Origin of the sequence: Marivirga lumbricoides (assembly GCF_014636295.1) — a bacterium.
GTDB classification, from domain to species: Bacteria; Bacteroidota; Bacteroidia; order Cytophagales; family Cyclobacteriaceae; genus Marivirga; species Marivirga lumbricoides.
In genome coordinates, this window is the sequence record NZ_BMEC01000012.1 from 173,015 (window position 1) to 230,685 (window position 57,671).

Genomic DNA, 57,671 nt, shown 5'->3' on the forward strand with positions numbered 1-57,671 from the left:
TCAAGAAGAAATCCAAATACCAAAGCAGACAATTGGGCAGAAGAAGCAATACAATTCTTATTAAAAGGAAGGTCTGCATTTGCAAGGTCAGTAAGTGGGGCCACTTTTAAGCAAAAAGTAGCTGAAGCTATATCTTACTTTCTGGGTGGAGCTAAACCAGAAGAAACCTGGAAGGATAGAGATTATTACCAATCAGTTGTAAGAAAACAGGTCAACAATTTATCTGTACTTGAAATTAACCTTATTTTAGAAAGGTTAAAACAACTAGCAATACCTGAAAGTGAGAAAAGTGACTTGAAGAAGTTCATGTTTAGTCAGCATTCTATAGCTGAAGTTATTCTTTCCGACCGGATAATTGATGCCATATTATGGTTGAAAGCAGACAGTAACTTTACTTTCGCCATTCAGTACCTATCGAAATTTGACAAACTTCCACTTCAGATTAATCTTGATCCTGAGATATTCATCAGGTTAGCTACGCTCCTCTTTCCTGAAAAAATTAAAAGTGCTGTAAAAATACTGGATATTGTCGCTATCAATCAGCTAACTTCTCTGTTGCAAAAGGCTTCAGCATCTTCTATTTCAAAACAAGAACTAAGGTCCCTGGAAATGACAATTAAAACTATTTCTTCGAGCATGGACATTCCTGCTGAAGCCAAATCAATTACAGAAAGCAGTCTCCTGAGAGCGGCTCAGGAAATTTATACTGCCATAGAACAGCAATTAGTCAAAGAGCTAAAAGAGAGTGAAGAGATCCGAAAAAAAGACGAAACTCAGAAAACAAAGAAGAGAAGTGATATTTTAAAGTTAGATGAAGAATTAGAAAAACTAGCCCAAAAAGAGTTAGAGAATTCTCTGTATGTACAAAATGCCGGTATAGTGTTATTGGCTCCCTACTTGCCCAGAATATTTGAAAGATTGGCTTTGCTCAATGAAGAAGGCATTTTTAAAAATGATGAAAGTAAAATAAAAGCGGTTGAAGTAATTCATTTTCTCACATTTGGTACAGAAGAGATGATGGAATATACAACTATTCTCAACAAGCTAATGGTTGCAATGCCTGTAAGCACGCCACTTGAAACAAAAATCAGCCTTAACACTGAGGACAAAGCACTATGCGAAAGCTTGCTAAAAGGAGTACTTCAAAACTGGCCTTCTTTAAAAAGCAGCTCTATTGATAACCTGAGAGGAACTTTTTTAATAAGAGAGGGCAAACTGACCAGTCATGAAGACAAATACTTGTTAAAAGTAGAAGAAAAAGGTTTTGACATGCTGATTGATAAAGTACCATGGTCATTCAAACTGGTAAAATATAAGTGGATGAAAAAGCCAATTTTTGTGGAATGGCGGTAAAAAATTGAATATGATAAAAGAGAAGGAAATAAAGCAGACAATAAAATCTCCTTTCATCAGGCTACTTGAAAAGGAAATTGATTGGATTGAAAAATGCATTACAGTCAGAATGGCTTCCGCTGACCCTGCACTTCCCCTGGAAGATGCAGGCCTACCGCCTGCCCCGAAACTACCTGATGAGGATCACCTTTATATTGATTTCATCAAACATCATCAATTAAGTGATGAGGAGAGGCTGATTCTGTTATTATCCTTACTTCCGCATATAAAACCCGCATCATTTTCTTATTTTCTGGATGAAGGTGACACTAAAAAATCAGGTTTAATTACCTCCTCTACCAAAGCTCAACTATTGCCAACGGCAGAAACAGCGCTCTTTCTGGTTAGTGGCTCTGATCTTAGTAAAAGGTTAGCAATAGCTGAATTATTCGACTCTAACCATGTGTTCTTCAAAAAAGGAGTACTTGATATATTATCCAAAAACGACAGTGGCTCTCAGTATGATGGAGAATTAAAAATGAATCAGGATTATGTTGAAAGCTTCCTATACAATAAAGTAAGAAGGCCACGCTACAGCAGTGATTTTCCAGCTCATCTGTTAGAAACAAAGCTTAGCTGGGATGACCTTGTGCTAAACCCTTCTACTGATGAAAAGTTGGCCGAATTAAAGGATGCACTATTATACAAAGACCAACTTTCCGAAGAATGGGGATTAGGAGCTCATTTAAAGCCTGGCTACAGAGCAATATTTTACGGGCCATCTGGTACTGGAAAGTCTTTAACTGCTACACTTTTAGGTAAAATGCTGGATAGAGATGTTTACCGTGTTGATTTATCGGCCATCATCTCTAAATATATCGGAGAGACAGAGGAAAACCTGAGAAAGCTTCTCTCAAAATCAGAAGACAAGGGTTATATTCTTTTCTTTGATGAAGGAGATGCGCTTTTTGGTTCCAGATCTGACGATGTGCAGAATAGTAACGATCAGCATCAAAATCAGTTAATTGCTTATCTTTTACAGGCTATAGAAAATTTTAATGGCATCATTATTTTGGCCACCAACATGAAGCATAACATGGACAGTGCCTTCTCCAGACGCTTTCAATCCTCTATTTTCTTTGGCCCACCTAAACCGGAGCAGGGACTTGAACTATGGACTCGCTTATGGCCTGAGCAATTAAAGAAAGAGCCTAGTCTTGATTTTAAACTTTTAGCTAGTTCTAAACCTTTTACTGCAGCTACCATTGTACAAATTGTGCATAACCTGGCACTTCAGGCCATCCGCAAAAATAAATACTCTGTGGGAATGGCTGATATTAAACGAATTGTAGAAGAGCTTCAACGGAAATAATGTATGGCCACACCTTATCAAACCACACGAAAAGCCAACGCTGAAAATTCGACAGATACTGCTCAAAGCACAGGGTACCAGGATGCTTATCAGGAAAATGAGAGCTATGGATATAGTGAAACAACTCAAAGCAAAAACCAAGGATCCACCACATCTGCAAATTATTATGCAGTAGCTAATCATGACAACGAACTATACAATTGGCTTTATCAGGTTCCTAACCCTACCTCCTTTCAGGATGGAATAGTTAACCTACAGCAATATAATGATCAAGGTGAACTGAAAATGTTCCCATTTGTGGTAGTTGATAATAGTGCACACCCCTGGGTAAAGGTGTATATTACTATCAACGACACCAAGAGGTTTGGCTATATCCATGCGGACATAGCCTTACAAATGTTAGATGAGGTGGTTGTAAATAATCACAATATCAGTAATCAACCTTCCGTGGTAAAAGCTGAAGATGGTGCAAATATTTATAGGACACCAGGTGGAGAAAAACTTCAAAAAGAACCGCTTACTTTTAATGAAGAGGTTTTTGTTATATCAGTTGATGAATATGACTGGGCGCATGTAAAATATAAAGGACAGGAAGGTTATATAAACATCACACGCTTAAATACAGGGATTCCTATGCCTGGCACAGGTTCCAAATTATATAAAATTAAGAAAGGAGATACGCTTGAAAGCATAATTAATAGCAAGTTCAAATTACAGGAAGGTGAGGACAGAAGGTTTTATGCCAATGTGCTCATGCACATTAATAACCCCGGAAATAGAGACAACAGAGGCATATTTATTAATGAGGACTTTGATTTCTTTGGGGGCATCACTCCTTCTTATGATCGATTCCATGTAAAGGAAAATTTCCTGATCTGGATTCCGCAGAAAGCTTATGCAGATGCTTTAAAAGGAAGTATTAACTCAGGATCCTACAGAGAAGAAATTAAAAGAAAGATCAGCAGCTTTGGAGAAATTATCAGCACTGTGGTGGATGAATATTGGCCTGTAAACTGGGGGGCATTTTACGGGTCTGAGATAGGAGCCACTTTTGCTTACCCTGTAGGAGTGGATTCACAGGTTGAAACCTACTTCTTTAGAAAAGATGAGAATACTATTGCATTAAAAAAATACGACAGGTTGGCCTTAGGCTTAGACACAGGGGTAAGTGCAGGATTTTATATCGGAGGGAAGAACTCTAAAAAAGGATCAGCCGGGTTAGGTGCTCAGGCGGGTGCCAATGCTGAAGTAAAAGGAGCTGTTTACGGGATGGCAGAATATGAATTTCCTATTAAAGATGATGATGCTATTTTGAGTGCCTTAATGGCAATTTTAAAAGGAGATAGCACTGCAGTTAACCTTGCCACATTATTTCTGGATGCTTTAGGAGGAATGCAATTGAATCCTTCCCATTATATGACTAAAGGTAAACTGGCTTTAGGTGTTGAAGCACAGGTAAATGCAAGTGCTTCCATAGGAGCAAAAAAAGCAGGCACAGACAACCGGACGGAATCATACACCCACAAAGGAAGTAATGCCTCAGATAAACAAGCTGATAATTACGGAGGTACTGCTTTGGAAATGATAGACCCTCTGAATAAAAAGGTTAAATTAAAAGACTTTGCTCTTAAATACTTAAATATTGGTGCTGAAGCATTGTTAAAAATTAACCCTAAAATAGGAGTAGAATTTTCCCGAAAACTAAAGCATGAGGGTGAAGTGGTCTCTGTAAGTGAGCAGACCATGGACATATTTATTGAGATGGGAACTCAGGCTAAGTTGCAGGCTAATTTATCTGTTTTAGGAAAATTAGGGCCCGTTTTTGACAGAGGTATGGGTTTAAAAATGAGCTTTACAGCCAAATCAGGAGAAGAATGGTCAGCCCCAACATTTAGCTTATACACTATGAGTGGAGAGCTTGACTATTATGATGGCGGAGGTGCTTCGCAAGCCGAGTTAGATTTGGGTAGTGATATAAAATCAGTTGGTGATACCTTAAAAAATATAAAAGATGCTGACTTTATTAGTTTGGTAAAGGACATCAAATTTACTAAACGCGCAGTAATAGCCGGCTTTATGAGCAGATCGGCCAGGATAGCAAAGACTAAATCTGATGAGCAAAAACACTCTCAAAAAGCAGACTACAATAACTTCCTGCTCACTTCAGAGGCATATTTGGATGTGGTGGTAGATTTGGGGAAAGTAGAAGAACAAGTTTTAAGCGACATAAAAGATTTAGTTAAGGAGTCATTTGCTGGAGATTCCATTTCAGAACGTTTTTTAAATGGTTTAAAAACTATCATCGATTGGAGTAAAGGAACATTAGAGTCTATAAGAGGAAATGGTAGTCTCCCAACAAATCAACTATTTATGAAATTTACTTCTTTATTAAATAAAGCTATTCAGTCAGACATTTTTCCTTCGGTTATATTCCATGCGCGTATTGGAGCTGGTTTTGCAGCCGGGGCTAATTTAGCCTTAGGAGCTAAAGTTAAACTTTCTGGCAGTATTGCAGGCGGATTTGTATTTGAAATGGACGTAAAAGATTTGTTAAAAGATTTTATCAGAGGAGAAAAGACCCAAGACTTTATTGCTCAATTTAATCAGGACAACCCTACCATTAATAATGAAGTTGCTACTGAACTGGAAAATCAGTTTAGATCTTTAATTGATAGTTAGTAATTATTAAAACCTGCTATTTCTGAATATACTCATTTCCATGAATATCTACATAATAATAAATACCATCTTTTTTAACTTGAATCAAACCATCTTCTCCAAAAGCATCATCTGAAAACTCCTGGTAAACTATTGGTAAAATTTCATTTCCCATATAATCAATAACTCCTTTTGTACTGGGGTCGGTACTAAAATCCAAAAGCTTAAGAAACTCATTTTGCTTTAAATCAAAAAAAGAATCCAATTGATATTCCGATGAAAATAATATTTTCCCCTCTGCATTTATTAATTCAGTCGCTTGTTTTTCGTTAGGTCTTCTTGCTTTAAACTGATTCTGATAATAATAGGTAATATATTCGTATTGAGGCTCAACTGTCCACTCTCCTTTGTCATTTATAATTCCCACCAATGTTTGACCTGTGCTGTCTTTTATACTGGCAACAGCATGCCCTTCATGAAATTGATCAATATTATGGAATGAAGAAGTCTCAAGCTCTTCCCCTGAGTTAATATTAATAAGCCCATATTTAAACTGCGGATATTCTCCTCTTGCTATAATTCCTACCTCTGGATGGCTATTAATTAGAAAGGCATACTGACTTAAATCCAAAACTTCCTCCCCTGTCGTGTTTATCAAGTAATTTCTATCACCATTTTGCACCCATGCTCTTCCGTATATAAACGTATTACTTTCATCAAAAGTCTCCTGAATAAATCGATGGAGATTTGTGTCTAAATAAAGATATCTCCCATTTTTTTTGCACCAGATGTGAGGAAAACCTCCATCTCTATTAATGTATTCTAACCTTTCATATTCAAATGGGAGGATGATTTTTCCGGTGGCATCTACATAGCCCAATTTACCTTCCAGTCTGGCTAAATACCATCCTAATTCTTTTATATAGCCCATACGCTCAAAGCCAATAGGAATCACTTCATTACCCACGGTATCAATGATGCCCCATTGGCCACCCAATAATTGTACCTGCCAGTGGCCCGGATGGCCTGAAGGTGCCATACGCGTATACTTAAAATCAGTAATATAATTTCCTTCCCTGTCAATCATGGCAATGGCTTCTTCTGCATTATTCAATACAGGCGCTCTGGTCCCGGAAAAAGGATAAGCCATAGGCCATTGTGGCTCAATCACCATTTCACCAGCTTTGTTCACGTAGCCAAATAAGCTATCCTTGGTGCGAAAAGGAATTAATATATCATCTGCCAATTTAAAGGTATCTGCTAATGGTGAATCATGCTTTTTAGATGAATTCATGGTTAATGATGCTTTATTGGTTGAGTTTTGCTTTTGACATGCACTGGCGGCACAAAGGATTGAAATAAAAAAAAATAATAAGCTTCGCATGGTTTGGCTCCAAATGTTCAGGGTCAAAAATAAAGGTTTATTTTAAGATTGAAAATAAGAAGCAGGCTTATTAAGTCTTATTGAATACCGCAAGAAGACAGCCCTAAAACTTCTCAACAGAATCCTGCTGGATTCGTATTCCTTATTAATAATTGATCAATAAAAATGGGGAACAAAAAATCCGCTTATGTATTGGCACGCCTTCCTATAGGCTTTAGCTTTTTAGGACATGGAATTGTACGCTTACCAAAATTAGCCGCATTTGCTCAGGGAATGGCTGAATCATTTAATAACACTTTTTTACCTCCTGACCTAGTGCTTCTTTTTGCTTATGTACTTCCGGTGGTGGAACTTTTAATAGGTTTGTTACTCATTTCAGGCATAGCCATTCGGCAAACTACCATAGCAGGCGTACTATTGATCTGCCTTTTAATATTCGGATCAAGTTTGCAGGAAAATTGGTCAGCTGTAGCTACACAAATGTTCTACGGACTATATCTCTCCCTACTCCATTTGTTTAACAAAGAAAATAATTATTCACTTTTCAATAGTAAAAATAAAATTCAATGAATTTACAATTAGAAAATAAAACAGCATTAGTAACAGGTTCTACCGCAGGCATAGGATATGCCATTGCCAAACAATTAGCTTCGGAAGGAGCAATTGTTACCATAAATGGTAGAAAGGAAGAATCACTGATTGAGGCAATAGATCGCTTAAAGAAGGAGACCGGCAATGAAAACATCAATGGAATAGCAGCTGACTTTGCTAAAAAAGAAGAGGTTACTCATTTAATAAAATCTATTCCTGATGTAGATATACTTATTAACAATGTAGGAATTTTCAATGAAGTCGATTTTGCTGACATTACTGATGAAGAATGGTCTGAGGTCTTTGAAATTAATGTAATGAGTGGAGTGAGACTTTCCAGGCATTACTTTCCTAAAATGATGCAGAAAAATGAGGGAAGAATTATTTTTATAAGTAGTGAGTCCGCATTAAATATCCCAACTGAAATGATTCATTATGGAATGACTAAAACTGCGCAACTCTCTATTTCAAGAGGCTTAGCCCGTTTAACCAAAGGAAGTAATGTAACTGTAAATGCTATATTACCAGGGCCAACCTGGAGCAGAGCTAATGAAAATGGTTTGAAAGCTCAGGCAGAAAAGGAAGGCAAAACGTTGGAGGAGGTTTTAAGAGATTTCTTTGAGAAAAGAAGGCCAACTTCCCTCACACAAAAATTCGCCTCTACGGAAGAAGTAGCTTACCTGGTGGCTTATGTGGCAAGCCCACTTTCAGCTGCAACCAATGGTGCCTCTCTAAGAGTAGATGGAGGTGTAGTTAATTCTATTGTCTGATGAGACTTAATTTATTCATCAAAAACATTAAATCAATGTCATTTTGTCTTTATTTTATCTAATTTCAACAAAATATAGGACAATTAGTCAGGTTATTCAGATTGGTTTTTAGTTTGTTAACTAAAGATAAAACCTAAAAAACGAAACAATGAACTTAAATGAATATACCATAAAGTCTCAGGAAGCCATACAAAAGGCAGCTGAGATGGCGCAGTCCAATGGGCAGCAAGCCATTGAAACGGGACATTTATTGAAAGCCATTCAGCAGACAGATGAGAATGTGCTTTCATTTATCTATAAAAAACTTAATATCAATAAAGGCCTGATGGAAAACAGGTTGGAAGAATTATTTGGAGGCTATCCAAAAGTAAGTGGCTCTCAACCTTATCTTTCTAATGACGCACATAAAGCACTCACCGAATCCAAGAAGTTTCTAAAGGAATTTAAAGATGAATATGTGGCTATTGAGCATCTCCTTTTAGGTCTTCTAAAATCAGGAGATAAGGTAAGTGCCCTGCTAAAAGATGCAGGTTTCGGTGAAAAGGACCTGATTAAAGCCATAAAAGAGTTACGTGGAGGGGATTCTGTGAAAGATCAAAATGCGGAATCTAAATATCGTTCTTTAGAGCGCTATTCCATTAACCTGAATGAACTGGCTAAAAGTGGTAAAATTGACCCGGTAATTGGCCGGGATGAAGAGATCAGGCGAGTATTGCAGATACTTTCCCGAAGAACAAAAAACAACCCTATACTTTTAGGAGAACCGGGAGTAGGTAAAACTGCTATTGTTGAGGGTATGGCTCAAAGAATGGTCGATGGCGATGTGCCTGAAAACCTTCGCGACAAAATCCTTATCTCTTTGGATATGGGATTACTGGTAGCCGGAGCCAAGTACAAAGGCGAATTTGAAGAAAGACTAAAGTCAGTAATCAAAGAAGTTACTGACTCCAATGGACAGATTATTCTTTTCATTGATGAAATCCATACGTTGATTGGAGCCGGAGGAGGTGAAGGCGCAATGGATGCAGCAAACTTGCTAAAGCCAGCTTTGGCAAGAGGAGAGTTACATGCAATTGGTGCTACTACTTTAAAAGAGTATCAGAAATATGTAGAAAAGGATAAAGCACTGGAAAGAAGATTTCAGGCGGTGATGGTAGACGAGCCTTCTCAGGAAGATGCTATCTCAATTCTGCGCGGAATAAAAGACAAGTATGAGGTGCATCACGGTGTACGCATAAAAGATGATGCGGTAATTGCGGCTGTTGAACTTTCTACACGCTATATTTCAGACAGATTTTTGCCTGATAAAGCCATTGATTTGATGGATGAAGCTGCTGCTAAAATGCGAATTGAAATAGATTCTTTACCTGAAGAACTGGATGAATTAAACAGAAAAATCATGCAGTTGGAAATTGAGCGGGAGGCAATGAGGCGTGAGAAAAATAAGGATAAAGAATCTGTTATTAACAGAGAATTAGCGGATCTTGATGAGAGAAGAAAAGACTTACGTGCCAAATGGGGAAGTGAGAAAGAAGTAATTCAGGGCATTCAACACCAGAAGGAGCATATTGATAAGCTGAAATTAGAAGCCGAACAGGCTGAACGTGCAGGTGATTTTGGTAGAGTAGCTGAAATACGCTACGGAAAATTAACGGAAGCTGAAGCTAAGCTGAACGAATTTCAGACTAAGATGAAAGAAATGCAATCTTCCAGCAGTCCTCTTTTGAAAGAAGAAGTGGGAGCAGAAGAGATTGCTGATGTGGTAGCTCGCTGGACAGGAATCCCTGTGACAAAGATGTTGCAAAGTGATAGAGAAAAACTGTTACATCTGGAAGAGGAATTAGGTAAAAGAGTGGCAGGACAGAAAGAAGCAATTGCGGCTTTATCCGATGCTGTAAGAAGAAGCCGAGCAGGTTTGCAGGACCCCCGAAAACCAATAGGCTCCTTTATTTTTATGGGAACCACCGGTGTGGGTAAAACTGAGCTGGCGAAAGCGCTGGCAGAATACCTGTTCAACGATGAAAATGCAATGGTTAGGATTGACATGTCTGAGTATCAGGAAAGGCATTCTGTGAGCAGACTGGTGGGTGCGCCTCCGGGCTATGTTGGTTATGATGAAGGTGGGCAGCTCACTGAAGCAGTGAGAAGAAAACCTTATTCAGTGATTTTGCTGGATGAGATTGAAAAGGCACATCCTGATACGTTTAACATTTTGTTGCAAGTGCTGGATGATGGAAGACTTACCGACAATAAAGGCAGGTTAGCCAATTTTAAAAACACCATCATCATCATGACTACCAACATTGGCTCTGCTTTAATCCAGGAAAGGTTAAGTCTGGAAAATTTTGAAGGAGATGAATGGAAAAAGGAACAAATTCTGACTGAAACCAGGAACGAAGTATATGAGCTATTGAAGCGATCAGTAAAGCCGGAATTCCTCAACAGGATTGACGAAACCATTATGTTTGAACCACTTAATACCGATATTTTAAGGCAGATCGTAAGCATTCAGTGGAAAGACATCCAAAAGCGATTGAAGGAAAATGGAATCCAGGTTGATGCTACACCGGAGGTATTGGATTATCTTGGAAGAATAGGTTATGATCCTCAGTTTGGAGCCAGACCACTGAAAAGGTTAATTCAAAAAACCATTTTGAACACTCTTTCAAAACAGATACTGGCAGGTGAAATTAGTAATGATAGCACTGTTTTGGTAGAGATGGAAAACGGTGAGATTGCCTTTAAAAACGTAGAGGATATTGAGATAGAGTAAATCTTTAAATATCAATCCGTAAAAAGCCGTGGCAAAAGATTTTGTCACGGTTTTTTTAATCAGCAGAGAGCAAGTAAGCAAATCCTGTTGCTCAGGTTCTTGTATGATATTACATTTTACTATTTAAAAGCAGTTTTATCGTTTGAGAGTAGTCTAAAGCACAGAAATTAAGTGTTAGTTTGTTTGCTTTTGTGTGATTATGCTCTTAAAGCACTTCATACTTTTTCCATTGATGAAAAAGTATGCAAAAAATCTAGGTAAAATGATGCTTCTACCCACAATGCCCACGCTATCCCGCCATTTTACCCTCCCTCCCGCTTTTTCGCTTATGGCGAAACTGGGGGAGTTAGTCCTTAATAATTTCTGAAATAACTTCCGCCAATAAACGTCAGGGAACCTGTTTTCCTACAACTTACATTAGTAGGTTAAAATGAATGAATTGGGAATAACTGGGAGGAGAAAATGAACAAATATACAACTACAAGAAAACTTAAGCAGATTAAACAAATTTGCTTTAATTTATTTAGTGCAGCATGTGCAACCGGGAATTCTGCTAAAGCGTTTTGCAATTACCAAAAACACACGCTCAACTTCACTATAAGATATGCAACTAGGCTACCACGCTTCCCACGAACAATTTACACCACAACACTTATTAAAACTGGTGCAAAAAGCTGAAAAAGCAGGTTTTCAAGCAATACTTTCTTCGGATCATTTCCATCCCTGGAGCAATAACCAGGGTGAAAGTGGCTTTGCGTGGAGCTGGTTAGGTGCTGCTATGCAGGTTACTAATTTGGAATTTGGTATTGTTAATGCACCCGGACAGCGTTACCATCCAGCAATAATTGCTCAGGCAATGGCTACTTTAGATGCTATGTTTCCAAAAAGGATATGGCTGGCAGCAGGGAGCGGCCAGGCTGTAAACGAAAGTATTACAGGAGATAAATGGCCTTCTAAAGAAGAGAGAAATACTCGTTTAAAGGAATCTGTTGAAGTAATGCGTAAACTCTGGAAAGGAGATTATGTAACTCATAAAGGAATGATAAGAGTAGAAAATGCTAAGTTATTTACAAAGCCCACTCACACTCCCACTGTTTTTGGCGCTGCGTTAACTGAAAAAACTGCTAATTGGGTAGCTGAATGGGCCGATGGTATGATCACGGTCTCTAAGCCACTTGATGAACTTAAAAAGATGGTCTCAGCCTTTCAGGAAAATGGTGGCACAAAGCCTATGACACTGAAAGTACAAGTATCATATGCCGAATCAGAAGAAGAAGAAGCCTTAGATGGAGCATGGCATCAATGGAGAAATAACATTTTCCCCAGCAAACTTCTGGCTAATTTGGAAACACCCGAACAATTTGAAGCGCTTGGTGAAAAAGTAAGAAGAGAAGATTTAAGAGACCATGTAATAATAGCCAATAAGCCTGAACCACTTATTGAGAAAATAAAGGCATTTTCGGAGATGGGGTTTGATAGAATCTTCATTCACAATGTAAATGAAGATCAGGAAAAATTTATTGAGTTTTTTGGTAAGAAAGTAATTCCAGCGTTCCAATAAGATCTATTACAATGAAAGTTATTATGAGGTAATAATTGACTAAAGTGAATAACCAACAAACCTAATCTACTGTAATATTAATAAATACTCCAATGTTCGAAAACCAAATAAACTTTGCTCGTGAAAGCGGGCGGGAAGCGCGTGGAATTGTAGCGTGGTTCGCCAGCTGACGAATCTTGATTTTTTCTATCTTTTGCATCAAGTCTTCGCAGTTTGATAACTGAATCTCAAGGGAAATAACAAACCTTTTGATGCAACAGAAAATAGTAGTAAAGCTAAAGTTTTCCTGCTGATTTAAATCTGTGCGGCTATCCCCTCGAGGGGATTATAGGGGTGTCATTCGGTAACCAGCCTCAAGAAAGAAGTTTAGCTATCAGAGCTACTTATATAGTAGACAAAAAGATTAAGAATAAAATTTGGTTTTAAATATTCTTGGAATTTAAATTCAATGCTCAATAAAATTTCCGTTTGTTAATGTTTTGGTTTTGTACATAAATTTAAATTTTACGAATATCAATATAGAGTTTATAGTGAAATTTATTTTTAGTGAGAAGCCTAATCTATCTCAATAAGCTCTTCAATTCTTTTTCTGAAACATTCAACAATCCTACTTTAGGTAACCTTCTTGTCAGTTCTCTCCAATTAGCATCCTGTTTATAAATACTTTGCAACATCGATGAGGCCTTATCTATCTTTTTATCATTCGCCAAAGTGATAGCAGTCCAGTATTGCATTTCAAGGTTGGCAGGAAACATTTCCATGGCTTTATTGTATTCCTCCATTGCAGCAGCCATTTCATTTTTTTCCACATGCAAATCTCCTCTATTCATGTGCTCATAGGCACGATAAACAGATAACAATCGATCTAATTCCTGAATCGGATTTGCATGATCATCTACTCTTAAATCCAGCAAACGGTCATTCCATGGTTCATCAGTAGCTTCGGGAGCAACAATAAGCAATGCCGCAGACTGCTTTCCACGGATATCTCCTTTTTCGCCTTGCGCAGCTTTTAACACTTCTACCATTCTCTCAGCTAAAGGCAGGTTGTTATTTTCTTTCCAAGCTTTTTCCATTGCCGGGACTACTTTATCATTTAACATCATATTAGCCTGCACGGAAAAATTTTCTCCATTGGCATGCCCCGCCTCATCTATGCAACTTTTGCCCGTATGTGTAGCAACCCTGCCCTTTGTATCTAAAATAGCCACCTGTCTGAATTCTTTTCCTTCATCATCACTCAATAAAATATCGAGAGCTTCCTGCGGTGATTTTCCCTCTTTTAAAAGTTCCAATCCTCGTAAACCAAATGATTTATTGGTGAAAGATTGTGTTGCCACTACTCCCACTCCGGCTTCACCCCAGGAAACTGCGGTACCCACGCTAAACCAATGACTTTGTACAGCTACTGCCATTTCTCCTGTTTTGGCATCACGCGCCACGATGGAATAAGTATGGGCTAATGGATCTGATGGCTTTTGATTTTGGGCTGAAGCTGAAAAGCAGATAATAGTGAATATTAAAGCAAGAATAATTCTTATCATAAACTTTTAAGTTAGAAAATTAAGGAAGTCATTTTTTTATGACACCTTATAAATATTGAAAAAATTAGTCTATAAAACAAAGAGCAAATAATGATCTTGACTTAAATAGAAAAACTGGACACCCATTCCCACTTCTTTAAATTGTTTAATAAAAATAGATTTTGTTCAATATAATTGACTTAAACACACATTTATTTGAATATTTACCTGAAAAAAGTATAACCGAATAGTATAAACTATTAAATATTTCATCTACTTTTAAAGTTATCACAAAGTGCTACACCCTTACCTGACCTTACTAAAATCATGAAGAAATCAAAAACTATCCTCCTCAGCTCTTTACTATTTACATTATTTATTTTTCAAACCACTGCCCAGGATTGTTCTTGTTCAGAATCATTTGAAGCCACTGTGGGTACCTATGAAAAAAACTACTCCCTTTTTATTTATAAAGTCACGGAAGAAAACAAAGAATTATATCAGGCTCATACTGATTTAATGCGTAAAAAAGCTAGTGAGGCAGAGAATTTGGTGGATTGTAAATCAGTTCTTGAGCAATGGTTGGATTTCTTTAGGGATGGGCACGCTTATATCCGCATCTCTGCAAAATCAGAACCAAAAGTGGAAAAAATTACTATCTCAGAAAAGCAATTTAAATCCGATTTCAAAAACAAAAACTATGATAAAAACCCTCTACTGGGTATATGGCAAAATGGTGCTTACACTGCAGCACTTATTCCTAATCCTAAAACAAACAATACTAAAAGAGATTATGTGGGGGTAATTATTGAAACTACTAATGAAAAATGGAGTGAAAATGAAGTGAAATTTGAGTTGACTACTGTATTTGGAACTAACTACAATGCAAGTTTTATGATGAGTGACCATTCACCTAAATCTATTACTGCGCAACAGGTAAGTGCGGGAAAACTAAGCTTCGAAGGGTTAGGCGATTGGATAAAAATCTGGCCTCAAACAAAAGAGGAAGAACCTCAAAACATTGTAGACTTAAACTACAATAAATTCCACTATGCTGAATTAGATGGCATACCTTATCTTAGGTTTCCAGATTTCTGGACAGTAACACCAGAATATGTGGATAGCATTATGCAAGCAAACCATGAAAAGCTTTTAGCTGCGGAATTCATTATTGTAGATGTAAGAGACAACGGAGGAGGAAATGATGGCACTTATTATCCCATTTTACCTTATTTGCTAAATGGACCTATTCAAATCCCAAACACAGGCTATTGGATGAGTGAGTACAACATACAACAATTTCTAAATACCAGTGATTTGAAAGAGAAAACCTACGAAGAATATACCGAGGAGCAACGTCAGACATATGATTACCTTATGAGTTTTAAAGATTCAGTGTATTTTGAGTACCCTGATAATTATTTTTATACCTACGAGCCCGACACACTTTACACGTGGCCTAAAAAAGTAATAATATTAGTGAATGAAGGATGTGGAAGTTCATGTGAAACTTTCGTTTATCGTGCCAATCAAAGTGAAAAAGTAGTAGTCTACGGACAAAACACTGCGGGCGTAGTAGATGGCTTTAATGGACTTTCCAAAGATATAGGCTGTTTTAAATTAACTTATCCTTCTTCTTACAGAGCCATGGATTTGGATAAAAACCCTATTGACCCCTACGGTATAGCACCGGACGTGTATATCAATGAAAATATTGATGCATTACCCTATATGATAGAGCACATGAAAATCCTGATTAAAAATGAATATTCTGGTAAGAAGTAATTTTAAGAGAAAATGAATTTGCTGTATTTATTTGACAGCTGATAATCGAATGATCATGTAGCTTTGATCTAATTTAAAGTTACATCTTTAACTTCATCATACTCAAATCTTCAAAATTAAATAGCAATAAATGCTCTCCTAAATAGCTTCCTAAAATCAACTGGATAACGGCATTTGCCATGTAAACACCTAAAATACCAGGTACAGTCCCTACTATGCCATTAGCGTCACAACTTGGAACATCTTCAGGATTAGGTGGTTCAGGGTAAATATCACGCAATTGTTTTCCTCCCTTATAATTGAAAACTGCCAATTGTGCCTCAAACTTTAGCACAGAGCCATACACAAGAGTTTTGTTAAGTTGTACGCAGGTATCATTTACTAAATAGCGTGTTGAGAAATTATCAGAGCCATCTACAATAATATCAAATTGTGAAATTATCCTCTCTGCATTACTTTCTTCGATTTTTCCACAAAAAACCTGGTAAGCTATTTCCGGATTAAGTGACTTTAATCTCTCTGCTGCAATTTCAGCTTTTGCTTTGCCGATATCATCAGTAGTAAATAAAATTTGACGTTGCAGATTATGCAGCTCAATTTTGTCAAAATCTACTATTCCGATTGTACCCACACCCGCTGCAGCTAAATATTGCAGACAGGGACAGCCCAAACCTCCTGCACCTATTGCCAGCACTTTTGCATCTTTCAACTTCTGCTGCCCTTTAAATCCAACTTCAGCCAGCATTAGTTGCCTACTATATCTTCCGATTTCTGTTTTAGTAATTTCTGTCATTTACTGAAATGTTCTATCCCAATCTTTCCAGACAGGCTCATAATTCTTACTGGAAATAATTTCAGCTACCTGCTTAGCAGTTCGCTCATCTGAAATCTCAAACTGTTCTAAGGACTCTTCTTTCACACTATATCCACCAGGATTGGTTTTAGATCCTGCACTCATAGTGGTAATACCCAATTTAAAAATGTTATCACGAAAGCTTTCAGATTCACGTGTGCTCATAGATAATTCAACCTCTTCATTCCACAACCTGTAAGCACATATTAGTTGCACCAATTCTTTATCGTTTATACTTTGCTCGGCAGGCACCACTCCTTCTGCAGGTCTTATTCTCGGAAATGAAAGAGAGAATTTTGTTTGCCAATAAGTTTGCTCCAAATAATGAAGGTGCATGGCACAGAAAAAAGAATCAGTCCGCCAATCTTCCAAACCTAAAAGCACACCTAAACCAATTTTATGCAAACCTGCTTTGCCAATTCTATCCGGGGTTTCTAATCGGTATTTAAAGTTTGATTTTTTCCCTTTAGGATGATAATCTTTATACTTCTCTTGATGATAAGTTTCCTGATAGACCAGCACAGAATGAAGCCCTTCCTGCTTAAGCTTCCCATAATCCTCTTCTTCTAAAGGCTGCACTTCAATAGAAATATTAGAAAAATGAGGCTTTATGATTTGAATGGCTTTTATAAAATAATCCACGTGCACTGTATGATTAGCCTCCCCTGTTACCAAAAGAATGTGATCAAAGCCCTGCCACTTAACTTCTTTCACTTCCTGTAAAATCTCAGACTCAGTTAAAGTTTTTCGCTTGATTCTGTTATTAAAACTAAAGCCGCAGTAAGTGCATATATTTTGGCACTCGTTACTTAAATACATGGGTGCAAATAGCTGAACTGTTTTACCGAATCTCTTTTGGGTAATCTGACTGCTCAATTGAGCCATTTCTTCTAAGTAGGGAGCAGCAGCTGGCGAAATCAAAGCTTTAAAATCCGCCAAAGTTCTTCTCCTGGCCAAAAGTGCTTTTTCAACATCTGCAGAAGTCTTATTGTATATAGCATTTTTAGTCTCATCCCACTTTTGCGTGTCAAAAATATTCGTAAAGCTCATAAGCTTAATTTATGATTATATGGATTTTAAAATTAAATTACAAAAAGGCTAATCATTTGATTCTTATTTTCGAGTAGCTACCAATGCTTCTAAATTAATTGCCTAACAGCCTCTGTTTAATCTAAAAATGCTGTTAAAGGACTACTAGGAGTAGCTGCCCCATTTACTTTTGCAAGCCTTGCCTCAAAAGCTATTCTTCCTGCCTTCACTGCCATTTTGAAGGCTTTTGCCATCATTACCGGATTTTCAGATACAGCGATAGCGGTATTAACCAGTACAGCATCAGCTCCAATTTCCATAGCCTTCGTGGCATCAGAAGGGGAACCAATGCCGGCATCAATAATGACCGGCACTTTACTTTGTTCAATGATGATCTCAAGAAAATCAATTGTTCTCAAGCCTTTATTGCTCCCTATTGGCGAGCCTAATGGCATTACTGCAACCGTACCCACATCTTCCAGCCTTTTACACAAAACCGGGTCAGCATGAATGTATGGCATTACCTTAAATCCCAATTTGGCTAGCTCTTCAGTTGCTTTTAGTGTTTCAATGGCATCAGGCATCAGGTACTTAGGATCTGGATGAATCTCAAGCTTTAACCAATCTGTTTCCAGAGCTTCTCTGGCCAGTTGAGCCGCAAAAATGGCTTCTTTAGCATTGCGCGCTCCTGAAGTATTAGGCAATAAATTGATCTGAGGATGTTGCAAATGTTTAAGTAAATTGTCTGTATCCATCTCAAAATCCACTCGTTTAAGTGCCACTGTCACCAGTTCAGAGCATGAAGCTAAGACTACTTCTTCCATTATTGCCGAAGAACCAAACTTACCTGTTCCTAAAAACAGTCGTGATTGAAATTCTCTGTCAGCTATAGTTAATTTGTCCATTTAATAATTGATTAAAATTTTCTAAGAGTTCTTTTTTATTGGGGTGATTAGTGATTTCTCCAGAAACCGCCACCCCGGCAACTCCCGTATCCATAATTTTCACCACATCTTTCAATGTAATTCCTCCAATAGCGTAAACAGGCATTTCAATTGAGAGTAAAGTCAATTCCTGCATAATCTGCTTTATACCTTCAGCACCTAAAATGGGACTTAATTTTTTCTTGGTGGGTGTAAACCGAAAAGGGCCTAAGCCGATATAATTACATTCTTCCCGTACTCTGCTTAACACGTCTTCCAATGTATTAGCAGTACCTCCAATGATCTTTTCATACCCCAAAATATCTCTTGCCTGAGCAATAGACATATCTTGCAACCCTAAGTGAACACCATCGGCATCTATTGCTTGAGCAATATTTACATGATCATTGATTGTCAGCATAGCCTTATAACTGTCGCATAACTCTTTCACTTTTTGGGCAACCCAAAAAAACTCTTCTTTCGGTGCATTTTTAAATCGCAATTGTACCCATTTACAGCCAGCAGCCAACGTATGTGAAATGTTTTCAATTTGCTCTTGCGAGGTTTCGCCTTGAGAAATGTATTGTAGTTTATCAAGCATAATGTGTTCCTATTAAGGTAGAATTACTGGATAAAAACTGTTCCGTATACTTCTTGGCTTGAAGGCATGCATTCAACATATTCTCTCCTTTTGCCAACTGAGCAGCTATTGCAGAAGAAAGCACACAACCCGAACCATGCTTCGGACTTACCTCCAATCCGAATGGCGTTAATCGTTCCATTTTATCTTGTACAAATAAATAATCTGTCCCAAGTTGCTCAGCACTATGCCCTCCTTTTAACAGTACAGCGCAATATTTCACCAATTCTTCCGCTGCCTGCATTTCATTCTCCTTTCCAGTTAAAAGTTTTGCTTCATCAGTGTTGGGAGTTACCAGCGTTATACTTTTCAAAATCTGAAACAATCTGAAGCGATCCATATTTTCATGAAATGTAAAGCCTGCGCTAGCCTTTAAAATAGGATCCCAAACAATTAAGCAATGAGGAGCGCTAGCCCGCAAATGAGTCACAATAGCTCCCAATACCTCCAGGTTTTCAATCAACCCTATTTTAATTACAGAGAACTTAAATCTTCTATTGAGGACATCATACTGTTGTAAAATTTCCTCTTGTTTCATCCATTTTACTGCTTCAAACTCTGCATCATTCTGAAAAGTGAGCGCAGTAACGACAGACATCCCTGTTACACTATGAGATTCAAAAGTTTTGACATCTGCCAGTACGCCTGCCCCTCCACTTGGATCAAAGCCTGCAATGCTTAATACATAGTTTTTCAATCCTCCCATTTTTCCCGAATTGCTTTGTATTTTTCCACCGGATTTTCACTCTGCCAAATGGCTCCAAGTAATGCTATTCCGGAAAAACCTGCCTCTTTTACCCAATCGATTTTATCTTCATCTATTCCTCCCAAGGCTACAATTTTCTTAGGACTGCGTTTTAAAAAAGACTTTAACTCTTCGAGATCAAATTTGCTCGTGTATCCTTTCTTTGAAATGCTATCAAAAATTGGAGACAAAAAAGCATAATCATCATTCACTGAAATTTCTTCCATCTCCTTCAAACTATGAAATTTATGATGGTCAGTATGTATGCTCACTTTCTGTAAATGCTTTTTCTGAATTTGCTCTTTATAGGCTTCAATCTCCTGAGCTGAAAAGTTTGGCTTATAGAGTTGGAAATATTCCAGACCTGCATCAAACAATTGATTCAGAATCCGGAATTCTCCTTCTATCGGTGAGGGATGAGAGATAACTATTATCATTCTATAAATAAAGCTGCTTTCCCTTTTCTTTAAATTCCTCAGATTTCTCTTCCATTCCTTTTGCCAATGCTTCTTCTTCAGTCAACTCCTCTTTTGCAGCAAAATCCCTTACTTCCTGCGTGATTTTCATAGAACAAAAATTAGGACCACACATAGAACAGAAATGTGCTACTTTAGCGCCATCCGCAGGCAAGGTTTCATCATGAAATTCTCTTGCCGTATCAGGGTCCAGTGAAAGATTAAATTGATCTTCCCATCGGAATTCAAATCTTGCCTTGCTCAGTACATTATCTCGGTACTGCGCTCCGGGATGTCCTTTAGCCAAATCAGCGGCATGCGCTGCTATTTTATAGGTAATTACGCCATCTTTTACATCTTTTTTATTAGGCAAGCCCAGGTGTTCCTTCGGTGTAACATAGCAAAGCATGGCCGTTCCGTACCAACCTATCATGGCCGCTCCAATGGCAGAAGTTATGTGATCATAGCCAGGAGCAATATCAGTGGTTAACGGCCCTAAAGTATAAAATGGAGCCTCATTACAGTATTCCAGCTGCTTTTCCATATTATCTTTGATCATATGCATCGGTACATGACCAGGTCCTTCATTCATTACCTGCACATCATGTTTCCATGCGATTTTGTTGAGCTCCCCTTGTGTTTTTAATTCCGCATATTGCGCTTCATCATTGGCATCTGCAATACTCCCAGGGCGCAAGCCATCACCTAATGAGAAAGAAACATCATATGCTTTCATGATCTCACAAATTTCTTCAAAATGGGTATAAAGAAAATTCTCTTTATGATGCGCCAGACACCATTTCGCCATAATAGAACCACCTCGCGAAACAATGCCCGTTACACGCTTGGCTGTCAAAGGCACATACCTTAATAAGGCTGCTGCATGAATTGTGAAATAATCTACCCCTTGTTCTGCCTGCTCAATTAAAGTATCCCGGAATAATTCCCAGGTTAAATCTTCTGCCTTGCCATTTACTTTTTCCAATGCCTGATAAATAGGCACTGTTCCTACTGGCACCGGGCAGTTACGGATAATCCATTCTCTGGTTTCGTGAATATTCTTTCCGGTAGATAAATCCATCAAAGTATCACCACCCCATCTGCAACTCCAGACGGCCTTTTCTACTTCTTCCTCTATACTTGAAGAAACTGCACTATTACCAATATTTGTATTAATCTTCACCAGGAAATTCCTCCCAATTATCATAGGTTCACTTTCAGGGTGGTTGATATTAGCAGGTATAATTGCACGACCCGCAGCTACTTCCGACCTCACAAATTCTGGTGTTATATAACCTTTAGGTGTATTGGCTCCAAAACTGTTTCCGGTATGTTGTGCGGTTAAATAGCTCTGTTTTCCTGCATGCTGTTCATTCATTAAATCAATTCTCTGATTTTCACGAATAGCAATGTATTCCATTTCAGGAGTGATAATTCCTTTTTTAGCGTAATGTAACTGTGTTACATTAGCTCCTTTCTTAGCTTTTAAAGGCTTTTTAAGATGCTCAAAACGCAAATGATCCAATTTTTCATCTGCCAAACGCTGGCTAAAGTATTCTGAAGAAAAACTTTCAAGGGGTTCAACATCCCCTCTTTTAAGAATCCATTCCTCTCTTAACCGAGGCAAGCCTTTTTTCAAGTCGATTTTATAATTAGGATCCGTGTAAGGCCCACTTGTATCGTACACCACGGCAGGAGGATTTTCTTCAATTCTACCAGTTGGTAATTTGGTAGGAGAAAGTAAAATTTCGCGCATAGCAACATTAATATCGTGCAATTCGCCTTTTACATAAATTTTGCGTGATCCTGGCAACGGGTCTCTGCTAATCGTATTTTCTTTTGGGGCATGTTCCTTTTTCATAATGATATTTTTTTAGATACTTAATTGATTATCCGCCTTGTGTGGCTTTAATGATCAGGACTTCATCATGAGGATTTAAGAAATGCTTTTCCCAATTACTTCTGGGAATTACTGATTGATTAACAGCTATAGCAACGCCCTTTTGACTTTGGGGCATAAAACTATTAAGCAAATGCTGTAAAGAGCATTCTTCTGTTAAAATTTCTTTCCGATTGTTGAGTTTGATTTCCATTCCTGAGTCATTTTTTTGGGATATAACTTCAGGAATACACGTACTACACCCATGTGTATAACATGAGTGTAGCAACTCTTTTTCCTACGGCAGTACTAACTGCATCAGGTTGTGAGGGTATAATCTCAGCCCAGACGGGCACCCCTAAAGTTTGATTCAAATGAAGTGAAATCTTAGGAAAGAATCAAACCTCTGGTAGCATTTATTTTAAAAACAATAATTCAAAAATAGCACAGATCTCTAAAAATCAATCAATTACATTCACTGACCCAAGGAAACAATTAAGGTTAGGAAAGTATCTGGTTTACTTCTTCCTTCAGTTCGGGTAAAACCTCTATTTTAAACCAGGGGTTTTTGGCTTGCCATATATTATTTCTTGGGGAAGGATGCGGAAGTGGAAAGAAGCCGGGTAAGTACTCCTTGAAATTTTGGACAGTTGAAGTCAGGTTACTTTTTGCCTTTTTTCCCAGGTAGAACCTCTGCGCATACTGACCTGCTAAAATCACTAGTTTTACATGTGGCATGTTGCTCAACAATTGCTGATGCCATAGGGGGGCGCATTCTTTACGAGGAGGTAAATCACCATTTTTACCCGTACCCGGATAACAGAAACCCATTGGGATGAGCGATATAAAATCAGTATTATAAAAAATATCTTTATCAATACCCATCCAGCTTCTCAGGTTGTCTCCACTTTTATCATTCCAAGGAATACCTGTTTCATGCACAATTCGGCCGGGAGCCTGCCCTACCACTACAATTTTTGATAAAGCACCTGCTGTAAAAACAGGGTTGGCTCCGCAGGGCAAATTATGACAAACATCACATTGTTTAACACGATTTAAAAGTGATTCCATTTGCATATCAACCCTCCAGAATCAACTCAGGTTCCGGAACTGACTGAATAAAATTACTCTTCCAATCCTTTTAGAAATTGGCTAATTACTTCGTTGTATTGCTGGCTGTTGTCTCTGGCTGTAGAATGTCCGGCATCATCAATTATAGCAAATTTGGAATTCGGAACCATTTTCTGAAGCCTCTTAACTGTTGCGGGTCTGGCTTCATCATATTCTCCTGTCACAAATAAAGCAGGCACTTCAACAGCCTTCAATGCTTGTACATTATCATAATTTTTCAAAGTACCTGTAGCTGTAAATTCACTTGGGCCCCACATGTAATTGTAAATAAATGAATTTCCGGATGCCTCCACAGTATCCAAAGGATGCCGTTTGTATTCAGACCTCAAGCCAAATTGGCTCCAATATAACTCATTGGCATATTGATAGGCTGTTGAATTGTAATTGTTAGTTGCTTCTGCCTCAGCAATATAAGCTTGCACAGAATCCGGCAATTGCATAATTAAAGTATCTGCATCAGCCGTCCAGATAGGAGTACTCACGTAAGGACTGCTAAAGATAATGGCCTTAATTCCTTGTGGATGTGCCTGATAGTATTCCAATTCCAGTGCTGCGCCCCATGAGTGCCCCAATAAGTAGAATTCTTCCAGCTTCAGATGCTTTTTTAGTTGATTCACCTGCTCTACAAATTTATCCACCTTAAGCAAAGTGGTATCTGTGTGATAACCGGAACGCCCAGTTCCTAATTGATCAAAAAGAATGATCGGACGCTCCTTACTTAGTGGCTCCAACTCATAAAAATAGCGATGGGTACCTCCGGGACCTCCATGCATTAAAAGCAAAGGAGTAGCTGTTCCTTCTCCCAGCACTTTATACCAAATTTTCCCTCCTTCTACTTCAACATACCCCTCGTGTGCGGTTAATTCCTGCTGTGATTTACAACCATAACTAATTATCACTGCGAATAAGAAAAAAATGCTGTATTTAATGTATTTCATATTTCAATAACTGAACCTTAATTTAAAAGTAACTTACATATTCCTCAGGCATAGAGTCCAAATCCCTGATTTTAACATCTTTATAATAAACTTCTGCGGCTTCACTTTGTAGCTGGATTTTGCCCTTTGTAAGAGGAATAGATTGGCCATCCTCCACATAGCGCGAATTTTGTAAAACCATCACTAGTTCGCCATTCACTATATGGATGCTTTTTCCTTCAAAGCAAATAAGATCTAACGTGTTCCATTCTCCCATTGGCTTCTCATAGTTAGAATTCCTAAGAACAAGTCCGGTGATGTCTTCTCCCTCTCCCACTGGAATAAAATCCTGACTTACATCAGCCACCGGGTTCATAATATATTCAGGAATATAAGCCCTGATATCAATTGCGGAATTAGCCTGACTCCAGTAATCGCCCATATGACCTTCCATAATCTGAAATTCCTGGGAAAGCATCCAACTACGCCAATATTCTGCCCCCATTGGACCAACAGAATGATACAAAATTCCTGAATCTTTCAAGAGCTTTTCTCTGGGTGTCCATTTCTTATCACCCCATTTTACTTTTAATTGCAGATGGTAATTATCGTACTCTTCTTTACTGATCACGCAGCCGTAAATCTCTCCACTCACTTTCAAGATCGGCTCTTCACCTTCCTCTGCCATGGTAAAAACATCATAGCCTGTGGGGTTTAAACCAATAGGTTCGATTAGGTTACCCTGTTCATCCTTTGGCTGCTCACCATTGTAACCGAGTTGATGTCTGTAACTTAGGTATTGATCCCATTGGGATAAATCAGGATCTAGGAGGTTAGTCCATTCAGTTGAATCTGTTTCTTTTTGGCAGGCACTTAGTAAAATCATCAAGCAGAATGGAAGTAAAAATTGTTTTTTCATATGTTTTGAAATGCCTATTAGTCATATTTTTTATTGAAGCTGGATTATGAAAAAACAATTATCCAGTTGGGATTCAAGTAAAAAATGAGGGAACTAAGTAATTAGTAATAATTAAAAAACCAAGTTATGAAAATAAGCTATAATACCCTATTAAAAGGAGCAGCAAGCAAGTCAATTCTCTATTTAAGGGATGACGAAATTATTCACTTGTGAGGTTAGAAACTTGGTTTAGCTGAGGAACAACCATTGTTTGGAAAGAGAGGTGAAAAATTCAGGTATTCAAGTCACCCAATTTTCAGATAAAGTAAAAGTAGCTTATTTTTTATGTAAATATATAACGAAGTAATTTGGGTATAAAACTAGTCGTATAGATCGTTAACATAAGTTTTTATATAACTGTTTAATCCAGATCCATTTTGAGCTAAACCCTTCATCCTCTCTACATGATAACTTCCGGCTTTTCTATAACTATATTGATAGGTTTTTATACTTCTTTCAAATCTAACTCTAATATAATCTGAGCCTATTTCAAATGATGATACACCTGAGCCTCCACTTAAATTTTTATATCTTTCCATTCCTTAAAATTTACACGTTTCCTATTCTACTGATTAACCGCACTTGCATCCTGTTCCCACAATCCACTGGCAACAAGGACCTCCACACTCATTTTTATTCTTTCCTGAGCAGCCACAGTTGGCTGTAGTTGGACATCCATTATTATTGTCTCTCGAAGGCAAATGCTCACAAGCAGTGCCATCATTATCAGAATCTAAATCAGAATAACATAATCTATTGGCATTAAAGGCTGCCTGAGCATCTTGCTGAGTTGTGTAGTCAGAACATTTACTGGTAGGACATTGCTCTTTATCTTCTACCTGGCAGCTTAACAAAATGAAGATGCTACATATTACTATTAATATTGAAAGGTTCTCTTTAAACATTTTTCTTCTTTTTCAAGCAATTAAAGCTTAAGGAGATTGATCGTCTAATTAGATTTCCGAATGAGTAGTTTTGGTTTCCGAAAGGTTATTTATTAAGAATAAAGTTCTAAAATTTTTAAGACCACTTTAATCTTTCAGATAGGGCTCCTTCCAGGTTTCAATGTTATACTTTTCTACTGCTCTCTGTCCCCATTTCTCAGTTACAGTAATTGCAGAAAGCCTGATATGAACATCTATTCCTTCTACCATATTGTCATTGTAAAGGCCAATATAAAATGTTCCGGATAAAGGTGCTTCCATTCGTTTATATACAATGGGCCCATTTCCATTATCATATTGATAAAAGTTATTATTGCTCATAAACAATTGCGCATTGGCATAGTCAGGGATGATCCAATATTGAATATTATCTGCTTTCTCATCCATTACACCCAATTCAACAATGCCATCAATTACAAGGCTAGCAAGCGCCGCTGAACCTGTGAAATCTAAACTAATAAGACTTTTGCTAAGTCTTGAGGCTCCCTTTAATTGAGCAATCCTTCCGGAAGCCTTCTCTTCCGCCTGTTTAAATACTGCTTCTGCATCTTCACCTACTCCTAGGTAATAAGACCAGCTAATAGTGTTTTTAGGCAAGTCAACCTTAACTATACTTTTATTTGTTTTACCATTCAATGCTGTTTCTGAATGTACTCTCTCAACTTTATGTTGAATAACTGATACTATTGAAGTATCCTTAGATACTAAGTAGTTCTCATTAATTGTATAGAAAGTCGTATCTTTTTTTGTTTCCCAATAAACAGTAGAGTTGAATTTTTTAGAGGGATCAGCAGGTATTCTTTCGAGTTTATATCGACAAACCCTTCCTCCAAGAGCTGAATTTTTCAATCTCAACTTATATATACCTGTATTCTGAATCAGGAATTCTTTATTATCAATATGGTCTATTTCAACTTCAAAAAATTTTGAATTATCCGGATACTCAACTATTTCAATTTCTTTTAAGCTTTTACCCTTATTCTCCTCAAGGCTGAAAACTAATTGATCCCCTTCAAATAAACCAAAATACAATTCCTGCTCTGATAAGCCCTTCACTTTAAAAGTACCCTCTGAGAGTACTATATTCTCCTGAGCTACTAGATTTTGAGTAATCACTAAAAAGAATATTGTTTGAATAAATTTCATAAGAAGAATTTATTTTTTGTGACATTCATTACTACAAACTGAGCATCCATCTACATCAGTATAATGTTTTCTTGCTTCTATTAAAGCACTATCACAATTTGCATGGTCTCCGACATAAATTTTATCAGAGGGCATAAATTGACAACCTTCTTTATGCACCTCATGGTTATTATGAGGATTTGTATTTGTGTGTTTGTTAACCCAATAATTTGCCATTTTCTTTGAATTTAAAGTTTAAATTAATTACCAAGGCAAGTAAAAAGATTAGCAGAAAGTCTACAAATTCCTTTTCCGAAAGGGTGTTTCTGTTTTCCGAATAAGAGGTTATTCATGTTGCCAACATTTACCACTGGCATTTTTGGTAGTTCTTTTACATCGGTTACCTGTACTTTTTGCTGTGGCAGAACATTGACGAGTAGTAGCATTTTGTACAGGTCTGGGAGTGGTTATTATTTTAGTACTATCAATAGCTTTATATTGAAGACCATTTGTTACTTTAGTTGATGGCTTACAAACTTTACAAGCTTCATAATTTCCCTCTTTTGCTTTTGATAAAGCTATAGGTATTTTACTATTAGAAAGGTATCTACAGGTTTCGGTGTGGTACTTAGCTCCTGTTTTGGTAATATATACGGTTTGAGCTTCAGAAGTACTAAGAGAGCAACTCCAAATAAAAAGGCATAGAAAAATAAACTTCCATTGAGAAGCTTGTAGTATTTTATTAAATGGTTCTGTAAATGCCATATTCATTAAGAATGTATAGTTTTAATTTTATAATAGGCTAACCTGAATAGATAGATTATCAATCTTAAAGTGTTATAAACAATCAATATTGTTATTGAAACAGCTCCAATAGCAAATAAAACTGCCAACCCTACTCCTCCTTTGCCCCAATTCTTTCTAATACTCAAGCCAGGAATACCAGTTTTTAAGGAAAACCCCCGGCTACCTATTGAACCATATTTTGTGCGTTTACTGAAAGAAGTACCCTTTTTGCTAATATTCAAGCCAGCACCTTTTCCAAGATTGATCCGCTTTTGGTAGCGTAAACTCATGTACTTTTAAGTTTTAATTTTGCTATTACACAAGCTACAAATTCCCTGCGTGGTCTGGGAGCTTCAATTGTTCTGCAACATTCCCTGATAGCAGAATACACTTCTCCTTCACTTAATTGAGGATTTGCTTTCCTAATCTTTTGAATTAAATATTCAACTTCCCAATCTTCGCTGCATGAGAAAAAGCGAGCATCTACACCTTTCTTCTTCCTGTCATCATACTCTTGCCAACCTGATAAAATACTATTTAAGTCCATTCTATAATTTCTTTAACTTTATCACTTGTCCTTCTAATTGTGAAACAAAGTTTTTCACTGTTTCTTTACTCATGTTATGTGTTTGAAAAATAATTTTAGTTCCTGAAGAAGATATTATTATTACATGCTTTCTTGAAGCTAAATACATTAGTACAAACATGATTGCGATTGTAAATGAAGAAATCATATAAATCTCATCTGTCTCATTAATTAAAAAAAATCCACCAACACCTGCTATTAGTGCCAGTAACAGAAAAACTGGTTGACTAATGTATTTAACCTCAGTCCCGGAAACTTCATCTAAAACAATACTTTTCAATGACTTGGAGTCCTGATATCTGATCCTGTGAGTAGTAAGCATAATGGTATTAGAATCAGAGTTTGACAGCAAACTTTCATTAGGCAAATATTCCATAGCATTTAGTTACACTCAATCAGGCTTAAAAGATTATTGGGTTCATAATCATCTGCCTCAGTTCTGAGATATTTATTTCCTTGACTACTTTTAGCCACAACTACATCAACTTCCTCTCGGTCTACTTCTACATAAAATCCTGAGGTACCTTTCTCAATTTCATCAATTGCTTCAGCTACAGTTTTTTCCCACCGATCCCCATAGGTATCAAGTCCACCAACATGTGTAATTCTTTCAGTCTTACTTAATCGTTCATCTTTATTAATACAATTAATTTCTAATCTTTTCATAGCTTCTTATTTTTCTGAAAACTATTAATAATTATATGTAGGGTAAATTTTAATTTCCGAAACGGTAATATTACTTTCCGAATAATAGATTCGAATAGTTGAAAGATATGGATTGCTAAATAAGTTTATGTATTTCTTATTATTTCAAGGCTTTATTATAAGACAAGACTAATCGAGCCCTGCAAAAAACCAGGTATCTCCTTCTTTTTTAAATTGATAAGTTTCCTTAGGAAGAGTTCCAATAAATGTGGTTTTCCTGCGCTTTATCCAATCTGTTTGTTTTGAAAAGGTAAGATCAATGGATAAATACCTAATATTATTTTTATACTCTACTGTTACAGTATACATAAAACTATTTATCCTTTGCTGATCTATAATCTGAAAACTTACAAGCTGTGAATTAATGAAAATACATTTTGTATTAATGGAGTGAGCATCTATACTATTATCGATTAAAAATATATTAGGGTTATCAAACCCATAATAATTATAAGGAGTGAGATACTCTATATTAATTCCCAGAGCTGGCTCCACATTTTTCTTATAATCAAGATTTACAAACCCGGTGTAAAATGAATATTCATTACGGTACTGTGCTTTTAAATCATTGTAATGTTGAATGTACGATTTTACTTGTGCAATAGTAGCTGCATGTCCTTTTTTGTTATCCATTTCAGCTAAATGTTCATTCATCACTTTTCCCTGGATAGCAGAAAGGCGTTGCTCTATATTGGTTTTAATTAATTGCGGAGAAGGCTTATCTCTATTAAAGAAATAATAAAAACTAAAAAGTAAGCTTAATAAGATTGCAACAAAAAGAACCAGTTGAGGTCTCTTCACATTAGTTCTTCTTTCTACAGAAACTACAGGCTTTTCATAATCCTGATTCATTGCTTGAACTAACTTTCTTACTACAAAATCTACTCCTTTAGTTGTTGAAATTCCATAATTATCAGCCAGCATTGGATCATGAGATTTTATTTCAGATTCACTAATATTATGCCATAAAGGTAGAATTCTTCTCTCCTCATTATTCTCCAGAGCCCACAGCACATGTAGTTCCTTCTGAGGCCACGCCTTTGCAAAATAGTTGTGACTTAACACTACTATACCATGCCGAGATTTGTTAAGACCTTCCTTAATTGTCTCATTTACTCCACGTCCAACACTTAACCTCTTGCTAGCATACCATACCTTTATACCTGACTCTTCCAGCTTTTCTACCAATTCATTGACAATACTTATTTTATCTTCTACAGCATAAGAGATGAAAACATCATATTCATATTTCTTTGACGTCATATTATTAAAATTTAACGCCTTAGATAACTGGCTACTTCAAGCTCTGCAAATTTATTTTCCCTGTAACATGTTTATCTTTCCCAATATGTTATTTGACTAAATTAATTGCCCCCATTACACTTTCCTTATAGCTACTACTCATTTGTAATTTTTCCGTTCCCACTAGTATAAGGTTACCTTCTACGCCCAGTATATGGTTAATATTTACAATATGGCTGCGACTGATTCTAATAAAATCCTGACTTTCAAACTGATCATAGATCTTTTTCATGTTAGTAGAGAGCACATGTTTTGTATTTCGGGTTACAACATTGCTATAAGCACGCTCTGCTTCGAGATAAAGGATATCATCATAGGGAACCATTATTGAAGTTTGGTTATTAGTCCTGATAAAAATTCTATCTGCAAGTTTAGTTTTTTGAAGTGGCTTCTTTTGTGAAGCATTATGAAATGCCAACTCTAAAGCCCTTAATAAATCACTGATTTTAAAAGGTTTAGACAGATAATTAGCTGGATAAGTTTTTTTCGCTCTCTTTACTGTCTCCTCATCTACATGGTCCGATAAGTAAATAATCGGGATATTATATCTTTCAATAATTTTTTCAGCCGTAGCTATGCCATCCAATTCTCCTTCCAATTGAATGTCCATCAATATTAAATCTATAGCTCCTGAAACAACTTCAATTGCTTGCTCTCCTGAGCTAACTATATCTATTACTTCAAAATTTTGATCTTCCAGCTTGGCTTTAAGGTCAGCTGCTATCAATAATTGATCTTCTACAATAAGTACTTTAATCTTTTCCATTACTTATTAACTATATAGCCACTTTTAAATTAAATTTCACACATCCTTTTGTTTGCCATTTTACAGTAGCTTTTAATTGCCTGCTTAACGTATCAATAATATTCAAACCCATTGAATCCTTTGTAACCTGTTCTCTATTAAATCCGGAACCGGTATCAGCTACCTCAAGCTCAAGGTGCTTCTGATGGTATTTAAGTTCTACCATCAAAGAAGGATTTTCATGATTGGGAAAGGCATATTTGAAGGAATTGCTTACCAATTCGTTTACAATTAACCCTAAAGGAATTACTTTATCAACATCAAGGTCTATTGGGTCTATATGTATTTTTATATTATGACTCGATACATCATAACCATAACTCTCAGCAAGTTCTTCAATCATCTCAGTAAAATAAGATTTCAAATCAATATTTCTACTTTCTGAATTTTTATAAAGTTTCTGATGAATAATTGCCATTGCATTTATTCTGTTCTCACTGCTTTTAATAACTTCAATAGCATTAGTATCTTGAAGGCCTCTGGATTGAAGACTGAATATACTCGACAATAATTGCAAGTTGTTCTTTACACGGTGGTGAAGCTCCTGCATTAAAACTTCTACTTTGATTTTAGCTACTTTTTCCTTCCTCCACCTATTACGAAGCAGAAATCCTAAAATACTCAGAAAAACTGCACATAATATTAACAAAGAAATCCAAATTTGCCTTAATTTAAGCTTACCCTCTTGTAAGCTTCGGCTTTGCTCAAGCATTTCAATTTCCCGACTTCTTTTCTCTGTTTCATACTTTGTTTGCATCTCAACAAGAGATTCTGTCTTTTCGATATTTAACAAACTATCTTTGACAATAATAAGGTTTTTAGAAGCTTCCAAGGCATTTTGATGAAGCCCTAACTCTTCGTAAACCTGAAGTTTTGTTTCCCAATTTACTTTCATCTCCTCTAGTAACCCTAAAGACTGAATTAACAAAGCTGCCTCGTTTAAATAAGCGAGAGCTAGTGTATTTTCTCCTGTATTTAGATATAGCAGACCCAAATTATTTTTGGTTATAGCTATACCAGCTTCATCGTCTTTAATGGTTCTGAGCTCCAGAGATTTTTTTAAATAGGGTTCTGCCAGATCATATTTTTTTTGATCCATCAGTACTAATCCTATGTTATTTAAAGTAACTCCAATACCCAAAGTATCCTGCTGCTCTTTTTTTATTTTAAGGGAATTCTCATAGTAAAATAAGGAGCTATCATATTCCTCCAATTTCCTATAAATAATACCAATATTATTGTAAGAGCTAGCTACCAATTGCTTCATTTGTAATTCCTTTCTAATTTTTAAAGATTCTTTATGGTACTCTAATGATTTAATGAGATCATTCTGTCTGGAATAAATAAGTGCAATAGTATTATAACATGATGCTAAGTATCGTCCTTCATTAATCTTCTCTAATACTAGGGCAGACTCAAAAAGCTGTTCTAATGCTCTTTCATAGAGGCCTAAATTTTTATAAACAATTCCCAGGTTAATTCCACAAGAAGCTACTTTAAGAGAATCTCCCTCTGTTAGGTATATATTTTTTGCCTGAGTATAATAGTAGAGTGTACTATCTATTGAATAAGGTGAAAATATAACCCCTAAATTATTAAGTATATAAGCTTTTAGCAGCTGGTCATTATTTACAGATTTGGTATTAAGAGCTAATAGATAATATTTTTTAGCACTATCATAATTATCTTGCTGAAGATAAAGCCTGCCTATTGCCTCATACCATGAGTCCTTAATTTGTCCGGATATCTGTAATGAGTCTTTATATTGATTCAAAGTATTACTTTGAGAAAAAAGAGGAAAGTTTGAGAATAATATAAATATTAAACAGCGAAACATATAATGGAATGTAATATAAAAAAAGAAAAACCACCCAAATTAAGAGTGGTTTTCTTTAAAATTTAGTTAATCAATGAATCTAATGGCACAGGAGGATTCTGTGAAGAACCTGGAGGATCAAGAATTATTGGATCATCCTCTTCATCATCACTCCCACCACCAGTTGTTCCAACGGGATTCACTCTCTCATCATTACACGAAAATGTTATTACTCCAAATAATAGAGTAAGCATTAATATATACTTAATCTTTTTCATTTTTTTAATATTTAATGTTGAAAATGAGCCGGGTCAGAATTGAGTAAGCAATAGAAATCTCTTCTTAAGATTTCGACTTAAGTACCTAGTAATTAGAATATTGCTATATTAAATTGCCCTTGGCCTTTAGTGTGGGAAGTGTCCTTACATCGGAATTCAAATCAGCCCAGTCCCACACCGGGCGTCTTAGAATTTCGATCGCAAAGACTGATGAAGTATCATCGCGATTAATACCTCTGTACAATTGATCAATTAGTACATTACAAATTTGGATATTTAGGGAGGGAAAAGTATAAAGACAGCTTACTTGTAATTACAGATGAATTACTTTTAATTACAGCTGTTTTATTTTTAACACTAATGGAATGGCGAGGAAATACGAAGTCAAATACATCAAATTATTACTAGATGAACTGGGAAAAACAACTGGTTATTCTATTGATCATTTTGGGTTCGGCCGGATGAGTGATGAAATATTCGAGAAGTTAAATGTATCGATTAGTGCCAAATACATTTATTACAGTCTTCATAATGCAGTTAAAAAAGCTACAAATGAAAATGATTTATTAAATCTCTCCCCTAATAAAGTGGATGATCTAGCTAAGTTCCTCGAATATGAAAATTTCGATGCTTTTATCAGAGCTTTTGAAAGCCCTATTCATTCTATTCTTCTCTCATTGGTAGGCGATTATTATTCCTATGTTCGCAAGAACACAGAGAGAGGAATACTTTTACAATCACCTGTTCAGATTAATGTACTGAATAATAAAGTGATTTTTAAATTAACTGGACCAAGATGGAAATATGAAGGAGAAATGAGGTATCAGGATGGGTGCCTTTTTTGCTTAATGCAAGCTGAAAGTGCAAAAACCTTTCATCATGTATATAAAATTGGAAAAAGTGAATCACCGCAAGTATTAATGGGGGTATTTTCCGGAGTTTCTTCAGCTAATGATCCCATTGGAGGACGTTGTGTGCTCATAAGAAAGGGAATCATTCCTGAAGGAATATCTCCGCTAAAGATGACCATTGAGGAATTAGTGTCTTCTTCAGATGATAATTTAAAAAAGCTAGGTAATTACTTTAAAAATTACGCAGATAATAACTTGAAAATTAACACAGCTTCAGGGTTTGATATTGACGACCTTTAAAATTGATTTAATTAACAGAGTATTAAAATTATGTTGTTAATCCTTTAAAGCAGAATCCAACATCATCATAAGCTATACCTCATGCACGGTATCGGCCAGCACTTCACACTGAAAGCCATAATCCGTAAAAATTTGTATAATATTTTCAGGATCTACAGCAATATTGCGTGTTTTTACTCTAAGGATTTTATCACAATCCTCCAGATCAAAATTAACTTGATAAACGGGAAAAGCTTTTCTAAGCAAAATAACCATCCTTTCTGCCTGATGATTTCTGCTAATATTTGTTTTAAAAACCTCTACCATCCTGAACACAATTTCACACCTCTTGCAAAACTGAAAGCACATTCCCAGCAGGGTCTTCAAACCATGCAATATCCGGTCCCATCTTTTCTTTCAAACCCCGAAGCACACCTTTCTCATCCTGAGGTAAATTTTCACTTTCATAATGAATAAATGAAATACCTTTAGTTTCTAAACTTTCAATAGTTGTATCAATGTTCTCTACTACAAAATTGAGTACTGTAAAAGTTGCTGGCTGATGGGCTGGTTTTGGATAAATAAAAGGCTGGTTTCCTCCTTCCAATAAAAGAGCAAATCCCATATCCTGTTCTTCCCGAATAGGAATTCCAAGCATATCTCTGTAAAAAGATTTGGCCTTTTGCAGGTCGTCCACTGAATATCCGCTGAAAGTTGATTTAAAATTAAACATGTTTCCCATTTTCGTTTTCTATCATTTTTCCCTTTCTAAATAAGTCATTTAGCGGTTTGGTCTACTTCAAACAGACCAAAGGTATTGCCTTCTGTATCCAGAAAATAACCTTGCCAGCATTTTCCAGGCACTGCAAATTTGGGAAGTGCAATTTCTCCATTAAGTTCAAGGATTTTCCTTGCCGTAGCATCAAAATCATCAACCTGTATAGAGTTTACAAATGCATTGGCCCCATATTCAGGAGGGGGCATTTTTGCAGGGCGTTGAAGTAGCCCACCAAACATCCCACCGGTATGAATGTTCCAATATTCTATCGGTAGGCCTTCTACTTTTTCAAATTCCCATCCGAACAGTTCTTTATAAAATGAAGCCGCTCTTTGCACATTATCTGCCTGAATTTCAAAGTAAAAATGTGTTTCCATATCTTAACTTTTGAAAGTTATTTTTCACAATATTTTTTCAAACGCCAAAGAAACATTGCCCAGTTATAATTACACCACCTGTAGAAATCTGTCATTTCCTTCCAGTCAAAGTGCTTGAGCACGATGGTTGTTACATTCTCATTTTCCGACAATTCAAAAGATACTTTCGTCCCCACCCATTCCGGATCAGAATCAATGCACTCCCAAAGCACCCACTTATTTTCTTTAAGCTCCTGTACTTTCATTTTGGTGAGATAGCCTTCATCAAAGTCGAACTCATTTACAAAACCTATTTCAGGTTTTACCTTAAGCTTTGGAGTCCAGATATTGCCCAATCCCTCCTGTGTAGTAAGGGTTTTATATATTTTAGATGAAGGTGATTTGATATAATTGATTTGTTCTATAGCTGCCATAGCTTTATTCATTTCTCATAATTCATCATCCACCTCACACCAAACTGATCAATTAACATAGCAAACTTAGCTCCCCAAAACTCTTCTCTCAATTCATTCAGAATTTCACCTCCTGCTGACAATTGCTGGTATAAATGATTAATTTCTTCCTCAGACTCACAATTCAAATTGATTTCTACATTGTTACCCCTTTTCACTTCTCCCATTCCGCACATATCAGAAGCCATGAGCATAAAATCACCATTTTCGAGGCTGGCATGCATTATTTGATCATGAATCTCCGGTTGAAACTGGTCCTTGGCAGGCGAATCTTTAATTGGCATCAAATCAAGCTTTCCTCCAAATAAATTCTGATAGAAAGTCATTGCTTCACGACAATTTCCATCGAAGTGAAAGTAGGGTTGTGTGGCTTTTTTCATTGTTCTATTTACATTTTAAGGTTTAAGTGCTATTCCGTAAGAAGTCATTCTCCTAATTTTTGCTATTTTACTATGATTATCGAATTCATACACATCACAAAATCCATAACTACTTCCTGATCCCATCTTATAATTGCCGTTACATGCAGCTATTTTACCATGCGTAATAATATGATCAATATTTATTTCTGTAGCTGTATACTCTTTCATGGCTTCTAACTCTTTCTCCACCTCATCCTTTCCCTTAATTACTTTATCACCTACCATGTCCCAAACTATATTGGCTGCTAAATAACTCAGAATATTTTGTACATCTCCTTTACCAAAAGAAATATTGAACTCTTTTAGCAGAAGCTTTTTAGGGGCGTTATCACAATTTTCCCGGCAAGTTATTTTCATGTTAAACGTTTTAAGGTTCAGAGTTAACATTCAAGCTCTCAATCGAGTGCTTCCTGATACTTTCAATAATTTATTCTTATTACTATATTTACAAATGTACAAGAATAGAAAATTCAATAAACTGTGTAAATCCGTCAATCTCTAGGGTAGATTGCGCCAGGCATTTGGATATCAATAAGCAAGTGATGTTCTTAGTTAAAAAATCAGCTCTTAAATTCTTTCCTCAATGAAACATGTTTCTATTTTGTTGCTAAATGATGTAAACCTGGGAAGCATGGAAAATGCCAGACAGGGGCTTCTGGAAGCTAATGAGTATTTAAAAGCTCATAATCAGGCTGATTTTTTTAAGGTAGAGCTCGTAGGCCTTACTTCGGATGTTAAATTGAATAAAGGTTTATATGCTGTTCGTCCTGAAAAATTGATTAGCCAGGTGACACATACTGACATGATAATCATTCCGCCAGTTCAAAACGATATTTCCCAGGCTCTGAAAAATAATTCCGATTTTATTCCCTGGATAATTGCAAAACATAAGGAAGGAGCCGAGGTGGTAAGCCTCTGTTTGGGAGCATTTCTGCTGGCATGTACTGGCTTACTGAATGGAAAAGATTGCGTGACACATTGGAAAGCAGCCCATCAATTTCAACAATTATTCCCGGAGACCAGGCTTATGCCGGATAAATTACTCACAGATGATGATGGTATTTATACCGGAGGAGGTGCATTTTCATCTGCCAACCTGATTCTTTACCTCATCGAGAAAAATATTGGAAGAGAAGCCGCTATCTTTTGTTCCAAAGTATTTCAAATTGATGTGGGCAGGGATTCACAATCACCATTTATCATCTTTACCGGCCAGAAAGAACACCCTGATGAAGGTATAAAAGTATTGCAATCCTATATTGAAAATAATTACCGAGACAAAATTTCCGTAAGCAGTCTATGCAAAAACCATGGAATAGGTCGCAGAACCCTCGAACGAAGGTTTAAAAAAGCTACTGGAAACACTGTAGTGGAATACCTGCAAAGGGTAAAGGTGGAAGCGGCTAAAAGAGAGCTGGAAAAAGGCTATAAAACTGTAAGTGAAGTGATGTTTGATGTAGGCTACACCGATGACAAATCATTTAGAAATGTATTTCGCAAATATGCAGGAATGTCACCTGCCAACTACAGAATGAAATATGCAAAAGAAGGGGTAGAAGCTGCCTGAGGCATTTGCTAAAGCAAATGGAATATTAAGAAGTTAAGGAAATTAAGTTTCATCGTAATTCTATTTCCTTAGAATATATCTATAGCCTATGAATCTGGCAGATCTCTGAAGATTTCATTAACCAATGGTCTGAGGGATTTAGTAATATTATCTGTATAGAAATTGATGAGAAGACCTTATGGTTTCTTTAATAGTTTCATGTAGGTATACAATTGTGCTTCGTGAACAGGTAAAATGTATTCCACCGTTTTAAGTTCTACAACTATAGTGTCTTCTACTAAAAGATCAAGCCTAAGGTGAGTATCTATAGTTATTCCGTCATAATGCACGGGTACAATTAATTGCTGATGTACTTTATATCCCTTCTTTACCAATTCATAATTCAAGCACTTTTGATAGACACTTTCCAGTAATCCAGGCCCTAATTCTTTATGAACTTTTATTGCACACCCAGTAATTGCATAAGATAATTGGGTAACATCTTTTTTTGTCACAACTTCAGATTTTGGTTGAATACTAAAGTAAGATAAAATAATCATAAACCATTCAGGAAATAAGTCATTAAGTAAATGAAGTCTTTGTATGTGAAAATCACTTAACTATTAAAAATTTACTTATTCTTAATTTTCTTAACTTCTCAATGGTTAAACTTAGAGCTTGCCTTAATTCGCTTAACTTCTTAATGGTATAAACTGAATGCTCAACTCAAAAAACTCAGTAATTCCTTCTTACTCATCGATTTCAAAAAGGAAGCATCCTCTACAATCAGTTCGCCTGCCAACTCCTTCTTTGTGGCCTGCAACTGCATAATTTTTTCCTCCACAGTATCAGGGCAGATCATTCTGACAGCAGTAACATTTCTACGTTGACCAATGCGGTGTACCCTGTCTATGGCTTGATTTTCAACCGCAGGATTCCACCATGGATCAACCAAATAGACATAATTGGCCTGCTCCAGGTTTAACCCTGTACCCCCTGCCTTCAGGCTGATAAGGAAGACCCTGATATTTTGCTGTTGCTGGAATTCAGCTACTATTTCTTCCCTGTTTCTCGTTCTGCCGGTCAGTTTTACATAGCCAATATTTTTCTTTTTTAATTCTGCTTCAATCAAATCAAGCATGGAAACAAACTGCGAGAAAACCAATATTTTATGATGAGGAGCATTGTCTTCAATTTGCTCCAATAATGCGTCAATTTTAGCACTGGGATGTTCTTCTGTGAAAGTGCCATCATTTAACAGTTTTGTTGAGTTACATATCTGCCTTAGCTTGGTTAATCCGCGCAGCACATTCATTCTGTTTTTATCCAGCTCCTCTTCATCTTTTGCAGACACATATTCCCTAAACTCCTTTTCATAGGCATCATAAATGGCGCGCTGCTGTTCCTGCATTTCGCAATACAAGATGGTTTCTGTTTTTTCCGGTAGCTCTTTTGCCACTTCTCCTTTGGTTCTTCTTAACAGAAAAGGCCTGATTTTTTGCTGCAGATCCTGTGCTCTTTTGCTGTCTTTAAACTGATCAATCGGGGCAGAGTAAATATTTTTAAAATACCTTTTGGTACCTAACAAACCGGGGCAGGCAAAGGAAAACTGGCTGTACAAATCAAAGGTATTATTCTCCACGGGAGTACCGGTGATGGCTATCTTATTCCTTGATTGCAATAACTTTACTGCTTTGTACCTCTGCGATTCAGGATTTTTTATTTGCTGTGATTCATCCAGAAAAATATAATTAAAGATGTAACTCTTAAGAAAATTTACGTCCGTCAGTAATGTGGTGTAAGAGGTCAGGATTATATCATAATTTTGATAATGAGTAGTTTCTCTACTTCTTTCAGGGCCTTTAAGAGTGAAAACTTTTAGCTTAGGAGCAAATTTTTCTATTTCAGCTTCCCAGTTAAAAATGAGTGTGGTAGGTACAATAAGTAGATTAGTATTTGTACCTCTTTTTTGTTTTTGCAACAGCATAAAAGCAATAATCTGCACAGACTTTCCTAATCCCATATCATCCGCCAGCACACCACCAAAATTAAAATCATCAAGAAAATTGAGCCAGTTTAAGCCTTCTCTTTGATAGCCCCTTAACCTGCCGTTTAATCCGGCAGGCACTTTCACTTGTTGAATTTTGGTAAAATCTTCTGCCTTTTCACGGTACATGGCTAATTCTCTTTTCACTGAATTATCCAGCATTTCCTCTTCAAAGAGTTCTTCTACCTGGCTGAAATTTACTTTTTGCAATGTTAAATGGTCATCATCCGATATGTCGGCTGCAATAAAATAACGCTTAAATTTTTCAATCCACTCTGTGGGAATAATGCCCTGAGTACCATCGTCCAACAGCACATATTTGCGTTTATTTTTAACAGCAAGATGTATTTTCTTTAGAGAAGCCTTTTGTTTTCCGAATTTTACATCCACCTCAGCATTAAACCAGTTGATACCGCTTAACACTTTAATATCTACTTTAATTTTGTTGGGATTAAAGCGGTTATTTCTGATTTCATTAAATCCTAAAACTCTGATTTGGTGGCTCCCCCATTCTTCAAAAGTGTTGAGAAACCAATCTTCATCCAGAAAGTATCTTTTGTGCAGATAAAAATATTCCAGTGGATCATTTAGTTGTTCTTCAAAATCAGGATGCTGTTTAATTAACAATGAAACTAATTTGTCTTCCTCCACAGCATCTCGCTTCACCATAAATACTTTCCCTTTTTGATCTGTTCCATAAACCTGACGTTTGCTACGAACAGCAATTTCCATATCACTGTATCGCATCACCGGAATAATCATTACATGGCTGCCGAAATCCGATAAATAAATGATACGCTCCCTGTCAGTATCATAACTTCCCCAGGCAATCTGCTTCGGTGTGCCTTTTGGAATGTATTGGTAGTCAATGTGTACTTTGTCTTCAATCTGATTGAGCAGTCCTTCTTTAAAAGCATTAAATTTAGAATGAGAAATTAATAGACTACTCTTTTGCTCAAACAACTCTTGAATGGTTCGGATCAGCTGTAGGTTAGTCATCAGGTAAAGTGCTTCTTCTATCTGCAAAAAGTACTTGTACCGAACAGCTATATCGCTTAAAGAATATGACTTTTCTCCTACCTTAACAGCAATAGAAACCTCATACGCTTTTTCGGATTTTGAGACCTTAACAACAGGTTCCTCAGCAAGCAAAGCTATTTTTACGGGTTTTAGAGCGGAGGTAATTATATTCTCTGATTTTTCCGGCTGATGGAAGTATACCGGGTACTGCAATGGGTTTTCAATAATCGACTTTAATGCCAGAATATCTTCCTCCGCCAATAAATCTTCAGTTCTGTTTTGGAAGCGGCTGAGTGCCATAAAAAATTTCATTTTAGCCGGGTCCTGACTCTTCCAAAGATATTTTTGCGCATCAATCAGTAACAGAGGGTTTTTAAGCTTCCCTTTTTCAGTTCTCTGTCCGTGGTATAACTCTACAATTAAATGATGGTAGAATTTATGTTGCCGGAACACCATAAATCGTGATTCAGGAATGGAATCAGTTGTTGTATTACTATCCTCTGGTTTAATTTGTTGAGTAAGCCGGTAAATACTTTCCCGCGTAACAGGAATAAATTCTTGTTTGACAGGCTCAATAAAAAGTCTTCCGCTATCCAGAGCAATCTTAAAGTGCTGATCCAGATCAGACTCAGCTTCCAGTCCGTAATCCATGGCAGCTGTTCTCAGTTTTTCGTCTCTCACTGCCCGGTTGAAGAAAACCTGCAGCTCTTTTTGCTTGCACAGCGCATTCAAAATTTGGATTTGATAAGAACATGCTTTACTTCCCTCCTTTCCACAATCGCATAAAAGTATTAATTGATTTGCTTCCTGAAGTACAGAAACTATTATTGAAAACTCTCGGGTGATCTCTATGTCAAAAACAGCTTCATTTAATTTAATTTCTTCAGGAAAAATTCTGGCTCCTTCAGTAAAATCAGCCCCTTTTATTTCAGGAGCTAAGCTTTGCCATGATAAGGCTTCCGGCTCATCTAGCGCTATGATCAGTCGGTGAGAAGAAATAGAAGTAGCAAATGCAGGTGGTGTCATTCAAAAAATAATAAATTTTATTCAAAATCTTAGCAAATGGAAAGGTAACTTAATATAGGCGTTTAATTATAATTTCAAATATTTCACTATGTAGCTTTGTTCTTTATCTTTTTGCTTGATCAAAAAGATAGAAAAAATCAAGACAAAAAGATGCTTCCACGCCCCAATTCCGCCCGCTCCCCGCCTTTTTGTCGTCCCACGCGCTCTATCCAAGCAAACAGTATTAGCATTCTAATATTAAAGTACTTATTGTACAGTTCCTTGCTTTAAGGAATAAAAATAGCTAAGTATGGGTGGAAAGTGAAAAATAAATGTTTATTTAAGGACCGACTGTTGTGATAGTTACATCGATTAAATTAATTCACATGGCTTTGGCTGCCAGGTAAGCTGTAGTCCAGGCCGCCTGAAAGTTGAACCCTCCTGTTACGCCATCAATATCCAACACTTCTCCAGCGAAATACAAACCGGGACAAATACGGCTCTCCAGGGTTTCCATATTCACTTCGCCCAACTTGACACCTCCACAAGTCACAAACTCCTCTTTAAAGGTGGTTTTTCCTGAGGCGGTATATTCATCGCATACTAAACTATTAACCAACTTATTGAAGTTTTTTCCTGAAAAATTATTCCATCTGAGTTCCGGATCAATTCCTGATTTGGCACTCAAATATTCCCAAAGTCTTTTAGGCAGTTGAAAAGGAGGTGTACCAGCTACTTTCTTCAAAGGATTTTCCTGTTGAAATTCTTCCCGCATTTTCCTCACTTCAGGCTCCTTATTCCCGGAAATCCAGTTGACCAACACAGTATATTGATATTCTTTTTCCTGCAAAACCCTGGCTCCCCAGGCAGAAAGTTTCAAAACAGCAGGTCCGCTTAAGCCCCAATGCGTAATGAGCAATGGGCCACGATGAGATAGTTTGGTGCCTGCAATTTTCACTTCTGCATCCGGAACAGAAAGACCTGATAATTCTGTGATACTTTTATCAGTTAAATTAAACGTAAATAAGGATGGAACCGGTGGATTGATGCTATGACCAAGCTTTTCCAGCCAACTGTACCCTTCAATTTTATTGCTACCTCCTGTTGAAATCAGTAGCTTCTCACATTCAAACAATTGATTGGCGTTCGCAGTCAACTGAAAAGAGCTCTCCAGCTTTTCAATAGTTTCGATATTTGCTCTGGTGATGATTTCAACTTTATATTTATCACATGCTTTCAGCAAACAATCAATAATAGTTTGAGAGTTATTGGTAATAGGAAACATCCTGCCATCCGCTTCTGCATGAAGCTCCACTCCTCTCTCCGAAAACCAATTGACAGTATCCGTAGTACCAAATTCAGCAAAGGCTTTTTTCAGTTTTTTATTTCCTCTCGGATAGTTTTTGATGAGCTCACCCGGTTCTTTGCAGGTATTAGTAACATTGCATCTCCCTCCTCCGGAAACTTTCACCTTCGCTAAAAGCTTAGATGATTTCTCTACAACCAGCACTTTCTTTCCAGGATTTGCTTCTGCTACATTAATTGCAGCAAAAATACCCGCTGCCCCTGCTCCAATAATGATGATATCCGCTTTTTTCATTCTAAACACACAAATTCAGGAGCAAAGATACACCTTTGCTTGGTACAGAGCGAACAACCTCTTTTATCCTTCGATGCTTTTTGTGTTCATAGCTCTCACAGCTCTTTCTATTCCTGATGGTGTGAGAGGAAACATAGGAATCAATTGCTTCATCACCTGAATAGTGTAAGTATGGGGCCAGTATTTCAAAGGTTCCGGATTGAGCCAAACAGCTTTTTTAAATTTATGTGCTAGGGATTTGATGCTTTCAATGCTCAAGCTATTTAATTCGTAAGGCGCCATGGCAGCATCTCCAATAAAAAATACACGGTAAGCTTTATCGTGTGCCAGAAGCTTCTCTATAGAGATGGATTTTGTCCTTCTCTCATCAGTATAAACATGGTTGTAAATGGTATTGTGGAAATAATAAACTTCCAGATCATGTGCAAAGCGGGTTTTCATTTTTCTGAACAGATTTTGTACACTTCGCACATAGGGCGCCATAGAATAGCCACCATTATCTATCAGAACAATCACTTTCAGCTCTTCATTTTTCTCGCTGCTCATTTCAGGAATAAAAAGCCCGCCTCTCTTCAATCCTGATTTAATCGTTTCAGGAACATCAAGTTTTTCGATAGCACTTTCTTCAATCACTCCTTTTATTGAGGCCAATGCTGCATCTATGTTATTATCATTCAGTAAGGCATCTCTGTCAATCGGGAAATAGTTTTTATCCCCCATCACCTTTCTGGCCATTTTTCCTCCGCCCTGACCGCCCACTCTGATGCCGTTTTTGGCTGCTCCCCCATGCCCATAAGGTGAAATTCCGCCAGTGCCAATCCAATGGCTTCCTCCTCCATGCTGTGTTTTTTGCTGTTGCCTCACTTTTTCCATGCGCTCCAATAGTTCTTCCAAAGACAATTCTGAATAATCAGCCATTTTATCCAGCACCCTTTCTGCGGGTTGTCCTTCCTGATCGACAGCATCTTTATCCTCTTGGTCGGGGTTGTCTTTATCCCATATCTCCTTACCCGAAACTACTTCTTTGATATCATAACTTGTAAGGTGGACCTGATCCAGAAAAGTATTTACAAGTTCCTCATCGTTTAAGTCACGATCTGCTTCATCTAAAAACTGAGTTTTCCATTGAGCAAAAGTTTCGGAGCGAAGAATGGCATCTTGTAAGGTTTGTCCAGGCTGAATAGGCACTTGAAGAAAATATTCGTAGTAAGCTTTTGTAAATGGACCTAAATCTGTCGGTCCTTTTACAATAATGCCTTTTAATACATTATAGATATCACCCAATGTTTTGACCAGGCCTTTCTGCATAGCTTTTCTAAGCAAAAGCAAAGTACGTACATCTGCTTTTAAGCCATGAGATCTGAATTTTTCCGGTAGTGAGCTAAACATACTTTTTCTTTTTATCGCATTGCATATGCTATTATTTAAACATCCTCTTTACAAGTGAGGACGAGTTGACACTATCACACTATTGTTACGTTCTCGCGTAGCACTCTGTCTCTAGTTCTCCTAAATCATAGAGTTTTTAACTCATAACTAATCCTCGTTTGCAACGTGGATTGTTAAGCTAAAGAGCTTACAACTCCAAACCTATTTTTACTACTTAAAACCTGCCACTCAATTTCGCATTGTAAATGCTGGTGTTTAGCCATCCTTGTTGCAAATGAGGACGAGCAAAAGAAATACTAATTAAACCTGGAGCCTCCGAAATTCTCATCTGCGCCAATCAGACGGTTCACCCTTTCCATATCTCCCTGTGTTTTAATTAAAGCTCCAATTCCGTGGAGACCCTCAATTTTCTTTACAGCTTCTTTCGGGGCTATCTCGCCCATGTATTTCAGCCAATTCAGTATTTCACGTGTTGTAGGTGCTCTTTCTAAGCCTAATCTTCTTAAATGATAGAACACGTCAAGTGCTACTCTCACCACTTTTTCATCCAGTCTCGGATGATGCTTTTCAATAATTTTAGCCATTACTTCCTGATCAGGAAAATCGATATAATGATAAATGCATCTGCCTTTAAAGGCTGTGGGTAATTCCTGCTCTCTGTTAGAGGTAATAACAATTGCCGGCATATCTTCCTCTGATACTTCAATCACTTCTCCTGACTCCGGCATAATGAATTTTCTGTGACTCAAAGCATACAATAAGTCGTTTGGAAATTCTCTTGGAGCCTTATCAATTTCGTCAATCAATAATACCGAATTGGGTTTGCTGTAAGCAATAGCTGCAGGCCCCTTAACTACATAATCCTTTAACAATTCAGGATTTCTGTTACCGGTAGTGAGTTTGCTGGCTAATCCTTTTTCCTCTCGCTGCGCATTCAGAATTTCGATTTGCGAATCACGCAGATATTTTACGTGATCGAAACGCGCCACAAATTGCTCAACATTGCTCTTAGAGCCTACCGGGTAAACTTCCAGATCCAGTCCGCGGTCTTTCGCATAGTGGATAGGGAGTTCCGTTTTACCGGTTCCCGGTTCCCCTTCTATTAAAAGCGGCATACCCAATGAGCGTGCCATATGAAATGCTTGTGCTAATGCCGGGTCGCATAAATATTTGTCTGATCCTGTCCAATGAGATGTTTCTGCCATAGTTCAATAAAAGCTGATTGCGATAAGTTTAGTTCCGGATTGAGCCGAAGTTCTTATTGTTTAAGGATGTTCTCGGATAAATTAAAACTAATCTACATTCACCACAAATGATGCACATCCTCTTTAATATATTGCTCATAAATAGTGTTGACCTTATTAATTTCTTCAGTTGATAAAGGTTTGGCATTAAGCACCTCAAGATTTGCATTAACCTGGCCTATTTTTGAGGCTCCCGGGATTACGCAACTCACTTCTTCAAAACTTAAAATCCATTGTAGGGCTTTATGAACAAGATTCTCATCCTGATCAAAAACTTTTTTCAATTCATCAACAGCCTCTAAACCCTTATTATAATCAATACCGGCAAAAGTCTCTCCTTTGTCAAAAGCTTCTCCATTGATATTGAAATTTCTGTGATCCTCTTTATCAAAAGTGGAGTTTTTATCGAATTTACCCGTTAATAAGCCACTAGCTAAGGGTACACGGGCAATTACACCAATGTTTTTGGCTTTAGCCTCCTTGAAGAATAGCTCGGAAGGTCTTTGTCTAAACATGTTAAAGATGATCTGGACAGTGCTTACCCCGGGGTATTCAATCGCTTTCAGTCCTTCTTCTACTTTTTCAACGCTCACTCCATAGTTTCTGATTTTTCCTTCTTTAACAAGGTCGTCAAACAATGCAAAAATTTCTGGTCGGTAATACACCTCAGTGGGAGGGCAATGCAATTGAATTAAATCTAAGCGTTCCACTCCAATGTTTTTTAAACTTGCCTCTAAAAACTTCCTCAAAACTTCAGGCTGATATTCTTCGCTGGTATGAGGTTGCAATTGTCTACCACATTTAGTTGCGATATAAACTTCCTCAGAGCGTGAATTCACTACCTTTCCAACAGCCTTTTCACTTAAGCCACCTTCGTAAACATCTGCTGTATCTATAAAATTTACGCCTTGATCTATAGCTGAATTAATTATTTCTTCAGCATTTCCTGAGTCAAAACGGCTGCCCCATTTACCGCCTACCTGCCATGTACCCAGGCTAATCTCTGATATCTGCAGTTCCGTTTTTCCTAAAGTTCTGTAGTTCATGATATTTTTTTAATCTTATAATAATTGTTATACGTCAATGCTATTATATAGAATCTAAAATTAGGTTACACAATGGGCAATTATTTGTTACTGACTTTCAGATACATCATTGATTCTTGTGCAATTGCCTAATAAGCTCTATTTAAGTTTAGTATTTCTTTAGACTCCATCTTTTTCTCATTCCCCGAAGCGATAAGGAGCACGTCCTTCAGTCAATAGCACTATCATAAGACGCATAGGAAAACCTGATTGTTTAAATTTATTCTGTACCCGTACTAAACCCTTCCAGCGAAACACAACACCGCCAGTCATCCGGTATAAGTTGCGGTTAAAAAAATTATTTCAACAGTTCCAAAATTGGTTCACCTGTGGCTCCATTAGGAAGTTTGGTATCCAATAAGAAAGAGAGAGTAACAGCGATGTCATCAATGCTCTGTCTTTTGTAGGAAGCTCCAGCTTCAATACCTGCGCCAAACCAAAGTAATGGAACATGAGAATCATAATTATATCCACTTCCATGTGTTGTTCCAATACCGCTTCCATGGAACCAACCAGGCTCTAACACAAATAACACATCTCCAGAACGTTTAAAGTTATATCCCATTTGTAATGCAGAAGCTATGCCTTCGGTAAATTCACTTTGTTGCATATCTGAAGCAGAATATGCCTGCGCTACCCCATCCAATTGTAAAACCTGCTGCACCACAAATTGTCTGATCTCATCTAATTTAATTTTCTTTTCCGCAATTAATTCCTGATTTAGAAAAAACTGCTCGTTGGAAAGTGACTCTATCCAATCACCTGCACCATATTTCTCAGACAATGCATTCTCAATGGCATTTTTGTATTCTCTCCCCCTGTAATAACCTGCTGGTATTTTCTTTGAAAGCATATACGAAGGCACCTCTGCACAAGCGTGGTCAGCAGTAACAAATACAAGATACTCTCCCTCTCCTACTTTTTCATCCAGGTAATTCAGTAAGCGTTCAATATCCTGATCCAGCTTGATATAAGTATCCTCTACTTCCATGGATCTTGGGCCAAACCCGTGGCCAATATAATCAGTAGAAGAGTAACTTAATGCCAGGAAATCGGTGATCTCATCCTGCCCCATTTGCTCGCCTTCAATGGCAGCAATTGCCACATCTGTACTCAAAGTATTTCCAAATGGTGTACCCGGTAGCAACCCAAAATTGCCATTATCCTTCCTTAATTCTTTCAGATCATAAGGAAAAACAGATTGGTCTTTTCCCTTGAATACACTTTCATAAGGCATAGCATCTGCAGTAGATTGTGTGTAAGCCTCTTCAGGTAAAGAAAGCGTCCAGGCACTGTCAAGGTATTTATCAGATAGCTTTCTGGCATTAAATTGCTGCATCCATTCCGGAAGCTCTTTTCTATCGTAATAACTGCTGGTAATAAAATCCCCCGTGCTGCTATCGTACCAGTAAGCTCCTGTAGGTGTATGGCCCGCCGGCAGTATGGAACCTCTGTCTTTGATTGCCAGCCCTATTACTTTTGATTTAAAATTTGTAGCTAACATCAGCTCATCAGTAATTGTACTGCTAAGCATTCGGTGAGGCGACATCAAACCTTTTTTGGATTCCGAGCCTATCGTGTGAACAGAAGTGTCCTCAGCGCAATATACTTTCTCTCCCATTGCTCTATCATACCAATCGTTGGCGATAATTCCGTGTGTTTTAGGAGTAGCACCAGTATACACAGAGGCATGCCCAGGGCCAGTATAGGTGGGGATATAATTGAAATGTGTATTTTTATTCTGATAACCGTTTGTCAAAATCCTTTTAAAACCATTGGCTGAAAAGTGTTCGTAATAACGGGTTAAATAATCCGGGCGAAACTGATCAACAACAATTCCTACTACCAATTTGGGCTTTTTAGCATCCTTTCTGATTTTGGGATCATTTTGGTTTTGCTGACAGGCAAAAGGTATAATTAGAAATATAATGAGCAGTTGACAGATTCTTTTGTGATGAATGCGCATTGCTTTGAAATTAAGTTATTAAATGAAATGGCAATTTACTAGTTTGGGATAACTTAGCCTTGCTAATTATATTATTTGAATATGAAATACATGAATGGTAAAAGAGGAAGTGATATGTGACTAATCACAAACTGTTTTTAAATATTCTTCAGAAGTGAACCCTTCCCTAAATAGTAAACTTCCCTTCTCATCAAAGTAAGCTAGCAACTGGTAATTCATTTCAGGAACGCTCCTCTCTGCAATCCAAAGTATGGTATCGTCAGACAAGTAGTGCTCCAATGAGTTAAAATTAAAAGGAATTAATATTTCCGCATCGGAATTTACCACTCCATAACCCGATTCTATTCTAATTAAGTAATAATTCTTCTGTTGGGAGACTACTTTCTTCTTGTCTGTTATGTTTTCCAGAAGCAATTCAGAAGTGAAAATATTAATGAGATCCAATTTATCCTCCCGGGAAACAAATGCCAGTGAGTCGCTCATGTATTCAATAGATGAAAATCCTGCAGATAACACTTCTTTACCGGTTTTGTCAATAATTCCTAACACATTGTTTTTGCTGAAGATAAAATACTGACCGGGAACATAGGTTCTTAATTTTATATCCGATTGATAAGGGATCAGCACTTGCTCTTTTACTAAAAATGCACCAAACCTCCTGTTCTTCAATATAGGAACAATTCCATCTTGCAGATTCCCAAAAGTGGCTCCCCTCTCTGAGACTATCTCATTTCCAGTACTATCTATCAACGCCTGACGGCTGCCTTCACTCACATAAAGCAACTGAGGAGTTATAACAGAAGTCTCCAGATTTAAACCTTGTTGAATTAGCTTTCCGCTTCCGTTATAAACTTTACGATAGTTTTTACTATTAATGACAGTAAGAAATCTCACTCCATCGGCTGCTTCAACCATTTCCTCATTGTAAGTTCTGAGGATTTTGAAGATTTCTCCTTCTTGCAAAAGAATTTTCTTTCCACTTAGAAAGATTAGCTCTTTTCCCTTTTCACTGGATGCATAAGCCACCCAACTATTAAACAGACGAACAGAATCATACTTATAAAATGGGAATTTAGAATCCACGGAGGATATGATAGCCCATTTGCCATTTGATTTTAGTGCCATCACTTCTTTAACAGCCCTCACCTCATCAAAAGAGGTATTATACATTGGCTCAAAATCCTGATTTATCAACTCATATTTTTGCCCTTTTTGAAGTACCCAACCCTGTGGTATTTTTTTAATAGCAGCTTTTTGGAGAGGAATAACCGGTTCCAGTTTTTGATTAAGTACAGTTTCAAAATTATTTGAAGCCAGCCAAACGTCTCCGCTTTCATAAAGCTGGTAATTTGTGTAGAGTAAGCTAAGCGTTTTATAATCATCCTCAGCATTTTTCTTTAAATCAGCAGCTTTAGCTACAGCTATTTTGTCGGTCTTCTTAAAGAAGTAAAGCTCGCTCATTTTCCAAATTGAGTCTACCGGCTGACTTAAAATTCTCTCGCCTAAAATTGATGTGAGTTGCCAGCCTGAAGCTGTTTTTTTAGCCAGAGTGAATTCATCCAAACGTATAAAATCGATAGCTGTGTCAAAAAGAGTGCTATCGTTGGAAAGGTGTAGAAGCTGCTTTTCCAATTCCCCTTCTTCCTGTAATAAGTAAAATCCTCCTTTTAAATAGGTTAATTCTTGCAAGTTTTTATCAGTAAAGAAAGTACCATCTTTTAAGTACCATTGTGAGGCATTGCTTTTGCTGGCATGGATCAATGGCTTATTAATCAACCGGCAAGAATCAGGTAAAACAGCCTGCAACTGAAAACCCAGTAATTCCTTTTTATCAATATTGAAGAAATGGTAAAAGCCTGACTTATAATGCACCAGTAGCTTAGGATTGAACATTTTTTCTGAAAGGCTTTCTAAAATCATTCCAGCGAGCCTTGCCGCTGAAGTGTTAGGGTATTGAGTAATAAAGTCCACTAAAGTTTGCTTATTAGCACCGGCACTTTGGATTTTAAGCAAAGAAAGTGCTGCCTTATTAGTGTAAGTGGCATGAGGCTTTTGTTGTAGATAGCGTTTGTAAGCTTCAGCTGTTTTATCTTTCGTTTGCTGTTCAAAATATAATGCTTCGAAGGCATCTTTCGCCAAATTTGCCTGTCTGGCATTAGGGTATTTATTGAAAAATTCCTGCATAGCTGCAGGAGTGTTGGTTTGTAGGGCTATTTCGTAGGCTCTGTCATTCCTTAATATAATAGCCTCTTTCGTTTGTACGGCCTCTGGGTAAACATCAATAAAATGCTGATAAGCATTAGCTGTATTGATCTTTAAGGCTTTCTCAAAAGCCAGGCTATCAATTTTGAGGGAAAGCACTTCTATTTTTAAGCTATCCATCCCCTTCCGAATAAAGCGAGTCTTATTTCTATTGTCACTTAGAGCAAATCCGTCACGTGCTATTTCAATATGAATATGAGCTGAATCAATTGCCTGGTACTGTGAATCAGGCTGACTGTATAATTTAGCCAACATATAGTGGTTGGCCGGGTCAGCGGGATCTTTTCGGATATTCTTTTCCAGAATTTTCTCCACCTTTTCCAGGTTTCCTTTTTCAAGATATTTGTCAGCTTTAAGTGCTTGTTGTGCATTTACTACAGCAATTGAGCCCAATAGCAAAAAGCTTAAACAAAGAAATTTTATTTGCATAATTAAAGAATGGAAACCTCAAAGTTAAAAATTATTCAACGCTTAATAAAAGTACAACCTGAAGAAACGTCATATATCTTTTTTAAGATATAGTTTATCACCTCAATTTTCACATTATCTCAAAATCATTTCACTTTTTTTTCTAAGTTTGAAATATGATCGAAGATAACTACAAGCATCAGGGGATGCGCAGGGGCCTTGTAAGAAAGCTGAGGGAGAAAGGAATTTACGATGAGCGTGTTTTACGAGCTATTGGCACCATTCCAAGACATGTTTTCTTTGAAAAAGCATTTCTGGAACACGCTTACCAGGACAAAGCTTTCCCGATCGGTCATGGACAAACTATTTCCCAGCCCTACACAGTAGCATTTCAAACACAGTTATTAGAGTTAAAAGCTGGTGACAAAGTTTTGGAAATTGGTACCGGATCAGGTTATCAGGCTTGCGTTTTGCTTGCTTTAGGGGCAAAAGTCTACACTATAGAATATCAGGAAGCTCTATATGAAAGAACAAGGATTTTTTTACCTGAAATGGGTTTTAAGCCTTTCTTTTTTTATGGTGATGGCTCCAAAGGCTTATCTGTACATGCCCCTTATGATAAAATAATTGTAACAGCAGGAGCGCCTACAGTTCCTACAGAGTTAATCAATCAATTAAATGAAGGTGGCATTTTGGTGATTCCTGTAGGAGACAATAAAACACAGAAAATGATCCGCTTGCGCAAAAAAGCCGATAAAAAGCTGGAGAAAGAAGTGTTTAACGACTTCAAATTTGTGCCCCTTCTGGGCGAACAAGGATGGAATTAGGAGATATTCAATCTTTTAATACAATTCATACCAGCCAAAGGTTTGTTTAATTATATCTTCTTTTTCTTTTTCCAGGTAATGGAGAAAAGCAGAAGCCGCAGGTGAGAATTTCTTATTTTTAAGCCAGATTAATCTCCATGTGGACTTTATTGGGAATTCTTTTACAGGAATAACATGAAGATCTCCGTTAATCACTTCATTCTTTATTCCTATTAGAGGCAAAACAGAATAGCCCAAACCTGCAATTACAGCTTGTTTCACCGCTTCATTGGAAGTAAGTTCCATTTTCTTCTTCACCGGAAGATTATTTGCTTTCAAAAACATTTCCATGGTTTGCCTTGTACCAGATCCCTGCTCGCGATAAATCAATGGCACTTCCGATAAAATGCTTTTATCAAAATACTTTTGCTTCTTGTTTAATGGCTTACTGTTTACCAGATAGAGCTTGTTTTCCATTAGCGTAATAGAGTCGATAGATAAATTCTCCGGCAATATTGAGACCAGGGAAAAATCCACCTCATTTTTCTCAAGACTTTGAATAACTGAGGACTTATTGGTTACATCCAAAGACAATTCAATGCCCTCATGAGATTTCATAAAGTCAGATAGAAAAAAGGGCATCACATACTTCCCTGTTGATACAGCAGAAATTTTTAATTTACCAATTAGCTGTCCTTTGTAGGCTAAAGTTTTATAGTTAATGGCATTAACCTCTGCCAGAATTTTTTCCGCGGCAATGGCAATTTCTTTACCGAAATCTGTCACAAAAACTTTTCTTCCCACTACTTCAGTCAAAGGTATATCAAACTGATCCTGAAAGTTTTTCAACTGAATTGAAACTGCCGGCTGTGTTAAATATAATTCTTGAGCAGCTTTAGTTATACTGAGGGTTTCGGTCACTTTAAGAAATACCTGAAGCTGATGTAAAGTATAGTTCATAAATTTTATTTATAATAATCATTAAAACTATATATTTTCTTTTATATAATCAATTAGTGACCTTTGTTTCATCTGAAAAGAAAACCTTAAATGATGAACGCAAACAGGATTCAACTTTTACTTATGTTGCTGTTAATTGCCTGCATTATTGTATGCTTGCTTATAATTTCTAAATCTCAGGATATTTTTCTAACGGAATTAGGTAAAGGTCTGCTATTGATATTCAGCGTTGCAGCCCTCAACATTTCTCTCAATAAGAATTTAATTATTAAAAAATAAACTATTGAAAAATGGATAAGATAGAAATTATAAAAGGAACATATTCTCCCGAAGAAGCAAAAGAAATACTCTTTAATATTATAAACTCTAAGTTGGATTTTCACAATATGAAAAATGTAAGTTCACAAATACGGTACAATCAACCTGAGGCCAGTTCTGAAAAGAGGATTGAAGAGCTTAATAATTCTTTCAAAAAAATACAGCAGGTAATTGCCAAAGCCGCAGAAGACAACCAGAATTTGACTATTAACTCTTCTATTGAGCTGACTCTTTCATCTTCCAAAGCCGATAATATAGCATGATATAGAAAGTTTGTTTTGGTCTCGGGCGTATGAAATAGGTCATGCGCCTTACTCAAAGCTATGGAACATACACTCTTTCTAACCAACCTCTCTTTAAGTTAGAAAGTTTTCTTAACGAAAAATCTGGAGGAAACTTTTAAATGTTCCTACCTCCGAAGCAGTTGTTAACTTTAGCTATATAAATTCTTCAAAAAAATATTAGAGTTTATTGATCGTGAGCAGCTTACCAAGCTCATTACTTTAAGGAAAGAAAACAAAATTAAACGACTTACTAATTAACAATAAATTAATGTATTTAGATTTACTATTAGACAACCTCACCAGCCCCGCTTTATTATTCTTTATTCTTGGAATTTTAGCCGTTAAGCTTAAAAGTGATCTGGAAATCCCTAACAGTTCTTCAAAATTCATCTCACTTTATCTGCTTTTCTCCATAGGTTTTAATGGAGGCAGGGAACTGGCACATAGTACTTTTTCTGTAGACATAATTTATGCTGTTCTTTTTGGTGTGTTAACAGCAGTAGTTATTCCTTTATATACCTTCTTTATCCTTAAAAGAAAACTAAGCATTGAAAATTCAGGGGCAATTGCAGCAGCTTATGGCTCAATTAGTGCAGTTACTTTTGTAACTGCAGTATCCTTTCTGGAGATGCAAAATATTCATTTCAGCGGGCACATGGTAGCCGTAATGGCTCTGATGGAAGCTCCTGCTATAGTGGTAGGGGTAATTCTTATCAGGTTAAATGAAAAGAAACGGAAAGACTCTCCAAAATTAAGAAGCATTGTTAGCCATTCTTTTACCAATGGAAGCGTATTAATGATTCTGGGGAGCTTAATTATTGGAGTATTCGCTAATGAAAAACAGGCTCAGGGCATAGAACCTTTTACAAATGAGATTTTTAAAGGCTTTCTTGCCTTGTTTCTGCTGGATATGGGAATTACCAGCGGCAGGAAGCTTGGCGACTTTTTTAAAAGCGGAAAATTTACTACTGCATTTGCCATTCTAATTCCTTTGCTAAACGGTTCTTTGGTAGCATGGGTAAGTGGATTCATTACTCCTGACACAGGCGACAGACTGATGTTTTCTATTCTTGCAGCAAGTGCCTCGTATATAGCTGTACCTGCTGCCATGAAAATTGCGGTCCCTAAAGCTAACCCCGGCCTCTTTCTGCCAATGGCACTGGCCATTACTTTCCCATTTAATATCACTTTAGGCATGCCAATATATATGGCAATTATAATGTCTTTCACATAAAGCCTCAATTAAAGATAAGTCAAAAATTCTCAGATTTCCAGATTAAGTATTAAAAGAAAATTAAACAATCCAAATCCGTGCAAGTTAATAATCGCGTAAGTCCAAAAAGATTGATTGATTGTTAACAACTATTATTAGATTAGAAGCGAAGCAATATAAAATCTCACTCAACCAATCTCCCCATTTCTAAAAGTAAACATTTTGAGAGGCTTTTGATTTATTTAGATAATGAGAATCTTTATTGCTATTGCGCTATTTATTGTTTGTTTTGGTTCAATACTATTCATATTCTGGAAGCAGGAAGTAAAATTTTCATTACCCACGCCAGTCCCTTCTAACCTTGAAATTGTGGAGCAGGGTGACTCTGTGAAATTGCCACAACTCTCAAATTTCATCGGTAAGCCGCTATATATCCATTTTTATAATTATGACTGCCCTTGTTCAAGGTTTAACATGAAAGAGTTTGAACTGATGGTAGCAAAATTTAGTGACAAGGTGAATTTTCTTGCCATAGTGGAATCTTCAGGAGAAACAACATCCAATGCAGGTAAAGAATTTAAGGAGAAATACGAACTTAACATTCCCACTATTTCAGATACCGATGGAGCGCTTGCCAAAGAATTAGGAATTTACAGTACCCCACAGGCTGTATTAATAAAAGACAACAAGATTTTCTATAAAGGCAATTATAACAAGGCACGTTTTTGCACTTCCAAAAACACAAAATTTGCAGAAATGGCATTGCAGGCTCTTATTAAAAACGAAAGCCCTCCAGACTTTCCGCTACTGGCCACCATACCATATGGTTGTGAGTTACCTTCACATTCAAGACAGGAAAGCGGTTTAAGTAATTTATTTAATTTTTAACACATCAATGGAAACAGAAATTAAAAGTAGCTCCTTTTTTAAAACGATAGATCAAAAAGCAGATAGAGCATTAGAATTATTACTCCTGTTTTATTTCATCTTTGGTATTTTTCTCGGTTTTTTCTATGAAACCTGGCTCGTTGCCTTTGGCGTAGGTGCTTTAAATATAATTCTGTATTACGGAATCAAGTTTTTACTTCCTCAATCTAAAGCTTACCAATACGTAGGAAGCCTTGTAGTGGGTGTTTTTATGGCTCAATTTATTTACCAGATGCATGGGCTTTTTGAAATGCACTTTACAGCCTTTATAGCTATTATTATTTTAATGGCTTACCAAAATTTAAAAATATTTATTCCTGTTGTTTTATTTATTGTAGTCCACCATTCCATATTTGCCTACATTCAGTACATTGGTTTTACAGAAGGTGTTGCTTCCTATCAGTCCATTTATTTTACTCAAATGGATTATATGGACTTTCAAACTTTCCTCTTTCATGCCGGCTTAGTGGTAGTTGCAGCAGTAATTGCAGGCAATCATTCCATTGAAGCCAGAAAAAACTCTGTACGCCTTTTTAATAAAATTGTAGAGACTGAAAAAGATTTTGAAAACACACAGAAAAACATAGAATTCGCCAGGGAAATAGCTAACGATAATTACGAGGTGGATTATCAGCTGGATGAAAACGATCCTTTAGGAACTGCTTTAGTAAATATGCAGAAGAACCTTAAAACAAGTAGCTTAAGAGAGAAGAGGGAGAAATTCTTAAACCTGGGTCTTTCTAAATTATCCGATATTATCAGAAATAATAATAGCAACCTAAGTTTATTGATGAATGAAACGCTGA

At 36.9% G+C, this 57,671-nt stretch carries 56 protein-coding genes and 1 riboswitch (2 of these 57 running past the window's edge); of the genes, 15 read left to right on the forward strand and 41 right to left on the reverse strand.

What is annotated here, in order from left to right:
- The 3 genes in view from IEV85_RS18190 to IEV85_RS18200 are tightly spaced (at most 10 nt apart) and all read left to right on the forward strand, a layout consistent with a single transcriptional unit that may run on beyond the window.
- On the forward strand, positions 1–1,353 hold the 3' end of the coding sequence (locus tag IEV85_RS18190; RefSeq protein ID WP_188466123.1) for a contractile injection system tape measure protein. Its footprint begins 1,401 nt before the window's first position; the window shows 1,353 of its 2,754 coding nt (coding positions 1,402–2,754); its start codon lies beyond the left edge, outside the window; its stop codon occupies positions 1,351–1,353.
- A gap of 10 nt (positions 1,354–1,363) precedes the next feature.
- Positions 1,364–2,704, forward strand: coding sequence for an ATP-binding protein (locus IEV85_RS18195; RefSeq protein WP_188466125.1), 1,341 nt, complete (start codon positions 1,364–1,366; stop codon positions 2,702–2,704).
- Between the two features lie 3 nt (positions 2,705–2,707).
- The gene (locus IEV85_RS18200) at positions 2,708–5,383 is read left to right on the forward strand and encodes a hypothetical protein (RefSeq protein WP_188466128.1); all 2,676 of its coding nucleotides are present in this window, start codon (positions 2,708–2,710) and stop codon (positions 5,381–5,383) included.
- Between the two features lie 16 nt (positions 5,384–5,399).
- Here the strand turns inward: IEV85_RS18200 and IEV85_RS18205 are convergent, their stop codons facing one another.
- Positions 5,400–6,656, reverse strand: a complete 1,257-nt coding sequence (locus tag IEV85_RS18205; RefSeq protein ID WP_188466130.1) for a WG repeat-containing protein — start codon at positions 6,654–6,656, stop codon at positions 5,400–5,402.
- A gap of 255 nt (positions 6,657–6,911) precedes the next feature.
- Between IEV85_RS18205 and IEV85_RS18210 the strand changes: the two genes are divergently transcribed.
- From IEV85_RS18210 to IEV85_RS18225, 4 genes are all read left to right on the forward strand, one after another.
- A complete protein-coding gene (locus IEV85_RS18210; RefSeq protein WP_188466132.1) occupies positions 6,912–7,316 on the forward strand; it encodes a MauE/DoxX family redox-associated membrane protein in 405 nt (134 codons plus the stop codon).
- Positions 7,313–8,107, forward strand: a complete 795-nt coding sequence (locus IEV85_RS18215) for an SDR family NAD(P)-dependent oxidoreductase (RefSeq protein ID WP_188466134.1) — start codon at positions 7,313–7,315, stop codon at positions 8,105–8,107. The genes IEV85_RS18210 and IEV85_RS18215 overlap by 4 nt, the downstream gene beginning before the upstream one ends.
- 148 nt (positions 8,108–8,255) lie before the next feature.
- Positions 8,256–10,880: an ATP-dependent chaperone ClpB gene (clpB, locus tag IEV85_RS18220; RefSeq protein WP_188466136.1), complete on the forward strand. Its 2,625-nt coding sequence runs from the start codon at positions 8,256–8,258 to the stop codon at positions 10,878–10,880.
- A gap of 604 nt (positions 10,881–11,484) precedes the next feature.
- Positions 11,485–12,441 (forward strand): TIGR03885 family FMN-dependent LLM class oxidoreductase, encoded by a 957-nt coding sequence (locus IEV85_RS18225; RefSeq protein ID WP_188466138.1) that lies wholly within the window; start codon positions 11,485–11,487, stop codon positions 12,439–12,441.
- A gap of 560 nt (positions 12,442–13,001) precedes the next feature.
- On the opposite strand, the gene IEV85_RS18230 is transcribed toward IEV85_RS18225, so the two are convergent.
- Positions 13,002–13,985 (reverse strand): DUF1028 domain-containing protein, encoded by a 984-nt coding sequence (locus IEV85_RS18230; protein ID WP_188466140.1) that lies wholly within the window; start codon positions 13,983–13,985, stop codon positions 13,002–13,004.
- Between the two features lie 306 nt (positions 13,986–14,291).
- Between IEV85_RS18230 and IEV85_RS18235 the strand changes: the two genes are divergently transcribed.
- Complete coding sequence (locus tag IEV85_RS18235) at positions 14,292–15,749, forward strand: S41 family peptidase (protein WP_188466143.1); 1,458 nt, start codon at positions 14,292–14,294, stop codon at positions 15,747–15,749.
- A gap of 79 nt (positions 15,750–15,828) precedes the next feature.
- On the opposite strand, the gene IEV85_RS18240 is transcribed toward IEV85_RS18235, so the two are convergent.
- The 24 genes from IEV85_RS18240 to IEV85_RS18355 form a co-directional block, all read right to left on the reverse strand.
- Positions 15,829–16,542: a HesA/MoeB/ThiF family protein gene (locus IEV85_RS18240; RefSeq protein ID WP_188466145.1), complete on the reverse strand. Its 714-nt coding sequence runs from the start codon at positions 16,540–16,542 to the stop codon at positions 15,829–15,831.
- On the reverse strand, positions 16,543–17,652 hold the full coding sequence (gene thiH, locus IEV85_RS18245) for a 2-iminoacetate synthase ThiH (RefSeq protein WP_188466147.1): 1,110 nt from the start codon (positions 17,650–17,652) through the stop codon (positions 16,543–16,545).
- 116 nt (positions 17,653–17,768) lie between these two features.
- Entirely contained in the window at positions 17,769–18,536 is a 768-nt protein-coding gene (locus IEV85_RS18250; protein ID WP_188466150.1) for a thiazole synthase, read from the reverse strand.
- Entirely contained in the window at positions 18,514–19,155 is a 642-nt protein-coding gene (locus IEV85_RS18255; RefSeq protein ID WP_188466152.1) for a thiamine phosphate synthase, read from the reverse strand. Before IEV85_RS18255 ends, IEV85_RS18250 begins: the two co-directional genes overlap by 23 nt.
- Positions 19,148–19,891 (reverse strand): hydroxymethylpyrimidine/phosphomethylpyrimidine kinase, encoded by a 744-nt coding sequence (locus IEV85_RS18260; protein ID WP_229712646.1) that lies wholly within the window; start codon positions 19,889–19,891, stop codon positions 19,148–19,150. The genes IEV85_RS18255 and IEV85_RS18260 overlap by 8 nt, the downstream gene beginning before the upstream one ends.
- Positions 19,888–20,376, reverse strand: coding sequence for a thiamine phosphate synthase (locus IEV85_RS18265; protein ID WP_188466156.1), 489 nt, complete (start codon positions 20,374–20,376; stop codon positions 19,888–19,890). The genes IEV85_RS18260 and IEV85_RS18265 overlap by 4 nt, the downstream gene beginning before the upstream one ends.
- Position 20,377: 1 nt before the next feature.
- Positions 20,378–22,255, reverse strand: a complete 1,878-nt coding sequence (gene thiC, locus IEV85_RS18270; protein ID WP_188466158.1) for a phosphomethylpyrimidine synthase ThiC — start codon at positions 22,253–22,255, stop codon at positions 20,378–20,380.
- A gap of 28 nt (positions 22,256–22,283) precedes the next feature.
- Positions 22,284–22,487 (reverse strand): sulfur carrier protein ThiS, encoded by a 204-nt coding sequence (thiS, locus tag IEV85_RS18275; RefSeq protein WP_188466160.1) that lies wholly within the window; start codon positions 22,485–22,487, stop codon positions 22,284–22,286.
- A 64-nt stretch (positions 22,488–22,551) separates the two neighbouring features.
- Positions 22,552–22,643, reverse strand: a riboswitch (TPP riboswitch).
- A gap of 131 nt (positions 22,644–22,774) precedes the next feature.
- On the reverse strand, positions 22,775–23,344 hold the full coding sequence (locus IEV85_RS18280; protein ID WP_188466162.1) for a uracil-DNA glycosylase family protein: 570 nt from the start codon (positions 23,342–23,344) through the stop codon (positions 22,775–22,777).
- Positions 23,345–23,397: 53 nt separating this feature from the next.
- On the reverse strand, positions 23,398–24,342 hold the full coding sequence (locus IEV85_RS18285) for a proline iminopeptidase-family hydrolase (RefSeq protein ID WP_188466164.1): 945 nt from the start codon (positions 24,340–24,342) through the stop codon (positions 23,398–23,400).
- Positions 24,343–24,364: 22 nt separating this feature from the next.
- On the reverse strand, positions 24,365–25,240 hold the full coding sequence (locus IEV85_RS18290) for a 3-keto-alpha-glucoside-1,2-lyase-like domain-containing protein (RefSeq protein ID WP_188466166.1): 876 nt from the start codon (positions 25,238–25,240) through the stop codon (positions 24,365–24,367).
- A 359-nt stretch (positions 25,241–25,599) separates the two neighbouring features.
- Positions 25,600–25,818 carry a hypothetical protein gene (locus IEV85_RS18295; RefSeq protein ID WP_188466168.1) on the reverse strand — a complete coding sequence of 73 codons (219 nt, stop codon included), beginning with the start codon at positions 25,816–25,818 and terminating at the stop codon, positions 25,600–25,602.
- 33 nt (positions 25,819–25,851) lie between these two features.
- Positions 25,852–26,184: a hypothetical protein gene (locus IEV85_RS18300; RefSeq protein ID WP_188466170.1), complete on the reverse strand. Its 333-nt coding sequence runs from the start codon at positions 26,182–26,184 to the stop codon at positions 25,852–25,854.
- Between the two features lie 126 nt (positions 26,185–26,310).
- Entirely contained in the window at positions 26,311–27,369 is a 1,059-nt protein-coding gene (locus tag IEV85_RS18305) for a hypothetical protein (protein WP_188466172.1), read from the reverse strand.
- 9 nt (positions 27,370–27,378) lie between these two features.
- Positions 27,379–27,585, reverse strand: coding sequence for a hypothetical protein (locus IEV85_RS18310; protein WP_188466174.1), 207 nt, complete (start codon positions 27,583–27,585; stop codon positions 27,379–27,381).
- A 108-nt stretch (positions 27,586–27,693) separates the two neighbouring features.
- Positions 27,694–28,113 (reverse strand): hypothetical protein, encoded by a 420-nt coding sequence (locus IEV85_RS18315; RefSeq protein WP_188466176.1) that lies wholly within the window; start codon positions 28,111–28,113, stop codon positions 27,694–27,696.
- Between the two features lie 5 nt (positions 28,114–28,118).
- Positions 28,119–28,424: a DUF4236 domain-containing protein gene (locus IEV85_RS18320; RefSeq protein ID WP_188466178.1), complete on the reverse strand. Its 306-nt coding sequence runs from the start codon at positions 28,422–28,424 to the stop codon at positions 28,119–28,121.
- Positions 28,421–28,681, reverse strand: a complete 261-nt coding sequence (locus tag IEV85_RS18325; protein WP_188466180.1) for a hypothetical protein — start codon at positions 28,679–28,681, stop codon at positions 28,421–28,423. The genes IEV85_RS18320 and IEV85_RS18325 overlap by 4 nt, the downstream gene beginning before the upstream one ends.
- 1 nt (position 28,682) lies before the next feature.
- A complete protein-coding gene (locus IEV85_RS18330) occupies positions 28,683–29,096 on the reverse strand; it encodes a hypothetical protein (protein WP_188466182.1) in 414 nt (137 codons plus the stop codon).
- A gap of 5 nt (positions 29,097–29,101) precedes the next feature.
- Positions 29,102–29,386, reverse strand: a complete 285-nt coding sequence (locus IEV85_RS18335) for a DUF3892 domain-containing protein (RefSeq protein WP_188466184.1) — start codon at positions 29,384–29,386, stop codon at positions 29,102–29,104.
- Positions 29,387–29,554: 168 nt separating this feature from the next.
- Entirely contained in the window at positions 29,555–30,688 is a 1,134-nt protein-coding gene (locus IEV85_RS18340) for a toll/interleukin-1 receptor domain-containing protein (protein ID WP_188466186.1), read from the reverse strand.
- 88 nt (positions 30,689–30,776) lie between these two features.
- Positions 30,777–31,493, reverse strand: a complete 717-nt coding sequence (locus IEV85_RS18345) for a LytR/AlgR family response regulator transcription factor (protein WP_188466188.1) — start codon at positions 31,491–31,493, stop codon at positions 30,777–30,779.
- A gap of 10 nt (positions 31,494–31,503) precedes the next feature.
- Positions 31,504–33,306: a tetratricopeptide repeat protein gene (locus IEV85_RS18350; protein WP_188466190.1), complete on the reverse strand. Its 1,803-nt coding sequence runs from the start codon at positions 33,304–33,306 to the stop codon at positions 31,504–31,506.
- Positions 33,307–33,431: 125 nt separating this feature from the next.
- Positions 33,432–33,626 carry a hypothetical protein gene (locus IEV85_RS18355; protein ID WP_188466192.1) on the reverse strand — a complete coding sequence of 65 codons (195 nt, stop codon included), beginning with the start codon at positions 33,624–33,626 and terminating at the stop codon, positions 33,432–33,434.
- Positions 33,627–33,991: 365 nt separating this feature from the next.
- On the opposite strand from IEV85_RS18355, the gene IEV85_RS18360 reads away from it, so the two are divergent.
- Positions 33,992–34,777, forward strand: coding sequence for a hypothetical protein (locus tag IEV85_RS18360; protein ID WP_188466195.1), 786 nt, complete (start codon positions 33,992–33,994; stop codon positions 34,775–34,777).
- A 72-nt stretch (positions 34,778–34,849) separates the two neighbouring features.
- Here the strand turns inward: IEV85_RS18360 and IEV85_RS18365 are convergent, their stop codons facing one another.
- From IEV85_RS18365 to IEV85_RS18390, 6 genes are read right to left on the reverse strand one after another with little or no spacing between them, the layout of a single operon-like run.
- Entirely contained in the window at positions 34,850–35,083 is a 234-nt protein-coding gene (locus IEV85_RS18365) for a hypothetical protein (protein WP_188466197.1), read from the reverse strand.
- Positions 35,084–35,096: 13 nt separating this feature from the next.
- A complete protein-coding gene (locus tag IEV85_RS18370; protein ID WP_188466199.1) occupies positions 35,097–35,489 on the reverse strand; it encodes a VOC family protein in 393 nt (130 codons plus the stop codon).
- A 44-nt stretch (positions 35,490–35,533) separates the two neighbouring features.
- A complete protein-coding gene (locus IEV85_RS18375) occupies positions 35,534–35,911 on the reverse strand; it encodes a VOC family protein (RefSeq protein WP_188466201.1) in 378 nt (125 codons plus the stop codon).
- Between the two features lie 17 nt (positions 35,912–35,928).
- Positions 35,929–36,324 (reverse strand): SRPBCC domain-containing protein, encoded by a 396-nt coding sequence (locus tag IEV85_RS18380; RefSeq protein WP_188466203.1) that lies wholly within the window; start codon positions 36,322–36,324, stop codon positions 35,929–35,931.
- 8 nt (positions 36,325–36,332) lie between these two features.
- Positions 36,333–36,743 carry a VOC family protein gene (locus IEV85_RS18385; RefSeq protein WP_188466205.1) on the reverse strand — a complete coding sequence of 137 codons (411 nt, stop codon included), beginning with the start codon at positions 36,741–36,743 and terminating at the stop codon, positions 36,333–36,335.
- A gap of 15 nt (positions 36,744–36,758) precedes the next feature.
- Entirely contained in the window at positions 36,759–37,142 is a 384-nt protein-coding gene (locus tag IEV85_RS18390) for a nuclear transport factor 2 family protein (protein ID WP_188466206.1), read from the reverse strand.
- Between the two features lie 226 nt (positions 37,143–37,368).
- Between IEV85_RS18390 and IEV85_RS18395 the strand changes: the two genes are divergently transcribed.
- Complete coding sequence (locus tag IEV85_RS18395; RefSeq protein WP_188466208.1) at positions 37,369–38,352, forward strand: GlxA family transcriptional regulator; 984 nt, start codon at positions 37,369–37,371, stop codon at positions 38,350–38,352.
- 176 nt (positions 38,353–38,528) lie between these two features.
- Here the strand turns inward: IEV85_RS18395 and IEV85_RS18400 are convergent, their stop codons facing one another.
- From IEV85_RS18400 to IEV85_RS18435, 8 genes are all read right to left on the reverse strand, one after another.
- Positions 38,529–38,846, reverse strand: coding sequence for a GxxExxY protein (locus tag IEV85_RS18400; protein ID WP_229712647.1), 318 nt, complete (start codon positions 38,844–38,846; stop codon positions 38,529–38,531).
- A 206-nt stretch (positions 38,847–39,052) separates the two neighbouring features.
- Positions 39,053–42,424, reverse strand: a complete 3,372-nt coding sequence (locus IEV85_RS18405; RefSeq protein WP_188466210.1) for a DEAD/DEAH box helicase — start codon at positions 42,422–42,424, stop codon at positions 39,053–39,055.
- A 361-nt stretch (positions 42,425–42,785) separates the two neighbouring features.
- Positions 42,786–44,003 (reverse strand): BaiN/RdsA family NAD(P)/FAD-dependent oxidoreductase, encoded by a 1,218-nt coding sequence (locus tag IEV85_RS18410; RefSeq protein ID WP_188466212.1) that lies wholly within the window; start codon positions 44,001–44,003, stop codon positions 42,786–42,788.
- Positions 44,004–44,066: 63 nt separating this feature from the next.
- Positions 44,067–45,392: a hypothetical protein gene (locus IEV85_RS18415; protein ID WP_188466214.1), complete on the reverse strand. Its 1,326-nt coding sequence runs from the start codon at positions 45,390–45,392 to the stop codon at positions 44,067–44,069.
- Positions 45,393–45,688: 296 nt separating this feature from the next.
- Complete coding sequence (locus IEV85_RS18420; protein ID WP_188466216.1) at positions 45,689–46,597, reverse strand: AAA family ATPase; 909 nt, start codon at positions 46,595–46,597, stop codon at positions 45,689–45,691.
- Positions 46,598–46,695: 98 nt separating this feature from the next.
- Positions 46,696–47,682: an aldo/keto reductase gene (locus IEV85_RS18425; protein WP_188466218.1), complete on the reverse strand. Its 987-nt coding sequence runs from the start codon at positions 47,680–47,682 to the stop codon at positions 46,696–46,698.
- A gap of 337 nt (positions 47,683–48,019) precedes the next feature.
- Positions 48,020–49,687 (reverse strand): alkaline phosphatase PafA, encoded by a 1,668-nt coding sequence (pafA, locus tag IEV85_RS18430; protein ID WP_188466220.1) that lies wholly within the window; start codon positions 49,685–49,687, stop codon positions 48,020–48,022.
- 120 nt (positions 49,688–49,807) lie between these two features.
- Positions 49,808–52,378 carry a WG repeat-containing protein gene (locus IEV85_RS18435; protein ID WP_188466222.1) on the reverse strand — a complete coding sequence of 857 codons (2,571 nt, stop codon included), beginning with the start codon at positions 52,376–52,378 and terminating at the stop codon, positions 49,808–49,810.
- Between the two features lie 155 nt (positions 52,379–52,533).
- Between IEV85_RS18435 and IEV85_RS18440 the strand changes: the two genes are divergently transcribed.
- Positions 52,534–53,184, forward strand: a complete 651-nt coding sequence (locus tag IEV85_RS18440; RefSeq protein WP_188466224.1) for a protein-L-isoaspartate(D-aspartate) O-methyltransferase — start codon at positions 52,534–52,536, stop codon at positions 53,182–53,184.
- A 15-nt stretch (positions 53,185–53,199) separates the two neighbouring features.
- Here IEV85_RS18440 and IEV85_RS18445 read toward each other — a convergent pair whose 3' ends face one another.
- Positions 53,200–54,123, reverse strand: coding sequence for a LysR family transcriptional regulator (locus tag IEV85_RS18445; RefSeq protein ID WP_188466226.1), 924 nt, complete (start codon positions 54,121–54,123; stop codon positions 53,200–53,202).
- A 290-nt stretch (positions 54,124–54,413) separates the two neighbouring features.
- On the opposite strand from IEV85_RS18445, the gene IEV85_RS18450 reads away from it, so the two are divergent.
- The 4 genes from IEV85_RS18450 to IEV85_RS18465 form a co-directional block, all read left to right on the forward strand.
- Positions 54,414–54,704: a hypothetical protein gene (locus tag IEV85_RS18450; RefSeq protein WP_188466228.1), complete on the forward strand. Its 291-nt coding sequence runs from the start codon at positions 54,414–54,416 to the stop codon at positions 54,702–54,704.
- A 289-nt stretch (positions 54,705–54,993) separates the two neighbouring features.
- Positions 54,994–55,959 (forward strand): sodium-dependent bicarbonate transport family permease, encoded by a 966-nt coding sequence (locus tag IEV85_RS18455; protein WP_188466230.1) that lies wholly within the window; start codon positions 54,994–54,996, stop codon positions 55,957–55,959.
- A gap of 228 nt (positions 55,960–56,187) precedes the next feature.
- Positions 56,188–56,826, forward strand: a complete 639-nt coding sequence (locus IEV85_RS18460) for a peroxiredoxin family protein (protein ID WP_188466232.1) — start codon at positions 56,188–56,190, stop codon at positions 56,824–56,826.
- Between the two features lie 7 nt (positions 56,827–56,833).
- Positions 56,834–57,671: the beginning of a GAF domain-containing protein gene (locus IEV85_RS18465; protein ID WP_188466234.1), read on the forward strand. The gene runs 902 nt beyond the window's last position; the window shows 838 of its 1,740 coding nt (coding positions 1–838); it begins with the start codon at positions 56,834–56,836; the stop codon falls past the right edge of the window.

Coding starts and splice junctions, on each gene's coding strand:
- IEV85_RS18195 (WP_188466125.1), top strand. CDS start 1,364: ATGATAAAAGAGAAGGAAATAAAGCAGACAATAAAATCTCCTTTCATC.
- IEV85_RS18200 (WP_188466128.1), top strand. CDS start 2,708: ATGGCCACACCTTATCAAACCACACGAAAAGCCAACGCTGAAAATTCG.
- IEV85_RS18205 (WP_188466130.1), bottom strand. CDS start 6,656: ATGAATTCATCTAAAAAGCATGATTCACCATTAGCAGATACCTTTAAA.
- IEV85_RS18210 (WP_188466132.1), top strand. CDS start 6,912: ATGGGGAACAAAAAATCCGCTTATGTATTGGCACGCCTTCCTATAGGC.
- IEV85_RS18215 (WP_188466134.1), top strand. CDS start 7,313: ATGAATTTACAATTAGAAAATAAAACAGCATTAGTAACAGGTTCTACC.
- clpB (WP_188466136.1), top strand. CDS start 8,256: ATGAACTTAAATGAATATACCATAAAGTCTCAGGAAGCCATACAAAAG.
- IEV85_RS18225 (WP_188466138.1), top strand. CDS start 11,485: ATGCAACTAGGCTACCACGCTTCCCACGAACAATTTACACCACAACAC.
- IEV85_RS18230 (WP_188466140.1), bottom strand. CDS start 13,985: ATGATAAGAATTATTCTTGCTTTAATATTCACTATTATCTGCTTTTCA.
- IEV85_RS18235 (WP_188466143.1), top strand. CDS start 14,292: ATGAAGAAATCAAAAACTATCCTCCTCAGCTCTTTACTATTTACATTA.
- IEV85_RS18240 (WP_188466145.1), bottom strand. CDS start 16,542: ATGACAGAAATTACTAAAACAGAAATCGGAAGATATAGTAGGCAACTA.
- thiH (WP_188466147.1), bottom strand. CDS start 17,652: ATGAGCTTTACGAATATTTTTGACACGCAAAAGTGGGATGAGACTAAA.
- IEV85_RS18250 (WP_188466150.1), bottom strand. CDS start 18,536: ATGGACAAATTAACTATAGCTGACAGAGAATTTCAATCACGACTGTTT.
- IEV85_RS18255 (WP_188466152.1), bottom strand. CDS start 19,155: ATGCTTGATAAACTACAATACATTTCTCAAGGCGAAACCTCGCAAGAG.
- IEV85_RS18265 (WP_188466156.1), bottom strand. CDS start 20,376: ATGATAATAGTTATCTCTCATCCCTCACCGATAGAAGGAGAATTCCGG.
- thiC (WP_188466158.1), bottom strand. CDS start 22,255: ATGAAAAAGGAACATGCCCCAAAAGAAAATACGATTAGCAGAGACCCG.
- thiS (WP_188466160.1), bottom strand. CDS start 22,487: ATGGAAATCAAACTCAACAATCGGAAAGAAATTTTAACAGAAGAATGC.
- IEV85_RS18280 (WP_188466162.1), bottom strand. CDS start 23,344: ATGGAATCACTTTTAAATCGTGTTAAACAATGTGATGTTTGTCATAAT.
- IEV85_RS18285 (WP_188466164.1), bottom strand. CDS start 24,342: ATGAAATACATTAAATACAGCATTTTTTTCTTATTCGCAGTGATAATT.
- IEV85_RS18290 (WP_188466166.1), bottom strand. CDS start 25,240: ATGAAAAAACAATTTTTACTTCCATTCTGCTTGATGATTTTACTAAGT.
- IEV85_RS18295 (WP_188466168.1), bottom strand. CDS start 25,818: ATGGAAAGATATAAAAATTTAAGTGGAGGCTCAGGTGTATCATCATTT.
- IEV85_RS18300 (WP_188466170.1), bottom strand. CDS start 26,184: ATGTTTAAAGAGAACCTTTCAATATTAATAGTAATATGTAGCATCTTC.
- IEV85_RS18305 (WP_188466172.1), bottom strand. CDS start 27,369: ATGAAATTTATTCAAACAATATTCTTTTTAGTGATTACTCAAAATCTA.
- IEV85_RS18310 (WP_188466174.1), bottom strand. CDS start 27,585: ATGGCAAATTATTGGGTTAACAAACACACAAATACAAATCCTCATAAT.
- IEV85_RS18315 (WP_188466176.1), bottom strand. CDS start 28,113: ATGGCATTTACAGAACCATTTAATAAAATACTACAAGCTTCTCAATGG.
- IEV85_RS18320 (WP_188466178.1), bottom strand. CDS start 28,424: ATGAGTTTACGCTACCAAAAGCGGATCAATCTTGGAAAAGGTGCTGGC.
- IEV85_RS18325 (WP_188466180.1), bottom strand. CDS start 28,681: ATGGACTTAAATAGTATTTTATCAGGTTGGCAAGAGTATGATGACAGG.
- IEV85_RS18330 (WP_188466182.1), bottom strand. CDS start 29,096: ATGGAATATTTGCCTAATGAAAGTTTGCTGTCAAACTCTGATTCTAAT.
- IEV85_RS18335 (WP_188466184.1), bottom strand. CDS start 29,386: ATGAAAAGATTAGAAATTAATTGTATTAATAAAGATGAACGATTAAGT.
- IEV85_RS18340 (WP_188466186.1), bottom strand. CDS start 30,688: ATGACGTCAAAGAAATATGAATATGATGTTTTCATCTCTTATGCTGTA.
- IEV85_RS18345 (WP_188466188.1), bottom strand. CDS start 31,493: ATGGAAAAGATTAAAGTACTTATTGTAGAAGATCAATTATTGATAGCA.
- IEV85_RS18355 (WP_188466192.1), bottom strand. CDS start 33,626: ATGAAAAAGATTAAGTATATATTAATGCTTACTCTATTATTTGGAGTA.
- IEV85_RS18360 (WP_188466195.1), top strand. CDS start 33,992: ATGGCGAGGAAATACGAAGTCAAATACATCAAATTATTACTAGATGAA.
- IEV85_RS18365 (WP_188466197.1), bottom strand. CDS start 35,083: ATGGTAGAGGTTTTTAAAACAAATATTAGCAGAAATCATCAGGCAGAA.
- IEV85_RS18370 (WP_188466199.1), bottom strand. CDS start 35,489: ATGTTTAATTTTAAATCAACTTTCAGCGGATATTCAGTGGACGACCTG.
- IEV85_RS18375 (WP_188466201.1), bottom strand. CDS start 35,911: ATGGAAACACATTTTTACTTTGAAATTCAGGCAGATAATGTGCAAAGA.
- IEV85_RS18380 (WP_188466203.1), bottom strand. CDS start 36,324: ATGGCAGCTATAGAACAAATCAATTATATCAAATCACCTTCATCTAAA.
- IEV85_RS18385 (WP_188466205.1), bottom strand. CDS start 36,743: ATGAAAAAAGCCACACAACCCTACTTTCACTTCGATGGAAATTGTCGT.
- IEV85_RS18390 (WP_188466206.1), bottom strand. CDS start 37,142: ATGAAAATAACTTGCCGGGAAAATTGTGATAACGCCCCTAAAAAGCTT.
- IEV85_RS18395 (WP_188466208.1), top strand. CDS start 37,369: ATGAAACATGTTTCTATTTTGTTGCTAAATGATGTAAACCTGGGAAGC.
- IEV85_RS18405 (WP_188466210.1), bottom strand. CDS start 42,424: ATGACACCACCTGCATTTGCTACTTCTATTTCTTCTCACCGACTGATC.
- IEV85_RS18410 (WP_188466212.1), bottom strand. CDS start 44,003: ATGAAAAAAGCGGATATCATCATTATTGGAGCAGGGGCAGCGGGTATT.
- IEV85_RS18415 (WP_188466214.1), bottom strand. CDS start 45,392: ATGTTTAGCTCACTACCGGAAAAATTCAGATCTCATGGCTTAAAAGCA.
- IEV85_RS18420 (WP_188466216.1), bottom strand. CDS start 46,597: ATGGCAGAAACATCTCATTGGACAGGATCAGACAAATATTTATGCGAC.
- IEV85_RS18425 (WP_188466218.1), bottom strand. CDS start 47,682: ATGAACTACAGAACTTTAGGAAAAACGGAACTGCAGATATCAGAGATT.
- pafA (WP_188466220.1), bottom strand. CDS start 49,687: ATGCGCATTCATCACAAAAGAATCTGTCAACTGCTCATTATATTTCTA.
- IEV85_RS18435 (WP_188466222.1), bottom strand. CDS start 52,378: ATGCAAATAAAATTTCTTTGTTTAAGCTTTTTGCTATTGGGCTCAATT.
- IEV85_RS18440 (WP_188466224.1), top strand. CDS start 52,534: ATGATCGAAGATAACTACAAGCATCAGGGGATGCGCAGGGGCCTTGTA.
- IEV85_RS18445 (WP_188466226.1), bottom strand. CDS start 54,123: ATGAACTATACTTTACATCAGCTTCAGGTATTTCTTAAAGTGACCGAA.
- IEV85_RS18450 (WP_188466228.1), top strand. CDS start 54,414: ATGGATAAGATAGAAATTATAAAAGGAACATATTCTCCCGAAGAAGCA.
- IEV85_RS18455 (WP_188466230.1), top strand. CDS start 54,994: ATGTATTTAGATTTACTATTAGACAACCTCACCAGCCCCGCTTTATTA.
- IEV85_RS18460 (WP_188466232.1), top strand. CDS start 56,188: ATGAGAATCTTTATTGCTATTGCGCTATTTATTGTTTGTTTTGGTTCA.